Annotated in this window: 51 protein-coding genes and 9 tRNA genes (1 of these 60 running past the window's edge); 26 read left to right on the top strand and 34 right to left on the bottom strand. The window is 62.9% G+C overall.

What is annotated here, in order from left to right; genetic code table 11:
* The 3 genes in view from prmC to hemA are tightly spaced (at most 50 nt apart) and all read right to left on the bottom strand, a layout consistent with a single transcriptional unit that may run on beyond the window.
* Positions 1-832 carry the 5' portion of a peptide chain release factor N(5)-glutamine methyltransferase gene (gene prmC, locus ACWPWQ_RS14135; protein WP_454010100.1) on the bottom strand. It extends 2 nt beyond the left edge of the window, so the window shows 832 of its 834 coding nt (coding positions 1-832); the start codon lies at positions 830-832; only part of the stop codon is in view: it crosses the left edge, with 1 base visible at position 1.
* Between the two features lie 5 nt (positions 833-837).
* Positions 838-1,926, bottom strand: a complete 1,089-nt coding sequence (gene prfA / locus ACWPWQ_RS14130) for a peptide chain release factor 1 (RefSeq protein WP_041205238.1) — start codon at positions 1,924-1,926, stop codon at positions 838-840.
* A gap of 50 nt (positions 1,927-1,976) precedes the next feature.
* Complete coding sequence (hemA, locus tag ACWPWQ_RS14125; RefSeq protein ID WP_139435633.1) at positions 1,977-3,236, bottom strand: glutamyl-tRNA reductase; 1,260 nt, start codon at positions 3,234-3,236, stop codon at positions 1,977-1,979.
* 125 nt (positions 3,237-3,361) lie between these two features.
* Here hemA and lolB point away from each other — a divergent pair, with 125 nt between their 5' ends.
* The 16 genes from lolB to ACWPWQ_RS14045 all read left to right on the top strand — a co-directional run bounded on the left by lolB (position 3,362) and on the right by ACWPWQ_RS14045 (position 11,368).
* On the top strand, positions 3,362-3,940 hold the full coding sequence (gene lolB, locus ACWPWQ_RS14120) for a lipoprotein insertase outer membrane protein LolB (RefSeq protein ID WP_454010074.1): 579 nt from the start codon (positions 3,362-3,364) through the stop codon (positions 3,938-3,940).
* Positions 3,937-4,827, top strand: coding sequence for a 4-(cytidine 5'-diphospho)-2-C-methyl-D-erythritol kinase (ispE, locus tag ACWPWQ_RS14115; protein WP_454010073.1), 891 nt, complete (start codon positions 3,937-3,939; stop codon positions 4,825-4,827). Before lolB ends, ispE begins: the two co-directional genes overlap by 4 nt.
* Positions 4,807-4,881: transfer RNA gene (locus tag ACWPWQ_RS14110), tRNA-Gln, on the top strand. The genes ispE and ACWPWQ_RS14110 overlap by 21 nt, the downstream gene beginning before the upstream one ends.
* Positions 4,882-5,053: 172 nt before the next feature.
* Positions 5,054-6,001: a ribose-phosphate pyrophosphokinase gene (locus tag ACWPWQ_RS14105; protein ID WP_139435637.1), complete on the top strand. Its 948-nt coding sequence runs from the start codon at positions 5,054-5,056 to the stop codon at positions 5,999-6,001.
* A 96-nt stretch (positions 6,002-6,097) separates the two neighbouring features.
* Positions 6,098-8,131, top strand: a complete 2,034-nt coding sequence (locus ACWPWQ_RS14100; RefSeq protein WP_454010072.1) for a bifunctional metallophosphatase/5'-nucleotidase — start codon at positions 6,098-6,100, stop codon at positions 8,129-8,131.
* Positions 8,132-8,312: 181 nt separating this feature from the next.
* Positions 8,313-8,909 (top strand): aminoacyl-tRNA hydrolase, encoded by a 597-nt coding sequence (gene pth / locus ACWPWQ_RS14095; protein ID WP_205642226.1) that lies wholly within the window; start codon positions 8,313-8,315, stop codon positions 8,907-8,909.
* Complete coding sequence (locus tag ACWPWQ_RS14090) at positions 8,906-9,031, top strand: hypothetical protein (RefSeq protein ID WP_409241606.1); 126 nt, start codon at positions 8,906-8,908, stop codon at positions 9,029-9,031. The genes pth and ACWPWQ_RS14090 overlap by 4 nt, the downstream gene beginning before the upstream one ends.
* Before the next feature lie 91 nt (positions 9,032-9,122).
* On the top strand, positions 9,123-10,214 hold the full coding sequence (ychF, locus tag ACWPWQ_RS14085) for a redox-regulated ATPase YchF (RefSeq protein WP_454010071.1): 1,092 nt from the start codon (positions 9,123-9,125) through the stop codon (positions 10,212-10,214).
* Between the two features lie 235 nt (positions 10,215-10,449).
* Positions 10,450-10,526, top strand: a tRNA-Met gene (locus ACWPWQ_RS14080).
* Positions 10,527-10,539: 13 nt separating this feature from the next.
* Positions 10,540-10,614, top strand: a tRNA-Gln gene (locus tag ACWPWQ_RS14075).
* A 47-nt stretch (positions 10,615-10,661) separates the two neighbouring features.
* Positions 10,662-10,736, top strand: a tRNA-Gln gene (locus tag ACWPWQ_RS14070).
* A gap of 36 nt (positions 10,737-10,772) precedes the next feature.
* Positions 10,773-10,849 (top strand) — tRNA-Met (locus ACWPWQ_RS14065).
* A gap of 17 nt (positions 10,850-10,866) precedes the next feature.
* A tRNA-Gln gene (locus tag ACWPWQ_RS14060) sits at positions 10,867-10,941 on the top strand.
* Positions 10,942-11,088: 147 nt separating this feature from the next.
* A tRNA-Gln gene (locus ACWPWQ_RS14055) sits at positions 11,089-11,163 on the top strand.
* Between the two features lie 36 nt (positions 11,164-11,199).
* Positions 11,200-11,276 (top strand) — tRNA-Met (locus ACWPWQ_RS14050).
* Positions 11,277-11,284: 8 nt separating this feature from the next.
* A tRNA-Leu gene (locus ACWPWQ_RS14045) sits at positions 11,285-11,368 on the top strand.
* A gap of 186 nt (positions 11,369-11,554) precedes the next feature.
* Here ACWPWQ_RS14045 and ACWPWQ_RS14040 read toward each other — a convergent pair.
* Complete coding sequence (locus tag ACWPWQ_RS14040; protein ID WP_202046449.1) at positions 11,555-13,387, bottom strand: SLC13 family permease; 1,833 nt, start codon at positions 13,385-13,387, stop codon at positions 11,555-11,557.
* Positions 13,388-13,668: 281 nt separating this feature from the next.
* Here ACWPWQ_RS14040 and yqfB point away from each other — a divergent pair, with 281 nt between their 5' ends.
* The 6 genes from yqfB to ACWPWQ_RS14010 all read left to right on the top strand — a co-directional run bounded on the left by yqfB (position 13,669) and on the right by ACWPWQ_RS14010 (position 20,384).
* Entirely contained in the window at positions 13,669-14,001 is a 333-nt protein-coding gene (gene yqfB, locus ACWPWQ_RS14035) for a N(4)-acetylcytidine aminohydrolase (protein WP_454010070.1), read from the top strand.
* Positions 14,002-14,089: 88 nt separating this feature from the next.
* Positions 14,090-15,010, top strand: a complete 921-nt coding sequence (locus ACWPWQ_RS14030) for an alpha/beta hydrolase (protein ID WP_454010069.1) — start codon at positions 14,090-14,092, stop codon at positions 15,008-15,010.
* A gap of 60 nt (positions 15,011-15,070) precedes the next feature.
* Positions 15,071-15,451, top strand: a complete 381-nt coding sequence (locus ACWPWQ_RS14025; RefSeq protein ID WP_247625780.1) for a DUF1622 domain-containing protein — start codon at positions 15,071-15,073, stop codon at positions 15,449-15,451.
* Between the two features lie 249 nt (positions 15,452-15,700).
* Positions 15,701-17,335 carry an alpha-glucosidase gene (locus ACWPWQ_RS14020; RefSeq protein WP_454010068.1) on the top strand — a complete coding sequence of 545 codons (1,635 nt, stop codon included), beginning with the start codon at positions 15,701-15,703 and terminating at the stop codon, positions 17,333-17,335.
* Between the two features lie 339 nt (positions 17,336-17,674).
* Positions 17,675-19,234: an ABC-F family ATP-binding cassette domain-containing protein gene (locus ACWPWQ_RS14015; RefSeq protein ID WP_454010067.1), complete on the top strand. Its 1,560-nt coding sequence runs from the start codon at positions 17,675-17,677 to the stop codon at positions 19,232-19,234.
* A 10-nt stretch (positions 19,235-19,244) separates the two neighbouring features.
* Positions 19,245-20,384 (top strand): MFS transporter, encoded by a 1,140-nt coding sequence (locus ACWPWQ_RS14010; protein WP_454010066.1) that lies wholly within the window; start codon positions 19,245-19,247, stop codon positions 20,382-20,384.
* A gap of 78 nt (positions 20,385-20,462) precedes the next feature.
* Here the strand turns inward: ACWPWQ_RS14010 and ACWPWQ_RS14005 are convergent, their stop codons facing one another.
* Positions 20,463-21,827 (bottom strand): MDR family MFS transporter, encoded by a 1,365-nt coding sequence (locus ACWPWQ_RS14005; RefSeq protein ID WP_454010065.1) that lies wholly within the window; start codon positions 21,825-21,827, stop codon positions 20,463-20,465.
* 172 nt (positions 21,828-21,999) lie between these two features.
* On the opposite strand from ACWPWQ_RS14005, the gene ACWPWQ_RS14000 reads away from it, so the two are divergent.
* Positions 22,000-22,596: an HAD family hydrolase gene (locus ACWPWQ_RS14000; RefSeq protein WP_454010064.1), complete on the top strand. Its 597-nt coding sequence runs from the start codon at positions 22,000-22,002 to the stop codon at positions 22,594-22,596.
* 7 nt (positions 22,597-22,603) lie between these two features.
* Here ACWPWQ_RS14000 and ACWPWQ_RS13995 read toward each other — a convergent pair whose 3' ends face one another.
* The 20 genes from ACWPWQ_RS13995 to tapM all read right to left on the bottom strand — a co-directional run bounded on the left by ACWPWQ_RS13995 (position 22,604) and on the right by tapM (position 41,670).
* Complete coding sequence (locus ACWPWQ_RS13995; RefSeq protein WP_454010063.1) at positions 22,604-22,819, bottom strand: hypothetical protein; 216 nt, start codon at positions 22,817-22,819, stop codon at positions 22,604-22,606.
* On the bottom strand, positions 22,819-23,070 hold the full coding sequence (locus ACWPWQ_RS13990; RefSeq protein WP_342059684.1) for a hypothetical protein: 252 nt from the start codon (positions 23,068-23,070) through the stop codon (positions 22,819-22,821). Before ACWPWQ_RS13990 ends, ACWPWQ_RS13995 begins: the two co-directional genes overlap by 1 nt.
* 278 nt (positions 23,071-23,348) lie before the next feature.
* Positions 23,349-24,146: a 2-oxoadipate dioxygenase/decarboxylase family protein gene (locus tag ACWPWQ_RS13985; RefSeq protein WP_454010062.1), complete on the bottom strand. Its 798-nt coding sequence runs from the start codon at positions 24,144-24,146 to the stop codon at positions 23,349-23,351.
* 201 nt (positions 24,147-24,347) lie between these two features.
* Positions 24,348-25,817, bottom strand: a complete 1,470-nt coding sequence (astD, locus tag ACWPWQ_RS13980) for a succinylglutamate-semialdehyde dehydrogenase (protein ID WP_454010061.1) — start codon at positions 25,815-25,817, stop codon at positions 24,348-24,350.
* A gap of 65 nt (positions 25,818-25,882) precedes the next feature.
* Positions 25,883-26,902, bottom strand: coding sequence for an arginine N-succinyltransferase (gene astA / locus ACWPWQ_RS13975; RefSeq protein WP_025326162.1), 1,020 nt, complete (start codon positions 26,900-26,902; stop codon positions 25,883-25,885).
* Between the two features lie 75 nt (positions 26,903-26,977).
* Positions 26,978-28,195: an aspartate aminotransferase family protein gene (locus ACWPWQ_RS13970; protein WP_454010060.1), complete on the bottom strand. Its 1,218-nt coding sequence runs from the start codon at positions 28,193-28,195 to the stop codon at positions 26,978-26,980.
* A 278-nt stretch (positions 28,196-28,473) separates the two neighbouring features.
* Entirely contained in the window at positions 28,474-29,055 is a 582-nt protein-coding gene (locus tag ACWPWQ_RS13965) for an aminodeoxychorismate synthase component II (protein WP_429160439.1), read from the bottom strand.
* 351 nt (positions 29,056-29,406) lie between these two features.
* On the bottom strand, positions 29,407-29,622 hold the full coding sequence (locus tag ACWPWQ_RS13960) for a hypothetical protein (protein ID WP_106887541.1): 216 nt from the start codon (positions 29,620-29,622) through the stop codon (positions 29,407-29,409).
* Positions 29,623-29,745: 123 nt separating this feature from the next.
* Positions 29,746-30,750, bottom strand: coding sequence for a tryptophan--tRNA ligase (gene trpS, locus ACWPWQ_RS13955; protein ID WP_025326158.1), 1,005 nt, complete (start codon positions 30,748-30,750; stop codon positions 29,746-29,748).
* Positions 30,751-30,767: 17 nt separating this feature from the next.
* Complete coding sequence (locus ACWPWQ_RS13950; protein WP_290030104.1) at positions 30,768-31,433, bottom strand: phosphoglycolate phosphatase; 666 nt, start codon at positions 31,431-31,433, stop codon at positions 30,768-30,770.
* Complete coding sequence (gene rpe / locus ACWPWQ_RS13945) at positions 31,423-32,094, bottom strand: ribulose-phosphate 3-epimerase (protein WP_041205203.1); 672 nt, start codon at positions 32,092-32,094, stop codon at positions 31,423-31,425. The genes ACWPWQ_RS13950 and rpe overlap by 11 nt, the downstream gene beginning before the upstream one ends.
* A gap of 318 nt (positions 32,095-32,412) precedes the next feature.
* Entirely contained in the window at positions 32,413-33,285 is an 873-nt protein-coding gene (locus tag ACWPWQ_RS13940) for a Dam family site-specific DNA-(adenine-N6)-methyltransferase (protein WP_247625767.1), read from the bottom strand.
* Between the two features lie 70 nt (positions 33,286-33,355).
* Complete coding sequence (locus ACWPWQ_RS13935; protein ID WP_454010059.1) at positions 33,356-34,894, bottom strand: AAA family ATPase; 1,539 nt, start codon at positions 34,892-34,894, stop codon at positions 33,356-33,358.
* Positions 34,884-35,966, bottom strand: a complete 1,083-nt coding sequence (aroB, locus tag ACWPWQ_RS13930) for a 3-dehydroquinate synthase (protein WP_202046466.1) — start codon at positions 35,964-35,966, stop codon at positions 34,884-34,886. The genes ACWPWQ_RS13935 and aroB overlap by 11 nt, the downstream gene beginning before the upstream one ends.
* 16 nt (positions 35,967-35,982) lie before the next feature.
* Complete coding sequence (aroK, locus tag ACWPWQ_RS13925) at positions 35,983-36,501, bottom strand: shikimate kinase AroK (protein WP_005329951.1); 519 nt, start codon at positions 36,499-36,501, stop codon at positions 35,983-35,985.
* Positions 36,502-36,692: 191 nt separating this feature from the next.
* Positions 36,693-38,891 carry a type IV pilus secretin PilQ gene (locus ACWPWQ_RS13920; RefSeq protein ID WP_454010099.1) on the bottom strand — a complete coding sequence of 733 codons (2,199 nt, stop codon included), beginning with the start codon at positions 38,889-38,891 and terminating at the stop codon, positions 36,693-36,695.
* Between the two features lie 34 nt (positions 38,892-38,925).
* A complete protein-coding gene (locus tag ACWPWQ_RS13915; RefSeq protein WP_202046674.1) occupies positions 38,926-39,453 on the bottom strand; it encodes a pilus assembly protein PilP in 528 nt (175 codons plus the stop codon).
* 2 nt (positions 39,454-39,455) lie between these two features.
* Positions 39,456-40,055, bottom strand: coding sequence for a PilO family type IV pilus biogenesis protein TapO (tapO, locus tag ACWPWQ_RS13910; RefSeq protein WP_139435696.1), 600 nt, complete (start codon positions 40,053-40,055; stop codon positions 39,456-39,458).
* Positions 40,052-40,621, bottom strand: coding sequence for a PilN family type IV pilus biogenesis protein TapN (tapN, locus tag ACWPWQ_RS13905; protein ID WP_202046468.1), 570 nt, complete (start codon positions 40,619-40,621; stop codon positions 40,052-40,054). The genes tapO and tapN overlap by 4 nt, the downstream gene beginning before the upstream one ends.
* Positions 40,609-41,670 carry a PilM family type IVa pilus assembly protein TapM gene (gene tapM, locus ACWPWQ_RS13900; protein ID WP_404837972.1) on the bottom strand — a complete coding sequence of 354 codons (1,062 nt, stop codon included), beginning with the start codon at positions 41,668-41,670 and terminating at the stop codon, positions 40,609-40,611. Before tapM ends, tapN begins: the two co-directional genes overlap by 13 nt.
* A gap of 297 nt (positions 41,671-41,967) precedes the next feature.
* On the opposite strand from tapM, the gene ACWPWQ_RS13895 reads away from it, so the two are divergent.
* Positions 41,968-44,457 carry a penicillin-binding protein 1A gene (locus ACWPWQ_RS13895; RefSeq protein WP_454010058.1) on the top strand — a complete coding sequence of 830 codons (2,490 nt, stop codon included), beginning with the start codon at positions 41,968-41,970 and terminating at the stop codon, positions 44,455-44,457.
* Positions 44,458-44,513: 56 nt separating this feature from the next.
* On the opposite strand, the gene oxyR is transcribed toward ACWPWQ_RS13895, so the two are convergent.
* The 3 genes from oxyR to ACWPWQ_RS13880 all read right to left on the bottom strand — a co-directional run bounded on the left by oxyR (position 44,514) and on the right by ACWPWQ_RS13880 (position 47,150).
* On the bottom strand, positions 44,514-45,410 hold the full coding sequence (gene oxyR, locus ACWPWQ_RS13890; RefSeq protein WP_139435706.1) for a DNA-binding transcriptional regulator OxyR: 897 nt from the start codon (positions 45,408-45,410) through the stop codon (positions 44,514-44,516).
* A gap of 164 nt (positions 45,411-45,574) precedes the next feature.
* Positions 45,575-46,210, bottom strand: coding sequence for a DsbA family protein (locus ACWPWQ_RS13885; protein WP_454010057.1), 636 nt, complete (start codon positions 46,208-46,210; stop codon positions 45,575-45,577).
* A 79-nt stretch (positions 46,211-46,289) separates the two neighbouring features.
* On the bottom strand, positions 46,290-47,150 hold the full coding sequence (locus ACWPWQ_RS13880) for a Vmh family MBL fold metallo-hydrolase (RefSeq protein WP_454010098.1): 861 nt from the start codon (positions 47,148-47,150) through the stop codon (positions 46,290-46,292).
* Positions 47,151-47,276: 126 nt separating this feature from the next.
* On the opposite strand from ACWPWQ_RS13880, the gene ACWPWQ_RS13875 reads away from it, so the two are divergent.
* Positions 47,277-48,179 carry a LysR family transcriptional regulator gene (locus tag ACWPWQ_RS13875; protein ID WP_139435713.1) on the top strand — a complete coding sequence of 301 codons (903 nt, stop codon included), beginning with the start codon at positions 47,277-47,279 and terminating at the stop codon, positions 48,177-48,179.
* A gap of 47 nt (positions 48,180-48,226) precedes the next feature.
* Here the strand turns inward: ACWPWQ_RS13875 and ACWPWQ_RS13870 are convergent, their stop codons facing one another.
* The 6 genes from ACWPWQ_RS13870 to ACWPWQ_RS13845 form a co-directional block, all read right to left on the bottom strand.
* Entirely contained in the window at positions 48,227-49,009 is a 783-nt protein-coding gene (locus tag ACWPWQ_RS13870) for a BPSS1780 family membrane protein (RefSeq protein ID WP_454010056.1), read from the bottom strand.
* 39 nt (positions 49,010-49,048) lie between these two features.
* Complete coding sequence (locus ACWPWQ_RS13865) at positions 49,049-50,089, bottom strand: fimbrial protein (RefSeq protein ID WP_454010055.1); 1,041 nt, start codon at positions 50,087-50,089, stop codon at positions 49,049-49,051.
* On the bottom strand, positions 50,082-50,849 hold the full coding sequence (locus ACWPWQ_RS13860; protein WP_454010054.1) for a fimbrial biogenesis chaperone: 768 nt from the start codon (positions 50,847-50,849) through the stop codon (positions 50,082-50,084). The genes ACWPWQ_RS13865 and ACWPWQ_RS13860 overlap by 8 nt, the downstream gene beginning before the upstream one ends.
* The gene (locus ACWPWQ_RS13855; RefSeq protein ID WP_454010053.1) at positions 50,846-53,398 is read right to left on the bottom strand and encodes a fimbria/pilus outer membrane usher protein; all 2,553 of its coding nucleotides are present in this window, start codon (positions 53,396-53,398) and stop codon (positions 50,846-50,848) included. The genes ACWPWQ_RS13860 and ACWPWQ_RS13855 overlap by 4 nt, the downstream gene beginning before the upstream one ends.
* A 76-nt stretch (positions 53,399-53,474) precedes the next feature.
* Positions 53,475-54,194, bottom strand: a complete 720-nt coding sequence (locus ACWPWQ_RS13850; protein ID WP_454010052.1) for a fimbria/pilus periplasmic chaperone — start codon at positions 54,192-54,194, stop codon at positions 53,475-53,477.
* A gap of 52 nt (positions 54,195-54,246) precedes the next feature.
* The gene (locus ACWPWQ_RS13845; protein ID WP_025326137.1) at positions 54,247-54,786 is read right to left on the bottom strand and encodes a fimbrial protein; all 540 of its coding nucleotides are present in this window, start codon (positions 54,784-54,786) and stop codon (positions 54,247-54,249) included.
* A gap of 251 nt (positions 54,787-55,037) precedes the next feature.
* Between ACWPWQ_RS13845 and ACWPWQ_RS13840 the strand changes: the two genes are divergently transcribed.
* Entirely contained in the window at positions 55,038-55,865 is an 828-nt protein-coding gene (locus ACWPWQ_RS13840) for a peptidoglycan DD-metalloendopeptidase family protein (protein WP_454010051.1), read from the top strand.
* Positions 55,866-55,925 lie beyond the last annotated feature (60 nt).

Raw genomic sequence — 55,925 nt, 5'->3', positions numbered from 1 at the left:
ACGGCGCCAGACGACCCAGGGTCACCCGCTCGTTATCCCCATAATCCCGCACGGTTTCCACCTGGCAGTAACCCTGTTGCAGCAGAAGCTGACGCACCGCGGCTCCCTGCTCCCAGCCGTGCTCCAGCAGGAGCCAACCCCCCGGGCACAGATGGGCGGGGGCACCGGCGACTATCTGGCGAATGTCCGCCAGCCCCTGCTCGTCCGCCACCAGGGCGGAGCGCGGCTCGAAACGCACGTCCCCCTCGTCGAGATGGGGATCCGCCCCGTCGATATAGGGCGGATTGGAGACGATCATCGCAAAACGCGGTGCATCCGCCAGGGGCGCGAACCAGCTGCCGTCCCGCACTTCGATGGGCAACCCCAGGGCGGCGCTGTTGGCGCGGGCCAGGTCGGCGGCGTCCGGCATCCGATCCACCGCCCATACATCGGCATCGGGCCGCTCTGACTTGAGCGCCAGCGCGATGGCGCCGGTGCCGGTGCCGAGATCCAGCAGGGCGCAGGGGCCGGCCGGCAAGCGTGCCAGCGCCTGCTCCACCAGCACCTCGGTGTCCGGGCGCGGGATCAGGGTGGCCGGGCTCACCTTCAGCGGCAGGGACCAGAACTCCCGCTCGCCGATGAGGTGGGCTATGGGTTCACCGGCCAGCCGACGGTCAAGCCACCCTTGCAGGGTGACCTGCTGGGCGGCATCGAGCTCGCGCTCCGGCCAGGTCATCAGGTAGCTGCGCCGGCAACCCAGCAGATGGCAGAGCAGCGCATCGGCGTCGGCACGGGGGGATTCCCCAGAGGCCAGGGTCGCCATGATGTGGGCACGAGCCTGCTGGATCTGCATGGGCATTAGTTGCTCTCGGCCAGGGAGGCGAGCTGATCCGCCTGGTATTCCTGCACCAGGGGGGTGATGACGCAATCCAGATCCCCTTCGAGGATCTCCCCCAGCCGATAGAGGGTGAGGTTGATGCGGTGCTCGGAGAGGCGACCCTGGGGGTAGTTGTAGGTGCGGATGCGCTCGGAGCGATCCCCAGAGCCCACCAGGTTGCGGCGGGTGCTCTGCTCGGCGGCACGGTGACGCTCGTCCTCGGCCGCCTGCAGGCGGGCGGAGAGCACCGACATCGCCTTGGCGCGGTTCTTGTGCTGGGAGCGCTCATCCTGGCACTCCACCACCAGCCCGGTGGGCAGGTGGGTGATGCGGATGGCGGAGTCGGTCTTGTTGACGTGCTGACCACCGGCCCCGGAGGCGCGGAAGGTGTCGATCTTCAGCTCGGAGGGGTTGATCTCGATCTGTTCGGCTTCCGGCACTTCCGGCAGCACGGCCACGGTACAGGCGGAGGTGTGCACCCGGCCCTGGGATTCGGTCTCGGGTACCCGCTGCACCCGGTGACCGCCGGACTCGAACTTGAGGCGGCCGTAGACGTGCTCGCCGTCCACCTTGGCGATCACCTCCTTGTAGCCACCGTGCTCGCCGTCGTTGCAGCTGACGATGGAGACGCGCCAGCCCTGGCGTTCGGCGTAACGGGAGTACATGCGGAACAGATCCCCCGCGAAGATGGCCGCCTCGTCACCACCGGCGCCGGCACGGATCTCCAGGTAGCAGTTGTTGTCATCCTTGGGGTCCCGCGGCAGCAGCATCACCTGCAGCGCCTGCTCCTGCTCCTCGAAGGTCGCCTTGGCGAGCGGCAGCTCCTCCTGCGCCATCTCGCGCAGGTCGGCGTCGTCCTCTTCCAGCATCATCTTGGTGGTCTCGAGGTTCTCCTCGGCCTGACGGAAGCGCTGGAAGGCGTGCACTATGTCTTCGAGCTGGGCATATTCCCGGGTCAGGGCACGGTATCTGTCCTGATCCGAGGCGACCCCGGGCTCCCCGAGCAGGGCCTGTACTTCTTCGTGGCGCTCGATGAGGCCTTCCAGCTTTCTGATCAATGACGGGTTCATAAATCTTGTGTTCTCGATGGAGGAGGGGCAGCCGGCTGGCCACCCCCAAACTATGACTCTTGTGACAATCCCAGCACCTGGCGCAGCTGGGACAGCTTGTGGCTGTCCCCCTGGGCGGCGGCCTGGCGCAGGGCCTGGGTCGGTGCGTGGATCAACTTGTTGGTGAGGCGGTGGGCCAGGGCCTTGAGCGCCTGCTCGGCATTCTCGCCCTGTTGCAGGGCCAGCAGGGCACGCTGCAACTCTTCATCCGCCACCTGCTGGGCTTGGTGGCGGTAATCGCGAATGAGATCCACCGAGTGCTGGCTGCGATACCAGCCCATGAAGTCGTCGCGCTCTTCCTGCACGATGAGCTCGGCCTCGGCGGCCGCACGCTTGCGGGTCTCGAGGTTCTGTTCGATGATGCCCTGCAGATCGTCCACCGTGTAGAGATAGGCGTCGGAGAGCTCGTCCACCTCGGCTTCGATGTCGCGGGGCACGGCGATGTCCACCAGGAACATGGGCCTGAAGCGGCGGGCCTTGAGGGCGCGCTCCACCATGCCCTTGCCGATGATGGGCAGGGGGCTGGCGGTGGAGCTGATGACGATGTCCGCCTCGTGCAGGTAGTCCGGGATCTCTTCGAGGGTCATCACCTGGGCGCCGAACTCCTCGGCCAGCAGCTGGGCCCGCTGCAGGGTGCGGTTTGCCACCATCATCTGGGTGACGCTCTGCTCGCGCAGATGCCGAGCGACGAGCTCTATGGTCTCGCCCGCCCCCACCAGCAGCACCTTGGTCTGGGAGAGATCGGAGAAGATGCGGCGGGCCAGGCTCACGGCGGCGAAGGCCACCGAGACCGCACTGGCGCCGATCTCGGTGTCGGTACGCACCCGTTTCGCCACCGAGAAGGATTTCTGGAACAGGCGCTCGAGCGAGCCCTTCACCGCTTCCGCCTGCTGGGCGTGGGCGTAGGACTGCTTGATCTGCCCCAGGATCTGCGGCTCTCCCAGCACCAGGGAGTCCAGCCCGCAGGCCACCCGCATCAGGTGGCGCACCGCCTCCTCGTCCTGATGGCGGTAGATGGCGGAGAGCACCTCGCTCGCCTCCAGCGCGTGGAACCGCTGCAGCCAGCTCAGCACCTGCTCCCCCTGCCCTTGCTCCAGGCTGCAGTACAGCTCGGTGCGGTTGCAGGTGGAGACGATCACCGCCTCGCTGACGCCGGGCTGCTCCACCAGCTCACGCAAGGCGCGATCGATGCAGTCCGGGCCAAATGCGACCCGTTCCCGCAAGGCGACACTGGCGGTGTTGTGGTTGATTCCGAGGGCAAGCAGACTCATGGGTGGGTGATGATCGTTTCGTGCACAGGGTATGAAGGCCGACAATTGTACGAGAAAGGGTAAGTCTTTAAAAGCAATACGGCCGCCCCTTATACTGTGGCAAATCTCTTATCCGGAGCACGACCTTGTTGTTGCGTATCTTCTCCCTCGCCTGCCTGCTGGTACTGGCCGGCTGTACCACCACTCAACCCCAGCGGGATCAGGTCAACTGGCAGCAGGAACGGGCCCGTCTCGAGCAGCTGACCCACTGGGAGCTGTCGGGCAAGATGGCCATCATCACGGCCCGCCAGAAGGGCAGCGCCCGCCTCAACTGGCAGCAGAACGGCGATGACTATCGCCTCAACCTCACCAGCCTCATCGGCACCCATATCCTGGAACTCTCCCGCAGCAAGGGGGAGATCACCCTGACCGACAACGAGGGCAAGGTGCATCAGAGCCAGGATGCCGAGGCCCTCGTCTATCAGCTCACCGGCTGGAATATTCCGGTCGCCGGGTTGCTGGAGTGGATCAAGGGACTGCCGGGTGAGGCCGAATTCGAGCTCAACCCCGACGCCAGCCTGGCCTCGGTGCGCGACGGCCAGTGGCAGATCGTCTATGGGGACTACCGGGATCAGGACAACTACCGGCTGCCCCACCTGCTGACCATGACGGGCCAGGGCAGCCGCCTCAAGTTGCAGATCAACCAATGGACCCTGGCGCCATGATGCAGGACTCCATCCGGCAGGCGCCGATCCGCTGGCCGGCACCGGCCAAGCTCAACCTCTTCCTGCACGTCAACGGCCGCCGTCCCGACGGCTATCACGAGCTGCAGACCCTGTTCATCTTCCTCAATCACGGCGACTGGCTGGAATTCGAGCCGCTCGCCGATACCGACCTGCTCACCCTGAGCCCGGCCATCCCCGGGGTGCCGGATGAACAGAACCTCATCATCCGGGCCGCCCGCCTGTTGCAGGCCAGGCTGCCAAGCCCGATGGGGGCCCATATCCGGCTGGAGAAGGTGTTACCCATGGGAGGCGGCATCGGCGGCGGCTCGTCTGACGCCGCCACCACGCTGGTGGCGCTGAATCATCTCTGGCAGGCGGGGCTCGACGAAGAGGAGCTGGCGCAGCTCGGCGTGCAGCTGGGGGCCGACGTGCCTGTGTTCGTGCGCGGCCGGGCCGCGTTTGCAGAAGGGGTCGGCGAGAAGCTGCAACCGGTGGAGCTGCCGAGCGCCTGGTATCTGGTGCTCAAGCCCGATTGCCATGTGGCAACGGCGGCGGTGTTTCAGGATCCCGAGCTGCCCCGCGACACCCCCAGGATGACATTGCACAACCTGCTGGAAGGGGTGTGGAAAAACGATTGCGAATTGCTGGTGAAAAAGCGCCACCCCGAGGTTGCCAATGCGCTCGGCTGGTTGCTAGAATACGCGCCGTCAAGAATGACGGGCACTGGCGCCTGCGTCTTTGCTCAATTTGAAGACGAAGTGGCTGCTCGGAAGGTGTTGGCAAGGGTGCCGGAAGGCTGGGATGGGTTTGTCGCCAAGGGCGAGAACATATCACCACTCTTCGTCACTTTGCAACAAGTCAGTGATTGGGGTATCGCCAAGCGGTAAGGCAGCGGGTTTTGATCTCGCCATTCCTAGGTTCGAATCCTAGTACCCCAGCCAATCTGACATAATGGCGCCCAAGGTGGTGGCTCTGCCGTCCACCCGGGTAATCCGGCGCCACCATGAACTTCCAGAGACCTTGTCCGTTATCTTGATAAATCGTTTGCCCCCAAACGATACGGGTCTGAATCAGACTCCCCACATACTGGATGCAACCCCGAGGTTTCAAACCGTGCCTGACATGAAGCTGTTTGCTGGTAACGCAACGCCGGAACTAGCCCAGAAGATCGCAGATCGCCTGTTTATCAAACTCGGCAATGCTGCCGTAGGTCGCTTTAGCGACGGCGAGATCAGCGTACAGATCAATGAGAATGTACGCGGTGGCGATATCTTCATCATTCAATCCACCTGTGCCCCGACCAACGACAATTTGATGGAATTGATCGTCATGGTGGATGCACTGCGTCGTGCTTCAGCTGGCCGTATCACTGCCGTTATTCCCTACTTTGGTTATGCCCGTCAGGACCGCCGCGTCCGCTCCGCCCGTGTGCCCATCACCGCCAAGGTCGTCGCCGACTTCCTCTCCAGCGTGGGTGTGGATCGCGTGCTGACCGTTGACCTGCATGCCGAGCAAATCCAGGGCTTCTTCGATGTCCCCGTAGACAACGTGTTCGGCAGCCCTGTGCTGCTGGAAGACATGAAGTCCAAGAACCTCGAATCCCCCGTGGTCGTGTCGCCGGACATCGGCGGCGTGGTCCGTGCCCGTGCCATCGCCAAGCTGCTGGACGACACCGACATCGCCATCATCGACAAGCGTCGTCCCCGTCCGAACGTCTCCCAGGTCATGCACCTGATCGGTGACGTGGCTGGCCGTGACTGCGTCATCGTCGACGACATGATCGACACCGGCGGCACCCTGTGCAAGGCCGCAGAAGCGCTGAAAGAGCGCGGTGCCAAGCGCGTGTTCGCCTATGCGACCCACCCGGTCTTCTCCGGCACCGCAGTGGAGAACATCAAGAACTCGGTCATCGACGAGCTGATCATCACCGACTCCATCCCGCTCACCGCGGAGATGAAAGCCGTCGGCAAGGTCAAGCAGCTGACCCTCTCCTCCGTGCTGGCCGAGGCCATCCGTCGTATCAGCAACGAAGAGTCCATCTCTGCCATGTTTGAGCATTGATAGACCCCGTTGTGACAAAAACCGCCGACTGGCGGTTTTTGTTTTTTCAAGCCTGGTCAACGTAATGCCCTGCCCCCGCAGGTTAAGGATGTCCCCATGAAGTGCTTGCGTCTCCTCACTCTCCTCCCGCTGTGCGCCCTGCTCTCTGCCTGCCTGACCGGCCAGCAGGATCCGCCCTTCACCCTGACCCTGGCACACATGAACGACACCCATTCCCAGTTCGACCCGGTCAATGCCGAGCTGAAGGGGCCCCTCTTCGGCAGGCAGGGGGAAACCGACACCCTCTACACCCGCCTCGGCGGCTATCCCCGCCTGCTCACCATGACGAAAGCCTTCCAGGCCGAGGCGCTCGCCAAGAACCAGCCGATACTGCTGCTGCACGGCGGCGATGCCTGGCAGGGCAGCGGCTACTTCAAGCTCAACGAGGGGATGGCCAATGCCGAGCTGCTGAGCCAGTTCGGCCTGGATGCCATGGCCCTTGGCAACCACGAGTTCGATCTCGACAACCAGAAGCTGGCCCGCTTCATCCAGGGTGTGAACTTCCCGGTGCTGGCCGCCAATCTGGACAGCCGCGACGATCCGGATCTGAGCCAGGCCAGCAACCTCAAGCCCTTCGTGGTCTATGCCTTCGATGGCAACCAGAAGAGCCCGGTCACCGATCTCGACCATCTGCCCGCAGACAAGCAGCTGGTCGCCGTCGTCGGGCTGGTGCTGGAGGACATGGTCAACATCTCCCCCAACGTCGGCAAGCTGCGCTTTGCCAAGGAAGTGACCTCGGCCCAGGCCACGGTCGACCTGCTGCAAGCCAGAGGGATAAACCGAATCGTCGCCCTCACCCACATCGGCAACGCCCGGGATCTGGCGCTGGCGGCCAGGGTGAATGGCATCGATGCCATCGTCGGCGGCCACTCCCACAGCCTGCTCGGTGATTTTCGCAACATCGGCTGGGGCAAGACGGGGGAATACGCGGCGCTGGTCACCAATCCGGACGGCGTCGGCCTGACCTGCGTGGTGCAGGCGGGATCCTACGCCCAGGCCATCGGCCTTGCCCGGGTCAGCTTCGACGCCCAGGGCCGGGTCATCGCCTGCAAGGGTCAGAACCAGCTGCTGGCCAGCCGCGACTTCTTCGCCGATCCGGCCCGTCAGCAGACGCTGGACAAGACCCGCAGCCAGCAGGCCGGCAAGTTCATCGACGCCCAGCCCAACCTGGTGACGGTGGATGAGGATCCGCGCCTGCGCGGCATCATCGACAGCCACTACAAACCGGCGCTGGAGCAGGCCTACGGCCCCGTCATCGGCACCCTTCCCGCGCCGTTGCAAAATGCCCGCCGCCCCGGCGACAACGGCAGCGACCACCACGGCTCCGACGTCGCGCCCCTGGTGGCGGAAGGCCAATATTTTTGGGCCAACACCCCGCAGGTGCAGGCCCTGACCGGCGGCCCGGTCGACTTCGCCCTGCTGGCGGTGGGGGGCGTGCGCGCCGACTTGCCCGCCGGTGAACTGCGTGAAGGGGAGGCGGCCCTCAGCCTGCTGCCGTTCAAGAACCCGCTCACCGTGCTGACCCTCTCCGGCGCCGAGGTGCGGGCCCTGTTGACCGAGACCATCACCGCCACCCTGCCCGCCAGCGCCCATGCGGGCAAGTTCCCCTATGGCGGCCACCTGCGTTACAGCTTCCATGAGACCGACGCAGGCAAGGCGGGCCAGCTGACCCGCCTGCAGTGGAAAACGGCCGGGGGTCAGTGGCAGGATCTAGTGGATACAAAGCGCTACCGGGTGGTGACCAACGCCTACAGCGCCAACGGCAACGACGGCTGGCAGGCCCTGGCACGGGCCCAGCGCCAGAGCCCAGAGAATCAGAGTCCAGAGAGCCAGAGTGCCGAGCGGGTGGATCTCGCCTGGGTCGCGGGCCAGCTGACCGCCTTCCCGGTGCTGGCAGTGGCACAGCGCGGCGAACAGCTCAGCGCCGTCTATGGGCCGGGCAAGGCCCTCGACTGCAAGGCGGCCAAGGTGGATTGCGGCACAGACGCAGCCTCGTTCGTGGACTATGTGCGTCATGCCCGCCCCCTGGTGACCGCCCTGGATGAAGAGACGGTGACCCTGCTGCGTGCTGGTCAAGCCGACGTCCCTTGAGCCGCTGCGTCAGAAACGGGCCTGACCAGGCCCGTTTTGGCGATCGTTGGCACCCGGTTCCCGGGTTATTCCCCCCGCTCGCCGAGCTTTGGTTGAGTGATCGCCACTCGGCGGCTAGAATATTGCGTCCCATTGCCCCGGGCCATCCGCTCATGGCAAGTAGCGAGTGAAGACATCAAGCGTGACCCATCAAATCAAACTGATTGTCGGGCTGGGTAATCCCGGCCCCGAATATGCCAAGACCCGCCACAACGCGGGAGCCTGGTATGTGGAGCAGCTAGCCCGCTGGCACAATGTCAGCCTGCGCGAAGAGCCCAAGTTCTTCGGCCACACCGCCCGCTTCCTGGTGGAGGGGCAGGATGTGCGGCTGCTCATCCCGAACACCTACATGAACCTCTCCGGCAAGGCGGTGGCGGCCCTGGCCCGCTTCTACCAGATAGCCCCGGAGGAGATACTGGTGGCCCACGACGAACTGGACCTGCCCCCCGGCATCGCCAAGTTCAAGCAGGGCGGCGGTCACGGCGGCCACAATGGCCTGAAAGACATCATCGCCAGGATGGGCAACAACAATAACTTCTTCCGGCTGCGCCTCGGGATAGGTCATCCCGGTGCCAAGGAGCTGGTCGCCGGTTTCGTGCTGACCAAGGCGCCCAGCAGTGAACAGAGCCTGATCGAGGCCGCACTGGATGAGTCTTTGCGCGCCACCGACATCCTGTTCAAGCAGGACATGACCAAGGCTATGAATCGTTTACACAGTTTCAAGGCCGAGAAAGTTTGAACCGATTTTGGTCGGTGGTGCACTGGACGAATTCCGATCTACACGCCACCGACATCCTGTTCAAGCAGGACATGACCAAGGCCATGAACCGGCTGCACAGCTTCAAGGCCGAGAAAGTCTGAATACAGATGCCTGACCTGAGTCAGGCTCGCACAATATGACAGGGCTGCCCGCGTGGCCCCTCACAGCATCCATCACGTAAGGTAACAATTCATGGGTTTTAAATGCGGTATCGTGGGCCTGCCCAATGTAGGCAAATCCACCCTGTTCAATGCGCTGACCAAGGCCGGCATCGAAGCCGCCAACTTCCCGTTCTGCACCATTGAGCCGAACACGGGTGTGGTCCCCATGCCGGATCCCCGCCTCGACCAGCTGGCGGCCATCATCAACCCCCAGCGCGTGGTGCCGACCACCATGGAGTTCGTTGACATCGCCGGTCTGGTGGCGGGCGCCTCCAAGGGCGAGGGTCTGGGCAACCAGTTCCTGGCCAACATCCGCGAGACCGAAGCCATAGGTCACGTGGTGCGCTGCTTCGAGGACGAGAACATCATCCACGTGGCGGGCAAGGTCTCCCCGGCCGATGACATCGAGGTGATCAATACCGAATTGGCTCTGTCGGATCTGGACGCCTGCGAGCGCGCCATCCACCGTCAGTCCAAGCGCGCCAAGGGCGGCGACAAGGATGCCAAGCTGGAAGTGGAGACCCTGGAAAAGATTCGGGTTGCCCTGGAAAACGGCCAGATGATCCGCGGCATGAAGCTGGACAAGGAAGAGCTGGCGGCCGTTGCCCACCTCAACTTCCTGACCCTGAAACCCACCATGTACATCGCCAACGTGGCGGAAGATGGCTTCGACAACAATCCCTTCCTCGACAAGGTGCGTGAGATCGCAGCCACCGAGAACGCCGTTGTGGTGGTGGTCTGCTGCGCCATCGAGGCGGACATCGCCGAGCTGGACGACGCCGACCGCGCCGAGTTCATGGCCGATCTGGGGATCGAAGAGCCGGGTCTGAACCGGGTGATCCGCTCAGGTTACGAGCTGCTGAACCTGCAGACCTACTTCACCGCCGGGGTGAAGGAAGTGCGCGCCTGGACCATTCCGGTCGGCGCCACCGCCCCGCAGGCGGCGGGCAAGATCCACACCGACTTTGAAAAAGGCTTTATTCGCGCCCAGACCATCGCCTTCGACGACTTTATCACCTACAAGGGTGAGCAAGGCGCCAAGGAAGCGGGCAAGATGCGCGCCGAAGGGAAAGACTACATCGTCAAGGATGGCGATATCATGAACTTCCTGTTCAACGTCTAACCCCATGAGAGGCCAGCATTTGCTGGCCTCTTTGTTATGGGCGCAGGTTGCGGATCTGCTCCCAAATGTCGCAAAAAAAACCAGATTGTTGGGCTTTTGCGCGACAGCGTCCAATAACTCGCCAAACGCACCCAAATTCGGTTTTTCTGGCAAAAAAAGGGTTGACGCCCCAGAGCCAGATACGCATAATTCCGGCCGCACAGTGACGAGGCAACGACTCACTGGAAGCACGGTTGGCTATGTAGCTCAGTTGGTTAGAGCATCGCACTCATAATGCGAGGGTCACAGGTTCGAATCCCGTCATAGCCACCATTAATCATTCAGTTGGGGTATCGCCAAGCGGTAAGGCAGCGGGTTTTGATCTCGCCATCCCTAGGTTCGAATCCTAGTACCCCAGCCATTTTTAAAAGTTCTTTGGCCAGTCTCATGACTGTCGAGGAGCACTGTTGGGGTATCGCCAAGCGGTAAGGCAGCGGGTTTTGATCTCGCCATCCCTAGGTTCGAATCCTAGTACCCCAGCCATTTTTATTTGTTTTCGACGAGAGTCGGTCACAAGACGGCTATGTAGCTCAGTTGGTTAGAGCATCGCACTCATAATGCGAGGGTCACAGGTTCGAATCCCGTCATAGCCACCATTTACAAGTTGTTCAGTTGGGGTATCGCCAAGCGGTAAGGCAGCGGGTTTTGATCTCGCCATCCCTAGGTTCGAATCCTAGTACCCCAGCCATTATTGCCGTTCATCGAACTTGTCGGTGAACACTGTGGTAAACGTAAGAGGTTTTTAATCTCGTCAACGTTCCTAGGTTCGTATCCTAGTGCCACAGCCATTTTTAAAAGTTCTTTGGCCAGTCTCATGACTGCCGAGGAGCACAGTTGGGGTATCGCCAAGCGGTAAGGCAGCGGGTTTTGATCTCGCCATCCCTAGGTTCGAATCCTAGTACCCCAGCCATTTTTACTTGTTTTCGACGAGAGTCGGTCACAAGACGGCTATGTAGCTCAGTTGGTTAGAGCATCGCACTCATAATGCGGGGGTCACAGGTTCGAATCCCGTCATAGCCACCATTAATATTGCGGAAGTGGCGAAATTGGTAGACGCACCAGATTTAGGTTCTGGCGCCCTAGGCGTGAGAGTTCGAGTCTCTCCTTCCGCACCATCAAGGCAGTACCAAACAGACCAGCTCATGCTGGTTTTTTTGTGCCCGGATTTCAGCCCTTGTCTCCTCTCCTTCCCTGCCGTTCTCCCTGCTCACTGGCTTGTCAGCCCAGGACCTCCCCCGCAGCGGCGGGATTGATGGCCACTAAAAAGCGGCCCGCAGGCCGCTTGTCTCTGTTTCCCCTTGTCAGAACGGGAAGAACCAGGGAATGGCGATGACGCTCACCACCATCACCAGCAGGGTGAAGGGCACGCCCACGCGGATGAAGTCCATGAACTTATAGTTGCCGGGCCCGAGCACCAGGGTATTGACCGGTGAGGAGACCGGCGTCATGAAGGCCGCCGAGGCGGCAATGGCGATGGTCATGGCGAAGGGATAGGGAGAGACCCCCATCTGCTGGGCCGTGCCGAGCGCAATGGGCGCCATCAGCACAGCGGTGGCCGTGTTGGAGATGAAGAGCCCGATGGCCGCGCAGAGCACGAACAGGCTGGCCAGCATGACACGGGGCCCCATCTCCCCCACCGCCGAGATCAGCCCGCCGACGATGAGATCCACCCCGCCGGTCTTCTGCAACGCCAGGGCGAAGGGCAACATGCCGACGATCAGGATCAGGGTCGGCCAGTGGATGGACTTGTAGGCGCTCTCCATGTCGATGCAGCGGAACTTGCCCATCAGCAGGCAGGCGATGATCGCCGCTATGACGTTGGGCACGGGATCCGTCACCATCAGCACTATCATGACCGCGAGGGCGATCAGAGCGTGGATGGCCTGGCTGCGGGCCGGCGCCATCTCGTCCACCTCGGCGGGCAGGCCGAGCAGCAGGAAATCCCTGTGGTGGGTCTGCAACTGGCGAATGAGGCTCCAGTTGCCCACCACCAGCAGGCTGTCCCCCATCAGCAGCGGCTCATCCACCAGCTTGCCGGTGAGCGCCTCGCCGTTGCGGCGGATCCCCACCACGCTCAGGCCGTAGCGGGAGCGGAAGGTCACCTCGCGGATGCTCTTGCCGAGCAGCCGGGATCCCGGAATGAGGGAGACCTCGGCCATGCCCACCTCCCGCGCCTGATCCGAGAAGTACTCCCCGCGCAATATCATGGGTTCGAGCCGCGCCTCGCTGCAAAACTCCCGCACATCCACCTCGGGGTCGGACATGTCGATGAGCAGCACGTCCTTGGCCTGGAACTCGGTGACGCCGGAGACGGTCACCATCACCCGCCGAAACTTGCGCCAGCGCTCCAGCCCGATGACGTTGGCCCCGAAGCGGGCACGCAGTTGCAGCTCGTCCAGGGTCTGGCCTATCAGGGGAGAATCGGGGCGGATCGCCAGGCGGCGCGCCCGGCCGGCCAGGCGATAGTCGCGGATGAGGTCGCGCATTGTGCTGCGCCCCGCCTGCTTGCCCTTGCCCTCTTCCCCCTCGTGTACTAGACGGTGACGCATCAGCAGCATGTAGATCACCCCAAGCCCGAGGATCAGCACCCCCATGGGGGTGAAACCGAAGAAGCCGAAGCCCTGGATGCCATGGCGCATCAGCTCGCTGTTCACCACCATGTTGGGCGGCGTGGCCACCAGCGTCATCATGCCGCTGATGAGACCGGCAAAGCCGAGGGGCATCATCAGCCGTCCCGCCGGGATCCCCATCCGGTTCGCCACGCTCAGCACCACGGGGATGAAGATGGCCACCACCCCTGTGCTGCTCATCACGGCCCCCAGGGTCGCCACCGCCACCATCAGCAGCACCAGCAGCCGGGTCTCGCTGCTGCCCGCCACCTTCACCAGGGCATCCCCCACCTGGTAGGCGATGCCGGTGCGCACCAGCCCCTCCCCCACCACGAACAGGGCGGCGATCAGGATGACGTTGGGATCGCTGAACCCCGCCAGCGCCTGTGGCAGCGTCAGGGTGCCGCTCAACACGAACAGGATGATGATCAACAAGGCCACCACATCCATGCGCACCCTGTTGGTAATAAACAGGAAGATGGCGCCCACCAGCATACTGAGCACCCAGATCAACTCGGAATTCACACTCGCTCCTTTCGTTCATGTCCGCCGGGCGGAGAACCGCGCCAGACGCCATCAGACCACAGCCAGTCCCCCTCCATTTTGTTACATATCAAGAAAGAGGAGCCCACATCATCGCACATTCGGGTTCAGTTGCGGCCACTTTGCACGGCAGAGCAAGGGCACCGGCGCCCGCCCCTCGCGCGCCCGGGCAAAAAGTGCTGCGCGCCCTCAATGGTGCACCTAGAATGGGCCAGCCGCTGGCTGATCCGGCCCCTGCCCACCCCTTGTCCTTCGGAGAGAAGATGTCTGTTCACACCCCAACCTACCCGGAATTCACCTTCTTCGGCCGCTTCGTCGCCGATATCCAGTCCGGCCGCAAGACCATCACCATCCGCGACGAGAGCGAGGCCAACTGGCAGCCCGGCCAGCGGCTCGCACTCTTCACCAATCCGGAGCACCAGCCCTTTGGTGTCATAGAGGTGCTCTCGGTCACCCCCGTGGCCTTCGATGAGCTGACCGACGAGCACGCTCGCCAGGAGAACATGACCCTCGCCGAGCTCAAAACCGTCATCCGGGACATCTACCCCGCACTGCCGCCGCTCTATGTAATTGAATTCACACTGATTGAAGCCTGATTTTGTGAGCTGCCTCAGCTAACGCCGGTTGCGCTCCCGGGCCAAAAGCGCACAATACCTGTTTTTATATACAGTTAATGGGTGCGTTATGAATACACAACTTGAACCGGCCATTGCGGCCATGATGGCGGACTTCATCGCCGCGGGTCGCCCCAAGGCGAGCGGCCTGAGCTGGCAAGAGCGGCGTGAGGGCTATCTTGCCTCTGCCGTCTTGGGGGGCGAGCGGGCAGAGGTGGGCGCCATCGAAGAGTGGCAGGCCGATCACTACGCCATCCGGCTCTACCGGCCCAAGTGCCCCCCTTGCCCCGCCTATCCGGTGCTGATCTATTTCCACGGCGGCTGTTTCGTCAGCGGGGATTTCGAGACCCACGATCGCCAGATGCGGATGCTGTGCAACAGCGCCCATGCCCTGGTGTTTGCCGTGCACACCCGCCTCGCCCCCGAGCATACCTATCCTGCCGCCCATGACGACGCGCTGGCAGCGACCCTCGCCATCCTGGCCGCGCTGCCGCAGTGGCACGGCGATCCCGGGCGGGTCGCACTCGCAGGCGACAGTGCCGGTGGCCACCTCGCCCTGGTCACCACCTTGCGGCTCAAAGCGGCGGGAGCGCCACTGCCCGCCGCCCAGATCCTCATCTATCCCATGCTCGATGCTGCGGGCGACAGTGACAGCTATCAGCAGCTCGGTGAGGACTACCTCATCACTCGCGACATGCTGCTCAGCGGGTTTCAGGCCTATCTGGGCGAGCTGCCCGCCAGCCATCCCGAGGCGAGCCCGCTGCACCATCCTGATCTTGCGGGGCTGCCGCCCACCCATATCCTCACGGCCGAGTACGATCCCCTGCGTGACGAGGGGGAAGCCCTCTATGGCAAACTGCTGCAAGCCGGTGTTACGGCTACCTGTCAGCGGCAGCTCGGGGTGATCCACGGTTTCTTCCAGCTGGCGGGCATCAGCCCTGCGGCCCGTCATGCCATCGCGCAGGTCGCCATGCTGCTCAAGGGGCTCTGAGTTGGATCCGGCCCCATGCCGTGCTAAAAGTGTCTCTTTTGAATCAGCGAGGTAATCCCAGTGTTTGAGATAGCGAGCCTGAAAGAGGGCATGATGCACGGGGTCGAGCTGTTCCAGCTGCTGCTGGAGATCATCTCCATCGCCTGCGTGGTGATTGGGCTTGGCAAGACCCTCTGGCTGGCAGCCCGGGTGCGGGATCACGAGCCCGGTTTTCCGCGCATTCGCCTCTGCTTCGGCAGCTGGCTCATCCTGGCCCTGGAGTTCCAGCTCGCCGCCGACATCCTGGCCACCACGGTCGCGCCGAGCAAGGAGGAGCTCGTCCGCCTCGCCATCATCGCGGTGATCCGCACCTTCCTGAACTACTTCCTCGGCAAGGAGCTGGACGCCCAGGCCGAGCGTCAGCGGGCACCCGGCGCCGGACAGACCGAAGCGACCCGATAAGGGCCCATGCCGGCAACCATATGAGTTCGCCGCCATCCCGACCACGCCCTGGTCGGGATGGCGCTGTTGTGACCCTGCCCGCAGTTTTGGCAATCAGCCAATAATGGAACCCTTTTCAGGACCCTCCCCACCCTGTCGTCCCCGGCGCCCTCTGCGTAACATGGCAGGACCACTTCGCCACCGGCCGCGCTGATGCATCCTCACCCCGTTCTCGCTCTCGAGCAGTGCGTTATCTACCAGATCTACCCCATGAGTTTTCAGGACAGCGACGGCGATGGCATGGGGGACATCAACGGCATCCGCCAGCGCCTGGACTACCTGGCGACGCTCGGAGTGGACCTGCTCTGGCTCACCCCCGTTTATCGCTCCCCCAGGCGGGACAACGGCTACGACGTGGCGGATTACCGCGCCATCGACCCCGCCTTCGGCACCCTGGCGGAGATGGACTCGCTCATTGCCGAGGCGGCCGCCCGCGGCATGGGCATCATGATGGACATAGTCGCCAACCACACCTCCACCGAACATCAGTGGTTCAGGCAGGCGCTGGCGGGGGATCCCCGCTATCAGGCCTACTACGTCTTTCGGGACCAGGCCTTCGTCGATGCCCACCCGGTGGACTCCATCTTCGGCGGCAGCGCCTGGGAATTCGTGCCGGCGCTCGGCAGCTACTACCTGCACAACTTCGATGCGAGCCAGGCCGATCTGGACTGGGACAACCCGGCGGTGCGGGCCGAGATGGCGGAGGTGATCAACTTCTGGCTGGCCAGGGGCATCATGGGGTTTCGCTTCGATGTGATCGACATGGTGAGCAAGGCGTGGTCGCCCCTTGCCATGAGCAACGGCCCCCGCCTGCACGACTATATCCGCGAGCTGAGCGACGCCAGCTTCGGCGGCAAGGGGATCATCACGGTCGGTGAGACCTGGGGGGCAGATCTGGCCCAGATGCGGCGCTATTCGAACCCGGATGACAGCGAGTTCAGCATGGTGTTCAACTTCGAGCACCTGGGGCTGGGGCAGGGCAAATGGACCTCCCGCTTTGACCCCCTCACCTTCAAAGGAGCCATGGCCCGCCACCAGAGCGGGCTGCACGGCCAGGGCTGGAACAGCCTGTTTCTGGGTAACCACGACCTGCCCCGCGCCGTCTCCCGCTTCGGCAACGACAGCACCGAATGGCGCGAGCTGAGTGCCAAGCAGTGGGCCCTGGTGCTGCACATGATGCAGGGCACCCCCTTCATCTATCAGGGGGAGGAGCTTGGCATGACCAACCGCCGCTGGCAGCCAGAGGAGCTGCGCGATGTGGAGGCCATCAACTACAGCGCCAGCCAGCCGGATCTGGCGCCCGCCGAGCTCGCCCGCCGCCTCGATACCATCGGCCGCGACAACGCCCGCACCCCGATGCAGTGGGACTCGAGCCCCCGGGCCGGTTTCAGCACGGCAGAGCCCTGGATCGCGCTCAACGCCAACCACGTTGAAATCAACGCCGCCGAGCAGCTGGCCCGCCCCGACTCCCTGTTTCACTGCTATCGCCGGCTGATTGCATTGCGCAAGGCCCACCCCGTCATTCGCCATGGCGACTTCGAGCTGCTGGATGGGGACGATCCCCTGCGCATCGGCTACCGCCGCCGCTGGCGGGATCCCGCCACCGGCCAGACGCAAGTGCTGCTGTTGCTCGCCAATCTCACCGCAGACCCCTTGCCCATGCCCCATTTTGACAAGCTAGACAGCGGCGCCAGCTTGCTGATGGGCAACTACCCCGGCCAGCCAGAGTGCTGCTTTGCGCCCTACCAGACGGCGGTCTGGCTTCTCGTGGAGCCCGCCATGGCGCTCGCGCCAGACACCCATAGAACCGAGCTGAGCAGGCCAGGTCAGGGGCGTTCGGGTTGACTCTCCCCAGGGATCTGCGTATTTTGCGTCCAGATTTCATGTTGGACTGCTCTGCAATGTTGTACATCCTGTTCAAATGCTCTGTCAGGAGGCTGTGCTCCGTGCACTAACACGATGAAGTGTTGCCCGGAGCCCATCTCTTCTGAATCTTCATCAGATAGCGCTTGCGCCCTCCAGAGAGGGAGGCGACCCCGCATCTGATGAGAACAGGAAAAAGGCCGGCGAGATGCTTCATCGCCGGCCTTTTTGTTTCTGATCTTCAGGACAAAGTTTCAACATTGCTTGGAACGGGGGCCGGTACGCCAAGTACCGCCCCCGTTTTTTTATGGATATAGCACCATGAGTCTGCTCAGCATTCACCATCTGACCTGTCACCTCGGTGACAAGACACTGTACCAGGACGCCAGCTTCACCCTGCTTCCCCGCGAACATATCTGCATCACCGGCAGGAACGGCGTCGGCAAAAGCACCCTGCTCAAGCTGCTCCAGGGGGAGCGCCAACCTGACGCCGGGGATATTCTCTGGCAGCCCGGTCTTGACCGGGGCTATCTCGACCAGCATGCGGAGCTGGACGGGCAACTGACGATACGGGCATATCTGCAAACGGCCTTTGCCCCCCTCTATCGGGCCGAGGCGGAGATGATGGCCATCTATGCCAGCCCGGCGCGCTGTGCCCAGCCCCATCAGCTGGCCCTGGCCGCCAGCCTCCAGACCACCCTGGAGAGCCAGTCGTTTTACCAGATAGAGAGCCGGATCGACGAGGTGGCCGCCGGCCTTGGCCTCACCCAGCTCGGCATGCAGACCCGCCTGGCCTGTCTGAGCGGCGGCCAGCGCCACAAGGTGATGCTGGCCGGCTTGCTGCTGCGCTCGCCGGATCTGCTGCTGCTCGATGAGCCGACCAACTACCTGGACAGCGCCCACGTCGCCTGGCTGGCAAGCTACCTGGAAGGCTTCACGGGCGCCTTCCTGGTGGTCTCCCACGACAGGGATTTCGTGAACCGCATCGCCACCGGCATCTGCGATATCGATCGCCTGCAGCTTCGCAAATACCAGGGCAACCTCGACAAGGCCATGGCCCAGAAGGGGGCGGATGATGTCGCTCACACCCGGCAATACCAGGCGCAGCAGAGGCAGATCGACAAGTTGGAGCGGTTCATCGCCAAGAACGGCGCCGGGGTCAACGCCAGCATCGCCAACGGCCGCAAGAAGCAGCTGGCGCGCATCGAGCGCCTGACCAGCCCGGAGCGGGACAAGGGGGTCTCCCTCGCGTTTCGCAGCGCCGGGGGCGGCGGCCAACAGGTGCTCGCCGCCTCTGAACTGGTCATCGGCCATGATCGCGCGCTGCTGGCGCCCCTGACTCTGACCCTCAGCCGGGGGGAGAAGGTGGTGATCGCCGGGTTCAACGGCGTCGGCAAGTCCACCCTGCTCAAGACGCTGGCGGGAGAACTGGCCCCCCTGGGCGGTGGGCTCAGTCTCGCCCCCGGGGTCAAGGCGGGCTACTTCGAACAGGCGCTGCACTGGCCGCATCCGGATGCCAGCCCGCTCGCCCTGGTGAAGGCCGCCTGCCCCGCCCTCGATGACAAGTGCGCCAGGCTGCATCTGGCCCGGGTCGGCATCACGGGCAAGCTGGCACTGCAACCGATCGCCGCCCTGAGTGGCGGGGAGCAGACCAGGGTGAAACTGTGCCGACTGGCCCTGCAACCCAGCAACCTGCTGCTCCTGGACGAACCGACCACCCATTTGGATGCCACCCTCAAGGCGGCCCTGCAACAGGCGTTGCAGGACTATGCCGGGACTGTGGTGGTGGTCTGCCACGAGCAGGCCTTCGTGGCCGGCTGGCCGGACCGGGTGCTGGACATTCACGCCCTCGCGGCCCGCAACTCGGTATCACATGCGTAAGGTGAAGATCATGTTATTGAAAGTATTGCTCTTTTTTATTGCGTTCCTGGTGGGTGCCGATGAGCTGATGCTGGGCCCCCTGCTGACCCCCATAGGCCGGGAGCTGGGGGTCCAGCCCGAGCGGGTCACGCTGTTCATCACCGCCTACAGCCTGGCGCTGGCGCTGATCGCCCCCCTGCTCGGCAGCCTCTCGGATCGCCTCGGCAGGGTGAGCATCATGCTGCCCGCCGCCCTGCTGTTCGGGGCCGCCTCCATCGCCACCGGTCTGGTCGATAGCTTCGAGTGGGGGCTGGCAAGCCGGGTGCTCACCGGCCTCGCCAGTGCCGGCATGCTGCCCATCGCCTTTGCCCTGGCGGCAGACGGCACTGGGAGGGATGCCATGAAGCGCATTGCCTGGGTGCAGTCCGGCCTGACGCTGGGCATGATAGCGAGCCCGGCACTGGGGGCGCTGCTCGCGCAGTGGCACTCCTGGCGCGCCGCCTTTATCCTGCTCGGCCTCTGTGCCTGGGGAGTGGCGGCGGCCCTGGCCCTGCTGCCCGCCGGCAGGTCTTTGGCAGACACATCGGCGACGCAGCAGGAGGATAAGGGCGTCCGCCTGCTGGCCATCCCGGGTGCGGCCGGCGCCCTGCTGGCCATGTGCCTGGGCCTGGGCGGCGGCATTGGCCTGTTCAATCTGGTCGGCCAGCACCTGCGCGACACCCTGGGCCTGTCGATGGGGTCTGTGGGGCTCCTCTATGGGGCCCTCGGCATCATCAGCGTCATCGGCAACCTGCTGATGCCCCGCTTGTCTGGCCGGGTCGAGAGCGGGCGCGTCCTGATGCGCCTGGCCCTGGTGGTCTGCGTGCCGGTCAGCGTCGGCTTCTATCTCTCTCCCGCCTCACTGCCTGCCCTGCTGCTGCCGCTCGGACTCTGGGCGCTGGCGGGCGGCATAGGATCCCCCGCCCTGCAAGGCCACATTGCCGGGCTCTCGTCGGCCCACAGGGGCATGCTGATGTCGCTGGCGATGACCATGATGCACCTTGGAGTGGCGCTCTGGTCTGCCGTCGCCGGGTTTGCCTACAGTGCGGGGCCTGTGGCCCTGGCACTGCTGGCCATGGCGCTCTTTGGCGGGGCCATCGTCGCCCTGCGCCCCGTCCGACCCGGGGTCTGATGGGCAGACCCGCAGACTCGCAGACTCGCACGCAACAAGGGCTCCCTCGGGAGCCCTTTTTTGTGTCAAGGGAGCGCATCAGGCCGGGATGCTGGCCAGCTCGTGGCGCTTCAACGCCAGCAGCGTGACGAGGAAGGCGGCGCTGGCGATCAGCGCCATGCCCACATAGGTGGCGCTGAACCCCGGGGCCAGCTCGGCCGGGCTCAGGCTCGCCAGGTTGTGGCTGGTCCCGGCTGGCAGGGCCCTGTGGAACAGCACGGCGCAGATGGCCACCCCGACCGCGCCCCCCAGCTCGCGGCCGAAGTTGAACAGCGACATGCCGATGCCGCGATCTTCCCGCGGCAGGGCGTTTTGCACCACCACAGAGAGGGCCGGCAGCACCAGTCCCAGCCCCAGACCGGCGAAGCCCAGCCCCAGATTGGCAAGGAGATCGAAGTGGATCTGCCACAGGGCCAGCGCCGCCAGGGCGAAGCCCGCCACCACGAAGCGCTTGTAATGACCGGAGTGGCCGATCAGCTTGCCGCCGACGAAGGCCCCCGCCGTGATGCAGACCATGAAGATAACCATGTAGAGGCCGCTCTCGCTGGCCCCCATCCCCTTCTGCCACTGCATCTGCAGCGGCAGGTAGACCAGCACGGCGAACATCAGCAGTTGCGAGGCCAGCGCCAGCAGCACGCTCACCAGATAACCGGGCAAGCGGGCCAGATGGGCGGGTAGTATGGGATCCTGGGCCCGTCGCTCCACCAGGATGAGCAGCAGCAGGGCCAGGGCCAGCCCCGCCGCCAGCCAGATGGCGGACAGCGCCGTCTCCGGCGAGAGCAGCAGCAGGGAGAGGGTGGTGACCGTGATGAGCAGCCCCGCCCCCTTCCAGTCGAAGCGGCTGTGCCGGCGCACGTTGAGGTGGCCCAGATTGCGGTTCACCAGCCAGAGCGCCAGGGCCCCGAGGGGCAGGTTGATCCAGAAGATCCAGCGCCAGCTCAGCTGCTCGGTGAAATAGCCCCCGAGCAGGGGGCCGGCGATGCTGGAGACCGCATAGACCGCCGAGATGTAGCCCTGATACTTGCCCACCTCCCGCGGGGGAATGCAGTCGGCGATGACGGTGAAGGCGAGCGCGATCAGGCCACCGCCCCCCAATCCTTGCAGCACACGGGCCGCCAGCAGGGTCGGCAGATCCTGGGCCAGGGCGCAGGCCACGGACCCTGCCAGAAACAGGCCGATGCCGATGTTGAGCATCCGCACCCGACCGAACAGATCGCTCAGCTTGCCGTAGATGGGCAGGGCGGCGGTGGCCGCCAGCAGGTAGGCGGTCACCACCCAGGTGAGGGCGGCGCCGGCGTTCAGCTCGGCTCCTATGATGGGCAAGGGGGTGGTGACTATGCTCTTTTCCAGTGAGCCCAGGGCGATCACCAGGGCCACGCTTGAGAAGACGGTTTTTGGGGACATAAAAGAGGCTCGCTACTGTGAGTTGCCGGCACCCGAGGCGCAGAGCGCATTATTGTCTCATAAATCAGCAGCCCATGGTCAAACCCGCCACCTGCCCCGACCATGACGACGGTCGCGGCATCCGGGGAGCGGATCTGGTACTGTGCTCTTTTGGCCGAGGAGGAAGTACCCCATGTCCGAGCAGTTCCAGTTTGAACAATACGACGCCCTGATCTTCGATATGGACGGCACCCTGGTGGACTCCATGCCCCTGCACCTGGATGCCTGGGAAACCACCAGCGCCGAGTTCGGCTTGCCGTTCGATCGGGCACAGCTCAACGAGTACGGTGGCATTCCCACCCGCAAGATAGTGGCCATGCTAGCCGAGCAGCACGGACTGGCCATCGACGTGGAGGCCTTCGCCCGCCGCAAGATAGCCCTCTACCTGGAGCGGATCGACAAGGTCCGCGTCTTCCCCGCCATGTGGGAGCTGGTCAAGCGCTGCCACGGCAAGGTACCCATGGGCATAGGCACAGGCTCAACCCGGGATCATGCGACGCACATACTGAGAAATACCGGCCTCGATGCCTTCATCCCCGTGCTGGTGAGTGCCGACGACGTGACCAACCACAAGCCCCACCCCGACACCTTCCTGAAAGTAGCCGAGCTGCTCGGCGCCAACCCCGCCAACTGCCTGGTGTTTGAAGACACCCCCATCGGCATTCAGGCGGGCAAGGCCGGCGGCATGACCACATTGCTGGCCACCGAAGGGGCGCTGCAGCGGGTGTGAGACCAGGTTAGCGAAGCGCCCGCCACTGCTGCCAGAGTCCGCCAAGGAAGGCGAGCAGGAAGAGGCCCAGGGCCACCTCCCAATGGAAAGTGAAATAGAGATCCGCCGGCAGGGACACCAGATAGATAAACAGGACGCTGAACAGGCCGCGACAGAGCGGCCCTTTCAAGACAGACCAGCGCAGCAGCGTGGCAACGCCGGCCCCCTTGCCAGACAGGGCCATCAGCTCATCCCCAGCAGGCCGAGAATGCCGGCGACTGTGTACCACGGATTGTGCACCCTGCGCTCCTCTTCCAGCGCCTCATGATTCTGCAACAGCGTCAGCACCTCGGCCGGGGTATCGGCAAAAGAGGGGGCAACGACAGTCACAAACCCCTGCTCGACCAGTTGGCGACGCTCATCGTCATAACCGACCGCCCAGGGTTCGAGATAGGTAAATGACTGGCCTTGTTTGAAGAAGTGATAGCGAGACATGGTGGGCTCCGAAGCATTGGACCCCCACTCTACACCGGCGGTTGCAAACTGGCTCACCCCGAATGGGTAGCCAACGCAGTCTCAAACAGGCCGAACGCTCTTCATGACATGACTCCGCACAAGGCGTGATACCCACCGCCAGAGGGCCGATGGTCCGCTCAAGCGGGCAGTTTCATGCCAGCGAAAAACCCGGGAGCACAGGGCCAAGGGGGCGTAGGCCAGGCGCAAAGTGCCATAAAAAAACGCCCCGTCCGGGGCGTTTCTACCAACAACCGCCGTTACATGGCGTTGGTGGATTCGAAGATCTTGTCGGCGGACGCCTCGACGAAGCCCGGGTAGAGCACACCGTCCGGCTGGGGGTAGCGCAGGGCGAACTCGTAGAAGCAGCTCGGTATGGTGCGCACGCCGTCGCTGAAGGGCACCTCGGCCTTGTCCGCCATGGTGGAGGATTGCTCCAGCATCACCTCGGGATCCCCCTTCACCTCGCCGCCGACGGTATTGAGCACGAAGCCCGCCGCCTTGAGCGCCTCGTTGACCTGCTGGATGGTGTCGAAGTCCTTCAGGCGGTTGATGTTGACGGTGAAGTGGTTGGCACGATAACCCCAGGCGGCCATCCAGGCGGCATACTCGCTCTCTGCCAGCAGGGTCTGGTAGTCGGCGTGGGAGACCTGCCAGGGGGCGCCGGCGTAGAGGAAGGCCGGGGTGTCGGTGAGGTGATCGGGCACCTGATCCACCAGCTTGTGGATGATGGCCTGGGCGCCTTCCGAGAGCTCTTCCACCTTCAGCTCGCTGATGAACACCTTGGGCGCATCGGGATCGGCATGTTCGAAGTGCTTGGCATAGAGCTTCTTGGCCTTGAACACATACTCGCCCTTCTCCTCGTACCCCAGGGCGCGGAAGTGGGCCGCCAGTTTCTCGAGACCGAGCTTGGGCAGGTTGTAGGTCCGAAACGCCACGTGATCGTTGATGATGGGGGCACCGCCCCCCAGCAGTTGGTGAACCTTGTGGGCACTGGGGGTGACTTGAATGTAGTTGTCCCACAGATGGCCAAACAGGGTCTCGATATCCTTTTGCATCTCTCTTTCCTTTGATTGCGGGTACAGACAAGGGCACCTGTTCAGTGCCCCTCTTTTATTTTCTTGTTATCAGAAGGTCAGACCGGGAGACAGCTGATCCGGCATGGCGGCCTTGCTGTCTTCGACGGAGGAGACCGGAGATATGACACAGTAGTCATCGGCATTGAGCCATCTCGTCTGCATCGCTATCTCCATGAACGATTAAAACGTCAAACCCGGGGACAGCTGATCCGGCATGCTCGCCTTGCTGTCTTCGACGGAGGCAACCGGATAGGCACAGTAGTCGGCGGCGTAGTAGGCGCTCGCCCTGTGGTTGCCGGAGGCACCTATGCCGCCGAAGGGCGCGGCGCTGGAGGCGCCCGTGATGGGCTTGTTCCAGTTGACTATGCCGGCGCGGATCCGCTTGAAGAAGTGATTCCAGTCCGCCTCGTTGTCGCCGAGCAGGCCGGCGGAGAGGCCGAAGCTGGTGGCGTTGCCCTGGTCGATGGCGGCATCGAAATCATCGTAACGAATGAGCTGCAGCAGCGGGCCGAAGTACTCTTCGTCCGGCAGCGCGCTGACCGCGGTCACGTCTATGATGCCCGGGGAGACAAAGCCGGTGCCCGCCTCCAGGTGCTTGAGGGTGAGCAGGCTCTCGCCGCCGAGCACTTGCAGGTTGGCCTGGGCCTCGACCATGCCGAGCGCCGCGCGCTCGCTGATCATGGCGCCCATAAAGGGCTGTTCGGCGGCGTCATAGAGACCGACCCTGATCTGGCCGACCACCTCCACCAGCCGTTTGACCAGCGCATCGCCACGCTCGCCGCGCTCCACGAACAGACGGCGGGAGCAGGTGCAGCGCTGGCCGGAAGTGATGAAGGCGGACTGGACTATGGCATGGACGGCACCGTCGATGTCGCTCACATCCTTGACGATGAGAGGGTTGTTGCCCCCCATCTCGAGGGCCAGGATCTTGCCCGGCTGGCCGGCAAACTGCTGGTGCAGGAAGTGGCCGGTGCGGGACGAGCCGGTGAAGAAGAGGCCGTCGATGTCCGGATTGCCGGCCAGCGCCTTACCGGTCTCCACCTCGCCCTGCACCAGGTTGAGCACCCCCTTGGGCAGCCCCGCCTCCTGCCAGATCTTCAGCATGGCCTCGGCCACCATGGGGGTCAGCTCGGAGGGCTTGAACACCACGGCGTTGCCGGCGATAAGCGCAGGCACTATGTGACCGTTGGGCAGATGGCCCGGGAAGTTGTAGGGGCCGAACACGGCGACCACGCCGTGGGGCTTGTGGCGCACGAACGCCTTGGCACCGGGCATGGGGTTCTCGACCGTGCCGGTGCGCTCGTCATGGGCGCGGATGGAGATGGCGATCTTGCCCTGCATGGCCGCCACTTCGGTGCGGGTCTCCCACAGCGGCTTGCCGGTTTCCCGGGCTATGGTCAGGGCCAGCGCCTCCTTGTGCTCGCCGAGCAGATCGGCATAGCGGCGCACTATGGCCAGACGATCCTCGAGGGCCAGATCGGACCAATGGTAGAAGGCCGCGCGGGCCGCCTTGACGGCGGCATCCACCTGGGCTGCGCTGGCCGCCCCCCCCTGCCAGATCACTTCGTTCCTGGCCGGATCTTTTGATTCGAACGGCTTGCCTTCACCGGCCAGCCACTGGCCATCGATAAACTGGACTAAAGACATCATCAATTCACTCCCTGTGGTGCACAGGCCGCCTCGGCAGCCTGCTTCAATGCGGTGATATGGACCCGTTATTCCAGATCGACGACCCGAACCATGTCGCCACTCTCCACCTTGAGGGCGGCCGCCATCTTGGGCGGAATGATGGCTTCGTGCTTGTCCAGATCGACCCGGATGTTGCCGTAGCAGGCGCGGTATTGCTCGAACCTGGCGTTGCAGACGAGGTAGGTGTGACCGCCGATGGGCTCACCCACCAGCACCGCCAGCTTCTGGCTGCGGCGCACGCTGCGGATGTGCTTCACGTCGCACTCGACGGTAGGGCCGGCATCGAAGATGTCGACATAGCCGCGGTTCACGAAGCCCTCGTCCTGCAGCATCTTGATGGCCGGGCGGGTCTTCTCGTGGGTCTGGCCTATGACGGCGCGCGCCTCGTTGCTCAGCAGGTTCACGTAGATGGGGTACTTGGGCATCAGCTCGGCGATAAAGCGCTTCTTGCCGATGCCGGTGAGGTAATCGACGGTGGGAAAGTCCATCGAGAAGAAATGCTTTTGCAGCCACTCGTAGAAGGGGCTGTGACCGTTCTCATCGGAGACGCCGCGCATCTCGGCGAAGACGGTCTTGTCAAACAGCTCGGGGTGCTCGGCCATGAACAGGAAGCGGTGCTTGGAGAGCAGACGGCCATTGAGCCCCTCGCGGGCACATTCGCGCAGAAACAGGGTGCACAGCTCGGAGTTGCCGGTGTAGTCGTTGGAGAGGGTGAGCGTCTCCACCACGTTGTAGATGCCGAGCTTGGGGGAAGAGTGCACCACCTTGCCGATGTGGTAGTTGTAAAACGGCTGGGACAGGCCGACCGCCGCGTCTATGGCGCAGGTACCGACCATCTCGCCGGTCTCCAGGTCTTCGGCCACGAAGAAGTAGAGGCAATCGCCCTTGCCGGCGGGCTTGTCCAGGAAGGTCTGGGTCGAGGCATCGATCTTGCGTTGCAGCAGTTCATCGTTGACCGGCAACGAGGTCATGCCGGTGCCGGATTCGATGGCACAGGTCTTGAGGCCGGCGAAGTCGCGCTGCTCGATAGGACGGATAACCAACATAAATGACAACTCCCTTTCATTGACGACAGGTGGGGTCCCGGCTCCTGCCGGGAGGGCTCCCCACCTCAACTTGGATCAGGCGTTGACCACCTGAGCTACCGCTTTTTCGAACCGTGCCAGCCCTTCCTTGATGTCCGCTTCCGGGATCACCAAGGAGGGGGCGAAACGCACCACGTTGGTGCCCGCCACCAGCGCCATCAACCCCTGGTCGATGGAGGCCAGCAGGAAGTCACGGGAGCGTCCCTTGTAGTCATCGTTCAGCACGGCGCCCAGCAGCAGGCCCTGGCCACGCACTTCGCTGAAGCAGTGGTACTTGGCGTTGATGGCGGCGAGACCATCGCGGAACAGTTGCTCGCGCTGCTTGATGCCGCTCAGCACTTGCGGGGTGTTGACCACGTCCAGCACGGCTTCGGCCACGGCGCAGGCCAGCGGGTTGCCGCCGTAGGTGGAGCCGTGAGTACCCACTTTCAGGTGAGACGCGATCTCGGTGGTGGTCAGCATGGCGCCGATGGGGAAGCCGCCGCCGAGCGCCTTGGCGCTGGTGAGGATGTCCGGCGTGACGCCAAGGCCCATGTAGGCAAACAGCTCGCCGGTACGACCGACCCCGGATTGCACCTCGTCATAGATCAGCAGGGCATTGTGCTTGGTACAGAGTTCGCGCACTCCTTTGGCAAACTCGTCGGTGGGGCTGATGATGCCACCCTCACCTTGCAGCGGCTCCATCACCACGGCGCAGGTATTGTCGGAGATGACGGAGGCCAGCTCGGCCAGATCGTTGTAGGTCACGTGGGTGATGTCGGCGGGCTTCGGACCGAAGCCATCGGAGTAGGCCGCCTGGCCGCCGACGCTCACGGTGAAGAAGGTACGACCGTGGAAGCCCTGGTGGAAGGCGATGATCTGGGTCTTGTGGGCACCGAACTTGTCGATGGCGTAACGACGGGCCAGCTTGAGGGCGGCTTCGTTCGCTTCGGCGCCGGAGTTGCAGAAATAGACCTTCTCGGCAAAGGTGGCGGCGACCAGCTTCTTGGCCAGGCGCAGGGCCGGCTCGTTGGTCATCACGTTGGAGAGGTGCCACAGCTTCTCGCCCTGGGTTTTCAGAGCCTCGACCAGCTTGGGATGGCAATGGCCCAGACCATTGACCGCGATCCCGCCCGCAAAGTCGACATACTCGCGGCCTTCCTGATCCCAGACACGTGATCCCTCACCGCGCACCGGAATGATCTTGGCCGGCGCATAGTTGGGAACCATCACTTCATCAAACACTTCACGTGTCACTGCCAACAACTCTGACATATTGCTCTCCTGCTAGCTCGCGGCAGAATAATCCACCGCCCAAAAGTTAAATCCGTGTAAACGTGGCGGAATTATCACAGAAAAAAAGTAAAAAGTCTGTAACTTAACCGCCAATGAGGAACAATGTTCGATTGCCCGTGAGATTTTAGGCAACCGCATTGCATAACGGCTCAGGGGGTGTTGGCAAGAGATAATTTGGGCAGGAAGCAGGGTGAATAAAGTGTCAGGGAAAATTTTTTTGGCCTCATTTCGATTATGAGACGAGGATCACAATTTTTTCAGGAAACGGCTAAAAAATTGGCCAGCAACTGGTGCCCCTGCTCGCTCAAAATACTCTCCGGATGGAACTGAACCCCTTCCAGCGCCAGTGTTTTATGCCGCAGCCCCATGATCTCGTCCATGGAGCCATCGGCGTGTTCGCTCCAGGCGGTCACCTCGAAACAGTCGGGCAGGGTTTCGCGCTCCACGATGAGGGAATGGTAGCGGGTGACCCGCAGCGGATCCTTGAGCCCCTTGAACACCCCCTCCCCCGTATGGCGGATGAGGGAGGTCTTGCCGTGCATCACCTGACGGGCACGGACCACATGGGCGCCGAACGCCTGCGCCAGGGACTGGTGGCCGAGGCAGACGCCGAGAATGGGGATCTCACCGGCAAAACGGGAGATAGCCGCCAGCGAGATGCCCGCCTCGTTCGGCGTGCAGGGACCTGGAGAGATCACCAGATGGCTTGGGGCAAATCGGGCTATCTCTTCCAGGCTGAGCTCGTCGTTGCGCCTGACCACCACCTCCTGCCCCAGGGCGCCGAAATACTGCACCAGGTTCCAGGTAAAGGAGTCGTAGTTGTCGATGAGTAACAGCATGCAAAAGCCCTGAGAATGAGGTCGAGGCGGTGATCGGACAGCCCATTGTGGCTATCTACGGACAAACGCCGCGCATTCTGGCATGTCTGCCCGGGTTAATAAACCGCTGAGGGGCTGTCGCACGGGTATGGAGACGGCCTCTTTTCTACAAGATTAACTGTCTGCCATCTCGAGGAGATAGCCCCATGGCGCTGGTCAACCTATACCTTCAGCGGGAAAGCAGGTGAGAGCAGGCAGAAGACACCGGATAGCCCATGACTGGACAGGGGGAAAGGCGAAGCAAGGCGCAAGGGCCGAAAGCGGGGTGTGAAATGGCGGCCCATCGGCAGATGGGCAGAGCCCGGGAGCGCCTCAGCGATCCAGATAACGCCCCTGCTCCAGCTCGCGCTCGCGCTGGCATTCAGCCAGATAGATGGCGGCGGCGATGGCCGGGGTCTTGTGGTGCTTGTCGATGGCATTGGAGACCATCAGCTGCAGGGTGTTGAGGTTCTTGGCCTTGCGGAACTTGCGCAGCCAGTGGCCCTTGTCACTCAGTTCTTCAATCACTGTATTTGATTCGACAGACATGCTTTCTCTTGGGGCAAGCGCCCGCGTTTGACATTGGAAGAGGAGATGACGAACCAGGGGTCGGGTAAAACAAAGAAAGCCAGGCAAATACCCAGCTCTCTACAACTACACCTTCCCAGTATGTCAGGCTCGAGGAACGAAGCCGACAACATCATATACGCTGATCAGGGTTTTTTCAGCCCTTTCCCGCGCCTTTTGTGCGCCAGCCGCCAAAATTGCCTGCAGATGAGTCTCATCCTGACGCAGCTCGCGGAAGCGGGCCTGGATGGGCTCCAGCAGGGCGACCACGGCATCGGCCGTCTCGCTCTTGAGGTGGCCGTACATCTTGCCCTCGAAGTGCTGCTCGAGCTCGGGGATGGAGCGACCAGTCACCCCGGACATCAGGGTCAGCAGGTTGGAGACTCCTGGCTTGTTCTCGGGATCGAAGCGCACCACGGCCGGCTCGTCCGAGTCGGTCATCGCCCGCTTGATCTTCTTGACGATCTGCTTGGGATCTTCCAGCAGGCCGATGAAGTTCGCCTCGTTGTCGTCGGACTTGGACATCTTCTTGGTGGGATCCTGCAGGCTCATCACCCGGGCACCGTCGGTCGGGATGAAGGGCTCAGGCAGGGTGAACACCTCGCCGTAGAGGTTGTTGAACCGGGTGCAGATGTCGCGGGTCAGCTCCAGATGCTGCTTCTGGTCGTTGCCGACCGGCACCTGGTTGGCCTGATAGAGCAGGATGTCCGCCGCCATCAGCACCGGATAGCCGAACAGGCCGACGTTGACGTTGTTCTCGAAACGGGCGGACTTGTCCTTGAACTGGGTCATGCGCGACAGCTCGCCCATCTGGGTGTAGCAGTTCAGGATCCAGCCGAGCTCGGCGTGCTGGGGCACGTGGGACTGGATGAAGACGGTGCTCTTGGCCGGATCGATGCCGACCGCCAGATAGAGGGCGGCGGCATCCAGGCACGCCTTGCGCAGGGCGGCAGGCTCCTGGCGGGTGGTGATGGCGTGCAGATCGACGATGCAGTAGAGGCAGTCGAAGTCATCCTGCATGTTGACCCACTGACGCAAGGCTCCCATGTAGTTGCCTATGGTCAGCTGGCCCGAGGGTTGGGCCCCGCTCAATACGATTGGTTTAGCCATGAATGTGTTGATCCTTGTTATTCTGCCAAGAGGGCATCGAGCTCTGCAAACTGCTCGCATACCCAGTCAGGGCGGGAATCTGCGATGGGACGGCCATAGTTGTAGCCGTAGGTGAGCCCCACCACCTTCATGCCGGCAGCCTGGGCGGCCAGCACATCATTTTCGGAGTCCCCCACCATCAGGGTGCGGGACGGGCTGACCCCAAGCTCGTGGCAGGCGTGCAGCAGCGGATCCGGGCTCGGCTTCTTGACGGGCACACAGTTGCCCCCCAGCCAGAGAGCGAAACAGTCGCCGATGCCGAGGGCATCCAGAATAGGCTGCACGAAGTGACTCGGCTTGTTGGTCACCACGGCCTGGCGGTAACCGAGCGCCTGCAGGCGGCGCAGGCTCTGCTCCACCCCGTCATACATGGCCAGCCCTTGCAGCAGGCAGGCCTGATAGTGCTGGTCGAACAGGGGGCGGGCCTTGGCAAACAGCTCGGGCGCCTCGCGATAGTCCAGCGCACGCTGGATCAGCTTGTCGGCGCCGTTGCCGACCCAGGTGCGCACCACGGCCTCGTCGGCCTCGGGCAGCCCCAGATCGGTCAGGGTGCGGTTGACCGCCAGCGCCAGTTGGGAGGCGCTGTCAATCAGGGTGCCATCCAGATCGAACAGTACCAGATCGAAGGGACGTTCAACGGACATGAGCCAGCTCCGCCCGCATCTGGTCGATCACCGCCTTGTAATCCGGCTTGCCGAAGATGGCGGAGCCCGCCACGAACATGTCAGCCCCGGCGGCGGCGATCTCGCGGATGTTCTCCACCTTGACGCCACCGTCGATCTCGAGGCGAATGTCACGGCCGCTCTCGTCGATCAGGCGACGCACCTGACGCAGCTTGTCGAGGGTACCGGGAATGAAGCTCTGACCACCAAAGCCCGGGTTCACCGACATCAGCAGGATCACGTCCAGCTTGTCCATCACGTACTCCAGGCAGGTGAGCGGCGTGGCCGGGTTCAGCACCAGACCGGCCTGGCAACCCTGCTCCTTGATGAGACCCAGGGTACGGTCCACGTGATCGGAGGCTTCCGGGTGGAAGGTGATCAGGTTGGCACCCGCCTTGGCAAAATCGGGCACGATGCGATCCACCGGCTTGACCATCAGGTGCACATCGATGGGGGCCTCGATGCCGTAGTCACGCAGGGCCTGACAGACCATGGGGCCTATGGTCAGGTTGGGGACATAGTGGTTGTCCATCACGTCGAAGTGCACCACGTCGGCTCCGGCGGCCAGCACCTTGGCCACATCCTCGCCCAGACGGGCAAAGTCGGCGGAGAGGATAGAGGGGGCAATCAGAAAGTCTTTCATCAGCGTCATCCATTGGCAGCGTGGCAGAAAAAGCGGCGCAATTTTACCGCAAACGTGGAATGAAAACGACCCGCAAGTGCAGAAGACGCAAGCCGCGAGTCTCACCGCAAAGGTGGGATGAACACAACCCGCACCTGCAGAAGACCCGGACCGCGAGTCTCACCACAAACACGCAATGAAAACGACCCGCACCTGCAGAAGACGCGGACCGCGAGTCTCACCGCAAACACGGAATGAAAACGACCCGCGCTTGCCCGACCAGACAGGCGCAATGCCTGGGCAGAAACGACAACGGTCCCCGCAGGAACCGTTCATGACTCAACCGACAGAGACCAGCTCGGCCTCACCGGGGTAATGGCCCTGCTCGGGGGCTATGCCGGGCGGATAGAGCGCCAGCAGCTCGGCCACCTTGTTGCGGCTGCCACCGTTGCGGCTGATGGTGCGCTTGACCAGGATCTCGTCCAGCCGGGCCCCGCGGTAGAGTTCCCGGGTCAGCTCGATGTCGTGGTTGCTGATGAGCACGGGCACCCCCTTGTGGGCGGCGGTATGACGGGCCAGCCTGGCCAGCAGGGCCTGATCGTCCAGGGTGAAACCGCCGGCCGAGTAGGTGGTGAAACTCGCCGTGGTGGAGAGCGGCGCATAGGGGGGATCGCAGTAGATCACCCAGTCCTCCTCCGCCCTGGCCATGGCATCGGCATAACTCTCGCAGATGAAGGTGGCCTTCTGGGCCTTCTCGGCGAAGGCCCACAGCTCTTTCTCCGGGAAATAGGGCTTCTTGTACGAGCCGAACGGCACGTTGAAGCCGCCCTTCTTGTTGTAGCGGCACAGGCCGTTGAACCCGTGGCGATTCAGAAACAGGAACAGCTGAGCCCGTTCGAACCCGGCTTCGGTCTGGTTGAACTGGGTGCGCAGCCGATAATAGGCGGTCTTGTGGTTGTGCTCGGCCACAAACAGCTTGCGCGCCTCGCGGATAAAGTTGTCCGGCTGCCGCTTGAGGTGATTGTAGAGACCGATCAGATCCGGATTGATGTCGTTGAGCACATAGGCATCGTAATCCGTGTTGAGAAACACCGAGCCCGCTCCGACGAAGGGCTCCAGCAACACACGCCCGGCCGGCAAGCGCTCGGCAATCTCTTCGACCAGGGAGTATTTTCCCCCGGCCCATTTTAAAAACGCGCGTGTTTTTTTCATGGAAGTCCGGTGTTAAGAAGGCAATGCCCAAAAAAGGGGGACGATTCTACCCCCTTCCCCGGGCGACTGGCTATTGCTTCAATTCTTTTTGTATCTGGGCAAACGACTTGGGCCAGGGTTGTCCCTTGAGCAAGGCGGGAGAGAGCTTGCGGATCGCCGCCTTGGCCTGGGTGCTGTTGGCATGGTCGCCCTGCACCACCACGTACCAGGGGCTGCCACGGAAGCGGGTCTTGTAGACCCAGACCTTGCCCGCCAGCCCATGCTCGGCCACGAAGCTGTCGACCGCTTGGGTGTTGCTCGCCCCCATCAGCTGGACGCTGTAGTGGTTCCTCGCCTTCTTGTTGAGGGTCGCCACCGGCGTCAGGGCCACCTTGGGTGCCAGCGCCGCGGCGGGCGCAGTCGCGGCAGGAGTGGGCGTCGCCTTGGCAACGGGCGCCGTGCTCTGTGCCTGTGCCGCCGCCCCGGTCGGAGCAGCACGGGAACTACCTCCGACCAGCTCGTCCACCACCGCCGTCGGCAGGGCACCGCTGACGTTGGGCTGTGTCATCAGTTTCTCAACCACTTCGTCGGAGATGACGACTCGGCGCCCCTCGTAATTGCTCGACTCCGTGGTGACCGTCTCGCTCTCGACCTTCTTGGGCAAGGTCTTGGCATCGGGTTGCCAATCCCGGGCGACCTGGTTGCCTGAGACGCTGGCATCGGCGCCACTGTTCGCCTGGCTCCCCTGGGCCCCGCTCGCCGCGCCGACGCTCAGCGGATCGGTCGCGACGGGGTCGGGCAACGCCATCCCCTGGGTCGAGGTCTGGGGTTGCTCCTTGCCCGCCTCCTCGAACAGGGGGAGATAGCTCAGGGCCAGCAAACCGGCGGCCGCCAGGGCCAGCACGGTCGCAATCTTCTTGACGGGCAACTCGGCCTGACGTTTCTTGGGCCTTCTGTCGGTCATGACATCCTCCAATGACTGCATGATGGCGGACGGGTGTCCCCCCGCCCCCTTCAGGATCTCTTCCACTTTCGGCTTGGGCAAGAGGGCCGCTGGGATCTTCAGCTCCTTGGCCTTCTCATACAGGAAGATCCGTTGCTCAGGCGCGCTCAGTGGCGCGACTTCCAGCTCGAGCGCGGGCATGGCACGCCCCTTGAGGGCACTCTTCTGATCGCGACACCAGACGTCACTGCCCGAGAGCAGGATGGCCAGTTTATGGGGAGAGGCCAGGGTATCGTTGTGGCGACAGAGCGCCCACAGCTCCCCCACCAGTTCGGCGGGCAGGGTGTCGGCGCGCTCGATCATGAGCAGCAGGGTGGAAGGTTTGCCCTCCAGCATGCGGAAGAAGCTGTCGGCCAGCGCATCCTGTGCATTGAACAGGGGGCGCGCCACCACCTGCTGAAGCAACAACTGGCGCACGTCCGCCATCTTCATGGCCGGGCTGCCGATGAGGCTCACCACCCGAACCGAGTCAGGCAGTTGGGCAAGCAGGGATTCACACAGGGTGCCACGGCCGCTGCCGGGCTTGCCTGAGAGAAAAATAAAGGGGTGATTGAACTCAATCAGATGCAGCAGCCGGTCAACCAGCTGCCGCTGGGAAGGCAATTTCAGCAATTTGTTATTGGTCACGACCAGACTCGATCACCGCCATCAACTGCGCATCCGTCACATCGGCCACTACCTGGGCCTGTCCGATCCCGATCGGCAACACCAGCCGCAGCTTGCCTTCCAACACCTTCTTGTCACGGCGCATATGGCGAATGAAGGCGGCAAAATCCATCTCGGGCGGCGCCAGCACCGGCAGGTCCGCCGCCAGCAGCAGATCGCGGACTCGTGCAACCTCTTGCGCCGTCATGTCGCCACGGGCCAGGGCTGTCTCGGCCGCCAGCATCATGCCCGCCGCCACCGCCTCCCCATGGAGCCAGTTGCCATAGCCCTTCTCGGCCTCGATGGCATGGCCGAAGGTGTGACCCAGGTTCAGCAGGGCGCGCACACCATGCTCGGTCTCGTCCTGACCGACCACGTCGGCCTTGATTTCGCAGCAACGGCGAATGGCATAAGAAAGGGCATCGGCGTCAAGGCGTTGCAGCCGCGCCATGTTGACTTCGAGCCAGGAGAAGAAGGCCGCATCCCAGATGATGCCGTACTTGATCACCTCGGCCATGCCAGCGGCAAATTCCCGCGCAGGCAGGGTCTTGAGGCAATCGGTGTCGATGATCACATGCTTGGGCTGATAGAAGGCGCCCACCATGTTTTTGCCAAGAGGGTGGTTGACGGCGGTCTTGCCGCCGACGGAGGAGTCAACCTGGGAGAGCAGTGTGGTAGGCACCTGAATGAACGGAATGCCTCGTTGATAGCTTGCCGCAGCAAAGCCGACAACGTCGCCTATCACGCCGCCCCCCAGGGCGATGAGGGTGGTGTCACGACCATGACTGGTTTCCAGCAGAGCAGACATGATCCGCTCGAAGGTAGCCAGGGTCTTGTAGGCCTCGCCATCCGGCAGGATCAGGTGTTCAACCTGAAAACCGGGCAGCAACTGAATGATCTGCTCAAGATACAAGGGGGCGACGACGGTGTTGGTCACTATCATGACCCGCTTGCCCTTGATCGTCTGTGCCAGCACCTCGGGGCGTTGCAACAGACCAGCAGCTATCTCAATCGGGTAGCTGCGCTCACCCAGTTCGACCTTCAACCTTTCCATGGACGTCCTCTATTGATTACATGCCAATCAACTTAACGATTTGATTAGCTACAACTTTTGCACTTTGATCATCCGTCTGGATGACAAAGTCAGCGACTTCTTCATACAGGGCGTTGCGCTCGAGGGCCAGACGCTCCAGCACTTCGCGGGGCGGCTCTTCGGTTTGCAACAAGGGGCGACGCTTGTCTCTCTGGGTACGCGCCAGTTGCTTTTCAATGGTGGTTTCGAGGTAGACCACGATGCCGCGCGCAGAGAGTTTGTTGCGGGTTTCACGGCTCTTGATGGCGCCGCCGCCCGTTGCCAGCACGATACCCTGCTGCTCGGCGAGTTCACCGATCACCTTCTCTTCGCGGATCCGGAAACCCTCTTCGCCTTCAACATCGAACACCCAGCCGATATCGGCACCACTGCGGCGCTCAATCTCATGATCTGAGTCGAAAAACTCCATGTGCAGTTGTTCTGCCAGATGTCTACCTATGGTGCTCTTGCCCGCACCCATGGGACCTATCAGGAAAATATTGCGTTTCTCAGCCATGTCTTTTCGTTAGTAATTACAAACTGTATGGCCCCGGTAACTACTCGACCGGGGTACCTATGAACCTTATCTTGCGATGGATCAGGAGGGGGATTATCTCAATAGAAACCAGGACTGGCAACCGCAGCCCTTACGCCCCAGCCTCATCGGGGCGTAAGGTTATATGTGTTTTACCCTCACATGTAAAGTTTTCAGAGGGCGTCGGTGACTATCCTCGGGGTCACGAAGATCAGCAGTTCACGCTTCTTGTTCTCGCTGGTGGTTTTCTTGAACAGGTAACCGAGACCGGGAATGTCCCCCAGCAGCGGCACCTTGCTGACGTCGCTCTTGATGGTCTGCTGATAGATGCCGCCCAGCACCAGGGTCTCGCCGTTGTTGACCAGCACCTGGGTGGTGATGGACTGGGCGTTGATGGAGACCGCATCCCCGGTACCGGTCGGGACGGTTTCCCCCTTGGTATCCTGGGTCACGGTCAAATCCAGGATGACCCTGTTGTCCGGGGTGATCTGTGGCGTGACCTTGAGACTCAGCACCGCCTTCTTGAAGGTGACCGAGGTCGCCCCGCTGGACGAGGACTCCACATAGGGGATCTCTGTCCCCTGCTCGATCAGGGCCGGCTTCTGGTTCGCCGTGGTGACGCGAGGACTCGCGATGATCTCGGCCTTGCTCTCCTTCTCCAGCGCCGACAGTTCAAGGTCGAGCAGAGTGCCATTGGCCAGACGGGCAACCTGGAAGGCCAGGGTGCCAGCGGCGTTGGTCACCGGCAGGTTGACGTTCAGCCTGTCTTCTATGCCGGGGCGCGTGATGGTGGAGCTGCCGTCATTATTACCGGCGCCATCATTGCCCTCTATGGTGCCCGAGGTGCCGTTGCCATGACCATCCGTCTTGGTCACCCCCCAACGCACCCCCAGAGCCTCGTCGAAGCCGTCGTCTATGGTCACCATGCGTGCCTCGATCACCACCTGCTTGACCGGGATATCGAGGATATCCAGCATCCGCTTGACGTTGCCGATGACATCCGCCGTATCCTTGACCACCAGCACGTTGGTGCGCTCATCCACGCTCACCGCCCCTCTGGGAGAGAGCAGCTTGGTACTCTCGGAGGAGAGCAGGGCCGCCACTTCGGATGCCTTGGCATAGTTGATCTGCAGATACTCAGTATAGAGCGGCGCGAGATCGGCCACCTGGTTGCGGCTCTCCAACTGCTGTTTCTCTCGTGCGGCAATCTCGTCCGCCGGAGCCACCAGCAGGATATTGTTGTCCAGTCGCTTGTCGAGCCCTCTGACCTTGAGGATGATGTCGAGCGCCTGCTCCCAGGGCACGCCATCGAGGCGCAGGGTAATGTTGCCGGAGACGGAATCCGTGGTCACCAGGTTGAGGTTATTGAAGTCGGCGATGATCTGCAGCACGGTTCGAACAGGAATATCCTGGAAGTTCAGCGAGATTGGCTTGCCCTGATATTGTTTCGCTGTCGTGGTGGCGACCCGCTTTTTCACCTCTATGATGAACATCTTGTCGGCCTGGTCGTAGCGATAATCAAACTGGCCGTTGACCGAGAGCTCAAACAGGGTGTCATTGCCCTGGCGGAACACCTCCACCTGGGAGACCGGGGTCGCAAAATCCTGCACATTGATAAGATTTAGCTGATCATCCGGGATCCGGGTACCGTGGAACTTGGCAAGCACCTTCTGGCCACGACTGCTCACATCCACCGCCGCCGAGCTGTTGTCCAGAGTCACGAGAAACTCCCCCTGCCCCTCCTTGCCACGGCGAAAATCCACCCCCTTGACCGAGTTGAAATAAGCACCGCCTGCATTCGCCTGCGAGACGGACAGCACGGGCTTGCTGGCCGCAGCGGGGGTGGGAGCCGCCACGGGAGAGGAGACAGCCGCGGGCTGGTACTGAGACTGGTTCTGGGCAACCCGCTGGGTATCAATCAGTGCAGACTGGGTCACAGGCTGACTCCTGACAAGGGCCGACGGACTGGCAGCAGGAGAGCTCGTCGTCGCAGCCACCGGCTGGCCGGCCTTCTCTCCCAATGACACCAGCAATTTGTTGCCCTGTTGATGGACCAGATAGGGGGTCAGTTGATCGAGCGCTATCTTGATATCCAGCCCCTCTCCCTTGCCCTCCACCTTGAGGTTGTCCACCCCCTGCTGCTTGATGGGCAGCGGATTGACCGTCAGCGCCCCTATGGCGCCTGGCACGTGCAGCAGGAGCTGATTGGGCTCATACGACAGTCTGTCGGTAAATCCGCTCACTGGCTCGCTGAAGCTCAGCTCCAGCAGGAGTTGATCGGCCAGCAGCGGATTCACCTTGACCTCCTGCAACGCCGGCACCGCCCACACCTGAGTGCATACGCCCAGCCACAGCAGCGCCACACCCCTCATCCTTCTTATTGTTCTCATCTCTGCTCATCCCTGATCATAGTTTTGCGTCGAGATTGGCCATGGCCAGCTGAGTTTCTCGGGTGACCCAGCATCCTTTGCCATCCGGTACCGTTTCCATCAAGTCAACATGAGTATTCGTTATCTTGATGACTCTCCCCTGATCCAGTCCCATGTACTGATTGAGCCCCACACGCACGGCTTGCCCGTCCGGGGTCCTGATCAGTGCCCACAACTGTCCCTGCTTGCCGATGGACCCCTTCATGCTCAGACTGGCCAGCGAGTAACGCTCCAGCACCTCCTTCTCCCGACTGGCCACTATCTGGGCGCAGTCCGGCTTGGTCTTGGCATCCACCCTGGAGCTGGTCTCCGGTTGTGGTTCAATGAAGGGACTGCGCTGATCGCTGTGCTGATAGGCCATGGGGGAGAATGGTTTTATCTCCGGCAAGGGCTCGATCGGGGTGGGTTTCCTCGCCTTGGTTTGTTGTACGTACTCGTCCATGTCCTCCTGCCCGCCACAGGCCGTCAACAACAGCACCGGCAAGAGGAGTCCGATCACTCTCATGCTCATGGCTTCTGCTCCAGGGTTTTACCGTTGTACTTGTAGGTCTTGGCCTGCATGGACATGCCTATCAACTCGTCCTGACCCGGTCCTTGATTGAGCTGAAACGACTCCAGGATCACGATCCGCGGCAACGCGGCCATGTCTGCCGTGAACTTGCCGAGCTCGTGATAGGTGCCCACCACCTCGATGCGCATGGGCAGCTCGGTCGAGAACTCGTGTTTGACCTCTGCCTCCCAGTTGATCCTGTTCAATTTGAGCCCGTTATCGGTGGCAATGAAGCTGATGTCATCCAGCAGCCCCGCCACTTCATGGGTGTTGGGCAACTGCTTGAGCTGGGTATCCACCAGATGCTCCAGTTGTACCATCTGCTTCCTGTACGCCTCCAGGTTGGCGGCCAGCATGGCCTTGCTCTCGAATTGGGCCTTCAGCTCCTGCTCTTTAGCGGCTTCCTGACGCAAGGCCGTCAGGGAGTTGGCAATCACATAGTAGTAAATGGCGCCGCCCAGCAGGGCGCAGCAAAACAGGATGAAGATCCCCTTGGCGACTTTCGGCCAGCGCGCGATGTCATTGAGATCCAGGTCATTGAGCTGTTGCAGGTTCATTTTTGCCCCTTAGTCGCGACCGGAGCGACGCCAGCAATCTGGAACATCATGGAGAACTGGCTGAGGGCCACGGGCGCCACGTCTGCCGAGAAGATGGTGCTGAGCTGAGACTGCCCCAACCAGCCAGACCCATCGATGCGCCTCATCATGCTGGCAACCCGGCCATAGGCTTCTGCCTTGCCGTTGACATCGATTCTGTTGGCCTGCAAGGCCAGGGTATTGAGATAGACCCCATTGGGCACCAGCACGGGTAGCTGGTTGAACAGGCGTACCGGTATGTTGCGCCTTGTCTGCAACTGCTCGATAAGCTGCATCCGATCGATCAGCTCCTTGCGGCGCTCCTTGAGCAGCCGGATCTCGCCGAGCTGGGTATCGAGCGTGGCCATCTCCTGCTGCAGACGCTGGTTGCGCTGCTGCTGAGACCCGATCTGCTGCTGCACCAACCAGTCGACGGCAAAGGCAAGAGAGGCGGTGGCCGCCAGAAAAAGGCCGATCATGATGCCAAACTGCTTCTTCTGGCGCTGGGCCCTGGCCAGCCGCCAGGGCAGGAGGTTTATATTTGACATGGTGTGAAGCTCCGCAGTGCCAGACCGAATGCCGCCATGTATTTGGCTCCATGGATGAGGCCGCCTTCCCCCTTCGGCTTGCCAAACAAGGCGAAGGGGTCGGGATGCAGCACTTCACAGTTGAGCTCGCTGCCTATCTGCCCGACTAGACCAGGCAGCAGGCTGCCCCCTCCCGTCAGCACCAGTTTTGACAGCTCCTTGTTGCCAGACGAGCTGCAAAATAGCTGCACATTGCGCTTTACCTGCAACACCAGGGTGCTGAGATGAGGCAACAACACATCCACCTCATGGTCGGCAGGCAAGCGACCCTGTACCTTGGCAAGCTCCGCCTCGTCCAGGCTCATGCTGTAAAAAGAGGCCAGGGCCTGGCTGTATTGATCGCCACCGAAATTCTGCAGGCGGGAGTAGACGACCTCCCCCCTGAGCAGGGCGGCAAAGGTCATGGCACTGGCGCCTATGTCGACGATACCGACCGGCTTGTCCCAGGTCTTCAGCTCGGGAAGACAGGCCAGCACGGCACGCCCCAGCGCATGGGCCCCCACGTCCACCACCATGGTCTTCATGCCGGCTTCCATCAGCGCACTGACCCGGCCGTTGACGCTCTCGGTACGCGCCGCGCTCAGCAGCACCTCCTGGCGGCTCTCGTCGGCCGTCAGACCGAGGATCTCGAAATCCAGGCTGACCTCATCGAGGGGGAAGGGAATGAGCTGTTCTGCCTCCAGGTGAACCTGGTTCTCCAGCTCGTTCTCGTTGATGTTGGCATCAACCTGAATGACCTTGGTGATGACATTGGAGCCCGTCACGGCCGTGGCCACGAGCTGACAGTCCCCTTGAATGAGCCGCTTGAGCGACTTGAGGGACTGGCTGACCCGTTCAATGTCCTGCAGTTGATAATCGACCAGGGTGCCCTTGGGCATGGTTATCTCGGCAACCGATTCGAGATGCACCTTGCCAGGACGTCCGCTGAGGGTGACGGCCTTGATGGTTTGACTGCCAAAATCAATGCCCGCCAAGGAGAGGAGGGATCCCTTACTTAGTAGCCCAAACATATACACATCCATGCGTTATTGGGTTTTAGGACTTATTGTAGGACAGCGCATCACGACGTGATGACTTAACTCAATATAATGCTCTATCTATCAATGTCATAAAGTTTATGTCAAAAGTTGACGCTCCTCTCCTTTCGGCCTTGAATGCGGCCCCCTTGGTAATTGCGTCCTGGAATGCTACCCTCCCGCCTCTTCTCGAGGTCGATGTCCCCGGACAGGAAAACCTCGAATCCGCGAGGGTAAAAAGGCTATACTCTGCGCCCGTTGGCTAATTTTAAGACGATTGGTAGTTCTTCCATGCTGAAATGGCTCGTTCGCCTGTTTATTGTCATGATGCTGGGTGCAGTGCTGGGTGTTGCCAGCCTCATCGGCATCTACTTCTACATCAAGCCCCAGTTGCCGGATGTGAGCGCCCTGCGCGATGTCAAACTGGCCACCCCGATGAAGGTGTACAGCCGGGATGGGGAGTTGATCTCCCAATTTGGCGAAATTCGTCGTATCCCGTTGCGGCTGGATGAAATTCCCCAGTCCATGATAGATGCCGTGCTTGCCACCGAAGATGCTCGCTTCTATGAGCACCCGGGCATAGATCCCATCGGCATCATCCGGGCCGCCACCGTCTGGGCCGTCTCCGGCCAGGCCCGCCAGGGCGCCAGTACCATCACCCAGCAGGTTGCGCGCAACTTCTTCCTGAGCAACGAGAAGACCCTGGTGCGCAAGATAAAGGAAGTCTTCCTGGCCTGGCGCATCGAGCAGAATCTCTCCAAGGATGAGATCCTCACCCTTTATCTCAACAAGATCCCCCTGGGTTACCGGGCATTCGGGGTCGGCGCCGCCGCCCAGGTCTACTTTGGCAAAGACGTCAAGGATCTGACCCTGGACGAGATCGCCATCATCGCCGGGTTGCCGAAAGCTCCCTCCATGCTGAACCCCATACGCTCGCCTGAGCGTGCCTTTGCGCGCCGCAACGTGGTGCTGGGTCGCATGCTGGAGACCGGCAAGATCACCCAGGCCCAGTTTGACGAGGCCTCCAAGATGCCGGTCAAGGCCCGTTACCACGGTGCCGAAACGACTCTCAACGCCCCTTACCTCAGCGAGATGGTGCGCCAGAAGATGGTGGAGCAGTTTGGCGAAGATGCCTACACCATGGGGCTGCACGTCTACACCACTGTCACCGCCAAGCGCCAGCGTGCCGCCCACCAGGCGCTGCTGGACGGCGTCTTCGACTATGACACCCGCCACGGCTATCGCGGCCCGACCGCCCTGCTGTGGAAGGCCGGGGAAACGGCCTGGGACTACGACCAGATCATGGCCCACCTGGCCAAGCAACCGACCTACCAGCCGCTGATGGCCGCCGTGGTCACCAAGATCGGTGACAAGAGCGCCACTCTGGTGCTGAAGAATGGCAAGCAGGCCGAACTCGGCTGGAACGGCATCAAGTGGGCCCGAACCTTCATCACCGACGATCGCCAGACCTATCCACCTAAATCGGCACGGGACGTGCTGAAGGTCGGCGCCCAGATCTGGGTGCGGGAGAAAGGGGAAGAGCTGCTGCTCTCCCAGATCCCTGACGTCAACGCCGCCCTGGTCGCCATGAACCCGCAGGACGGTGCCATCGAGGCCCTGGTCGGCGGCTTCAGCTTCGAGATCTCCAAGTTCAACCGGGTCGATCAGGCTCGCCGCCAGGTCGGCTCCAACATCAAGCCCTTCCTCTATGCCACCGCGCTGGAGCAGGGCTATACCCTGGCGTCCCTCATCAACGATGCCCCGATCAACCAGTGGGATCCCGCCAAGGGCCCCATGTGGCAGCCCAAGAACTCGCCGGCCATCTATGAGGGCCCGACCACCTTGCGCCTTGGCCTCGCCAAGTCCAAGAACGTGATGTCGGTCCGGCTGATGCGCGCCATCGGGCTGGATACCTATATCGATGGCCTGACCCGCTTCGGCTTCGCCCGCGAGCACATCTCGGCCAACGAATCCCTGGCCCTGGGGGCCGCCGAGTTCACCCCGCTGGAAGTGGTGCGCGGTTACTCGGTGCTGGCCAATGGCGGCTTCCAGGTGACGCCTTACTTCATCACCGAAGTGACCGACAGCTTTGGCACCCCCCTGTATCAGGCCAATCCGGCCGCCGCCTGCCGCGACTGCGGTGTGCTGGCCGCCGCCGGGCTCGACAGCGCCGATGCCTACACCAATACCGTCCCTGACTGGAAGGCCCAGTGTCCGATTGACCCTGTCGTGCCCAACAACATGGCGCCCCAGACCATCAGTGCCCAGAGCGCCTTCCTGATCACCGATACCCTGACCACCGCCATCTGGGGTGGCAATGGCTGGCGTGGTACCGGCTGGCGCGCGGCCCGTGACCTCAAGCGTCACGACATCTCGGGCAAGACGGGGACCACCAACGAATCGAGGGATGCCTGGTTCTCCGGTTACACCCCGAATCTGGTGGCCACCTCCTGGATAGGTTTTGACAACCACCAGCGCGGTCTCGGCCGAGCCGAATTCGGGGGCGGCGCCGCCCAGCCCATCTGGATCGACTTCATGAAGACGGCTCTGCAGCAAGTGCCCGAGCGCAAGATGCCGGTTCCCGAAGGGATCATGCAGGTACGCATCGATCGGGAGACGGGTCTGCTGACCAACCGCACCGATGGCGCCAGCATGGAGGAGTTCTTCAAGGAAGGGACTGAACCGACCCGCTATGCGAGCCAGCTCTCCGATGGCAATCAGGTCTACGGCGGCGATGGCTCCAGCAGCGATGGCCCCGTCTCCACCGACGACATCTTCTAAGCTGCCCGTTGAGGCAAAAAAAACCGGCGCCCTGGCGCCGGTTTTTTTATCTGCCCTCAGCCGAGCAGCCCCTTCATCAGGGCCGAGATGCGGGAGGCCAGTTCATTGAAACAGGGGCGACGCACCGAGTAGTGGCGATAGAGCAGGGAGATGGTGCGCCCCGGCACCGGGTCTATCACCGGACGATAGCTGACGCCTCCCTCCTCGGCGTTGGCGGGCACCGCCAGCCTGGGCACCAGCGTCATGCCGCTGCCGGCCGCCACCATGTTGCGCAGGGTCTCGAGACTGGTGCCCTTGAAGCGCTGATCCTCGCCGATGCCGGCGGCAAAACAGAAGCCCATCGCCTGATCCCGCAGGCAGTGACCGTCGGCCAGCATCAGCAACTTCTTGCCCTTGAGATTGCCAAGCGGCACCGCCCTGGCACTGGCTTCAGGATGATGCTGGGGCACCGCCAGCCACATGGGCTCCTGATAGAGAGGGATGGAACCAAAACCGTCCATGCCCTCCAGCTCGGCGAGCACCAGGCAATCCAGCTCCCCCTCCTCCAGCCGCTTGAGCAGCACCTGGGTCTGCTCTTCGTAGAGATAGAACTCCAGCTTGGGGAAGTGTTCCCGCAGATCCTGAATGATGTGGGGCAAGAGATAGGGACCCACGGTGGGAATGAAGCCGATGTGGATCTCGCCGGACATGGGCTCGGCGAAGTGCTGGCCTATGCTCTTGAGCTCGCGCACCTCTTTGAGCACCTTGCGGGCCTGCCGGGCCATGGCATCGCCGGCCGGGGTAAACAACACCTTGCGGGAGGTGCGCTCGATCAGGATCACCCCCAGCTCATCTTCCAGCTTGCGCAGCTGGCCGCTCAGGGTCGGCTGGCTGACGAAGCAGCGCTCCGCCGCCTTGCGAAAATGTTTCTCCTCTTCCAGCGCTACCAGGTACTCGAGATCGCGAAGGTTCATAGGTACTGCATCCTGCCAATCAAAGAGGCCGTTAGCATGCCCAAGAACGGGGCGGGGGACAAGGGAAGCCCGAAACGGGGAGCGCTCTCCCCTGCCCCGCTCACCCGACATGCCCATTGCCGTGACCCTGAGGGCCGGTGCGGCAAACCCGGGCATGGCCCGGATCAGGCCGCCATCAGGGCGGCGAGATGGCTCGCGAAGGCTTGCGGCTCCCCCAAGAACGAGGAGACGGGCAGCGGGATGAGGCTTCCCCCCCGCATCAGCCCGAGGGTCGGGAACCCCTGCCCGCCGAGCCGACGCAGCCAGCCCTGGCTTTGGGCCAGATGCCCGGCGAGATCCACCTGACCAAAGGCCAGGGCGAACGCCTCCGGCGCGATCCCCTGCTCCTGCGCCAGCCGCGCAAGATGGGCCTGGTCGCCGACCCACTGACCGTCAAGGTAATGGGACTGCTGAATACGATGCAGCAGGCTCAAACCATCACCACCCAGCTCGGTGACCGCCAGTATGGCCCGGATGGGGGGCTCTGAGTCGAGCAAGAGGCCGTCCCTGAGCAGGAGCTCGTTGAAGTAGCGCTCACCGAAAGGCTGGCCGGTCAGGGCCTGGATCCGCTCGTCATGGGGGCGGACATGGTCCCGCAGGGCCTGGCCCATGGGCTGGCGGCGCGGGCCCAGCCAGAGGCCGCCCGCATGCAGCGCGATCTGCAAATCCGGGATCCCAGCTGCGGCCTCGAGCAGGGGGGCGGCACCATAGCACCAGCCACAGAGGGGGTCATAGACATAGTGCAGTGTGATGTCGTTCATCTGAGTGATCCTCGGCAGTTGATCAAAAAACCGGGCAATCAATGCCCGGCAAAAAACACAGGGAAAGGGACTCAGGCCATTACCACTTCATCTCGCCCATGTTGACCTTGGCACCTATGGCCAGGCCATCGTCCACCGGCAGGGACGGGAACGCCTTCTTCAGGCCGTCGATCAGCTGATCGCTGTTCTTGGCGGAGGCCAACGCCTGCTCGAAGCGCTGGACGTAGTCACGGGTAAAGGTAACGGCGGCAGTGCCTTTGGGCGCGGTGCCCAGGAAGTGGCCCGGTACCACGCGCTCGGGTTTCAAGGCCAGCAGGTTGTCCAGCGCCTTGACCCAGTTGCTGCGGGCCGCCTTGGTCTGGCTGTCCGCCATCCAGACATGCACCCCGCTGTATACCGGCACGCCGCCAAACGCCGTCTTGATGGAGGGAGCCCAGAGGTAGGCATTCGGGGTGTTCATCTCCTTGATTTCAATCTTCTCGCCATCCAGGGTCAGGTGGGAGGCCGTCATCACCTGCGGCACGGTCAGACTCTTCGGTGCGCCCTCGCCCAGGATCGGGCTCCAGTAGCTCAGCTTGGCATCCTTGGTCTGGTTGATATGGTCAACCACATGCTGGTCGGCCAGCACTTTGACATCCGGGAACGCCGCCATGACGGGCTCCAGACCGAAGTAGAAGTCGGGGTCACCGGCACTGATATAAACAGTGGTCAGCTTCTTGCCGCTCTGCTTGATCATATCGACCAGCGCCTGGCCATTTTGCACGTCGAACTGGGCATCGATCAGGATCGCCTCCTTGTCACCGGTCACCAGTGAGGAAGAGACCGGGAAGATCGCCTTCTCGCCAGGGTTGTAGACGGTCACATTCAGGGGAGCGGCCAGCGCGGCGCCACTCAACAGGGTGGTAGCCAGAGTCAGGTTGCGGACCAGGGTGTTGTTCATCATCTATTCCTCATTAAGTATTCGGGGTTCATGTGATGGACACAGTGTATTGGATCGCCTAAGGTGCAAATACAGCATAAAAAGCGCATCACTGTTGCGCATATCGATCATATAGAGGCACTGAGCATGGACCGACTGACCGCATTGCGGGTCTTCGTCTGCGTGGTCGAACAGGGCAGCCTGAGCGGCGCCGGAGAGAAACTGGAGATGTCCCGCGCCATGGTCTCGCGCTATCTGGCCGAGCTGGAGCGCTGGATGGGGGCCAGACTGCTGCACCGCACCACCCGTCGGCTGAGCCTGACCGGGCCGGGGGAGGAGGCACTGAACCGGGCCAGGGCCATGCTGGCGCTGGGGGAAGAGATGGAGCATCTGGCCATCCGAAGTGACGAGGCCCCCAAGGGGCAACTGCGCATCACCAGCAGCTACTCTCTCTCGGAAGCCCTGCTGGTCAAGGCGGCGGACGACTACCTGGCTCGCTACCCCGGTACGGCCATCGACATCCTGCTGCTGGACAGAACCGTCAACCTGGTGGAGGAGCGGATCGATCTCGCGGTGCGCATCACCAACGATCTGGATCCCAACCTGGTGGCGCGCCGCCTCGGCACCTGCCACTCCGTCGTCTGCGCCAGCCCCGCCTATCTGGCCCGCCATGCACCTTTGCAGCAGGTGCAGGATCTGGCCCTGCACAACTGCCTCACCTACACCTATTTCGGCAAGAGCCTGTGGGAATTTCAGGGACCCGGGGGCCCGGAGTCCGTGCCGGTGAGCGGCAACCTCAGCGCCAACATCTCCAACCTGCTGCTGGCGGCGACCCTGGATGGAGCGGGGATCAGCCTGCAGCCACGCTACTCGGTGCAGGCCCACCTGGAGAGCGGCGCCCTGGTGCCTCTGCTGACCCAGTGGCAGCCCAAGCAGCTGGGCGTCTATGCCGTCTATGGCACCCGCAAGCAGATGTCCCCCCTGCTGCGCAGCTTCCTCGACTTCCTGATCGCGCACATGGCGGACGATCCCCTGTGGCAGGCCAGCTGAGGGCCCATGAAAAAGGGGCCTTTCGGCCCCTGTCATCCTGTGTCGGCTTATGCCTCGAAGCCAAACGCCTTGACCGGCGACTCGCCGTCGTCGGCAGCCTCCTCGTCCACATAGATGTCGCGATAGGCGGCGTAGATGGAGTAGTTGATGGCCGGCAACACCACCAGCAGACCCACCAGCATCAAAAGCGCGCCAAAGAAAATCAGCACTGCTCCCAGCAGCCCCCACCAGAGGAAGGGCCACATGTTGCACAGACAGCCCTTGAAGCTGAGCCTGGCCGCCTGCCAGGCCCCCACGCCGTGGAAGAAGATGAGGGCGGGAGCGAAGGTGATGGCCATCAGCACGGGCACCAGCAAGGCCAGCCCCAGCAACAGGCAGAGCAGGAACCCCTGCGCCTGTTCGGGCGTCAGGGTCAGGGTCTCCGGATCCTGGGAGAGCAGGCCGGTCAGGCCCCACTGATGCAGCATGAAGGCACAGATGAGCAGTATCCCCATGAACAGGGCGAGCACCATCAGTCCCCCCAGCATCAGCGGGGTCAGCCGGTGACGAAAACCGGCGAAGACGTCGGCGAACTGCAGGGGGTGGCCCTCATGACCCCGGCGGGCCACCGCCACCCAGCCGGCGCCCCACACCATGTAGAGCAGCTGGGAGATGAAGCCCCCTGCCGGCAGCTGTTCCAGCAACATGCCCACCAGGAACCAGATCACTATCATGGCCACGCTGGCGCCCATGCCCCTGTTGAAGATGTCGAACCCGGTGCGGATCCAGATCCAGCCCTGCCCTATGGTGTGGCGTCTGGGTTCGCGGCGCAGGGCGCTGTCACTGTTCATCATTGACCTCGTCGAAAATAGGGGCAGATAACCCTGTCATCAGGGCACGCTCACCGTGACCATGATGGTGCCCGTGTAAGCACCGGTGCGCACCACCTGACCCGGCAACCGGGTCGGATACAGCCTCACCTGATATTGGGTGTTGTGGCTGGCCGCCGAGTAGGGTACCGCGATGGCAGTATCAAATGGAATAGGGGTCAGCGTATCCTGCTCGACCATGCCCACCCCGACCCCGGCCAGGCTGGTGGTGATGAAGCGATTCTGGCTGCTGAGCGCCCCCCCGAAGCTGTACTGCAGCGGCACCAGATAGTCACTCGGGATCTGGCTGCAGGTCACGCTCACATTGACGCTGCGCGGGGCATAGCCCCTGGGGATCTCCCCTTCGACGAAGGCACTCTGCGCCACTGCGCCGAGATCGATGGGAATGCTGGTGCCGGCGGGGAACTGGCAGGTCGGCGTCGAGGTGACGCTGATGTTCATCGCCAGGGTGCTGAAGGCATTGGCCGGGCTGGTGTCCGGTGCACTGGCGCGGCGTGCGAAGAGGTGGGCGACGGTGCCGCTGAAGGTCTGGGTACCCGTGACCCCCTTGAGCAGCTTCAGGGTATAGCGGCCGCCGTTCACGTTGATCCCCCCCAGCAGGGAGACATTCAGCAACCCGCCGACACAGGCACTGAGCAGCCCAGTGCTGGTGGTAGTGAAGGGAACTGCCTGGTATCCCCCTGCCGCATTGAACTCGACCTTGAGGCCGAAATAGGGGTTGAGCTTGATGAGAGTCCCCAGAGGATCGGAGACGGTGGGCAGGCTGGTGGTGCCCTGGTAATAGACGGTCACAAACAGCCCCACCGAGATGCCGGTGCAATCACAGGTGGCCGTGCCCGTGGTCGAGAAGGAGGTAGGAGCGTTGGTCCCCCCGGGCTGATAGAGACCGCTATCGGCGGTGATGGCGCCGGTCGCCACGAAGGGACTGGTGCACTGACCATTGACGGCCCGAGCTTCGCCCGCCCACAAGCTCCCCAGCAACAGCAGCGCCGCCACCAGCAGCAAGGAAGGCAGGCCCAGGTTTCCGACGCCGTCACTCATCCCGCTCTCCTCCATGCCTGCCCAGGACAAATTCCTGCTCATGATAATTGCCATCGTCATCGATCCAGCGCAGCCGCCCGCGGGCCCCCGCCGGCACGGCACCCGCCATGGGAAGCGACAGGGAACCATAAGGCAGCAGCACCCCGCCCTCGCGCCAGGCGAGGTGCGGTGTGCGCAGCAGCACCTCGCTCAGGCTGATGTGAAAGGGGCCAGGATTGCTGACCCTAAGTCCGCCCTCCGCCAGCCCCTGCCAGCCAAGCCGGCTCACCGCCTCGGCCGGGGAGCCCACCAGGCCGGACGGCCGGTAGAACAGCTTGATGCGGGTGCGATACGCCAGCTGCACGCTCCCCTGCGAGGCCTGCGCCTTGGGGGGCAGTCCGAGGACATTGAGCCAGAACAGAGACTCCCTGTCCCGGGGAAGCCCGCTCAGATCCGCCCCCAGGATGCGCAGCACCTGCCCCTTCTGCGACCCCAGCCGCATCATGGGCGGCACCACCAGAAAGGGGGTCGAGACATCGGCCGGTCCCTGCTGCTCATTGCCACCATCGACCCAGGCCTGCAGCAGGCTGGGCTCGCTGCCGTCGTTGCGCACCATCAGGCTGGCCTCAGAGCCCCCCTCATAGATCACCCGGGTACGCATCAGGTTCAGGGCGGCCTCGCTGCTTGAGCACCACAGCAGGGAGCCCAACGCCAGCCATGACAGCATGGCGTATCCTTCCAGGGCCCGGCGCCAGCCATGGCAATCAAGGGGGTATCTCATGAACTTGCTCCCGAAGCGAGGCAGCGGGCGGCGACCTGCTGATAGGGCACGGCAGGATCCGGCCGAGGGACCCGATAATCGAGCCGGCACCGTTCATCCCCCTCCTTGCCCCACTGGACATGGAGGGTCCCCTGCTCGCCACGCACGAAGATGAGCCCCCCCTGACCGACCACGGCCACGGCATCGCCGCGGCCATCGACCACCTCGGCCCCAAAGGGCGGCGCACTGCCATCCTGACGCACGGCCTTGAGCAGCAAGGGCTGGCCGACATGGGTCTCGTATGCCAGCTTGACGATGGCCCCCCGGCGCGGGGCGACCATCTGGGCGCTGCCATCTATCTCCACATCCAGCGGCAAGGCGCTGGGATCCAGGCCTATGATGTTGGTACGATAGGGGTTGAGCCCGGCCAGCACGGCATAGCCATCCCCGTCCACCTCGCTGCCGATCCCGTGGCTGACCCTGGCACCCTGGGCGCCCTTGGCTTCCACCAGCGCCATCGTCTCTCCTTGCGTCTGTCCCAACACCCAACCCTCCTCATGGACCAGCAGGGTTCCCTTGGCCGAGGCCACGTACTGGGCGTAACCCTCCCCCTGGCTGGTACTCAACCCCAGCTGGGTGGCCGCCGTCTGATACTGCAGGTTGGCGCCATAGCTCAGGGCCGAGCTGCCACTCACCCGACTCTGATTGCCATAGACACCGTAATAGAAGCGCCCGTCCCGGGTCCCTCCGTTGAGATCCAGTCTGGCGCTGGCGCCCTGTCCCTCCTGATAGGAGAGGGTGCTGCCAAGACGCGGCGATCCCAGCTTGTCCCCGATGGGGATGCTGAGGCTCAGCACGTATTGATCCCCCACCCCCTCCTCCAGGGAGTGGCTGGCCGACAGGGTCAGGCTGCCCCAGTCAAACCCCCGGTTGTAGCCGAGCTGGAAGCTGCTGCTCTCCCCCTGGCCCCCCCAGTAGTCGCGGCGAATGCCGTTGAAGTAGAGATCCCCCCACTCCCCCACCGGCTGGTTGATGTTGAGCTGGAAGCGATTGCGCTCCCGCTGCAACCGGTCCAGCGCCTGGACCTGTATCGCCGCCACGTCGTTGAGGTCGAGATAACCTTCGCTGGAGAAACGATAGGCGGCCAGGGTGAAGTAGGTCTGGGTCCTCTCCATCTGCTTGCTGTAGGTGAGGCGATAGCTCTGACCGGCGAGGGAATCGGGCACGTTCGCGCTGGCGGGCAACGCCCGCGCCCAGGAGCCGGTCACATCCAGGGCCAGGGCGCCGTAGTCCGAGCCCATGGCCGCGCCCCCCAGCAGGGCACCGTAATCCTCGGCGGCTATGGTTCCGCCATACAGGGTCAGGGCATCCGAGAAGCCGCGCCTGTAGGTGCCTTGCAGAAAATCCGGACCATCGGGGCCCGCATCATTGCGATAGCGTCCCAGGGTCAGGCTGAAGCGGGAGGTGTCGTCTCGCAACATCTGCACCACGGAGGAGAACGGCAGGGTGAAGCTGCGCTCGCTGCCATCCGCCTCCGTGATGGTCACGTCCAGATCACCGGCAAAGCTGGTGGCGTAGAGATCGTCGATGGCAAAGGCGCCGGGGGTGACCTGGGCCTCATAGATGAGGGCGCTGCCCTGCCGTATGGTGACCCTGGCATTGCTCTGGGCCACCCCGCGCACCACGGGGGCAAAACCCCGCTCGAAATCCGGCAGCATGGCGTCGTCGCTGGCGAGCTGCACGCCGGTGAAGGGCACGCTGTCGAAGCTGTCGCCCGGGGTGAAGTACTCCCCCAGGGTCAGCTGGGCTTTGCGGGAGGTGACATCCCGCTGCGCATAGCTGTTGAGGGGCTGATAGCCGCCCCCCTGATTGCCCTGCCAGGAGCCGTTGTGGCGCAGGCGCCAGGCGCCGAGGTTGATGCCGGTGTTGAGGTTGACGCTGCTGCTCAATGGCTCCCCTGTGTTCCCCTGCTCGCTGTAATAGAGGTTGGCGTTATAGCCGACGAAGGCCGCATTGATCCCCTGCACCCACTGCTCAGGCCCCACATAGTCCCGCCTGACCTGACCGAGATAAGCCTGGGGCAAGCTGAGTGCCCCGCTCAGACTGGCCAGATCGAAGGTGAAGCTGGCGCCGGGCACCAGGGCCCCCACCTCGATGCAGTCGCTCCGAAGTTGCTGCTGCACCGCCCCCTGGTCGGGCAGCTTGTCGACCAAGAGCCCCCACTGGGTCAGCTGATCCGGATGAAAGCAGAACAGGGGCGTCCCGGGATCCTCTCCCGCTCTCACCTCCACCTGCTGGCTTATCCTCTCCTTGCCATTGATGGTGATGTCGAGCTGGTAGCGCCCAGGGGGGATGAAGTCGGCACGGGAGAAGCGGGCCAGGTCGATGTTGACCCCCAGGCTGTCGAGCAGGCGGCTGTCAAACTCGATGTCAGCGGGTGGGCTGACCGCTTGTCCGGCCAGCTCGTCCCCCATGGCAAGGGCGCCCCAGAGCAACAGGGAGAGACCGCAGGCGGCGTGCCAGAGGACGGTGGCATGAAGGCAGCAAGAGAGGGGCATTCTGGCTGTCACGGCAAACCTCCCCCTCAGCGCCGGCCTGTGCACCGGGAGCGCCGACCCCAGGGTCCCGCTCCGGCATTTTCCAGGGTCAATTGAAGACGAATTGGCCCACCTCGCGGGCACCATAGTCGTTGAGCCAATAGAAGGTCACGGCCTTGGCATGGACGACCCCGGACAGCGGCTCAAGGGGGAAATCGAAGCTGCCCCCCGGCGCCACCATGCCGCCACTCAAATTGCTGTAGCGCTGCGACGACGCCGTCGCCTGCAGCTCCAGATTGCTGATGCTGACGTGATAGAGGCTGGGGTTGCTGGCACGCAGTGCGTAACCGTCCCCCTGCCGGATCAGGCGCCAGCTCAACTGCTTGGCGGAGCGCTCGACATTGCCAGGCAGCCCGGAAGGCCGGTAGAACATCTTGATCCGTGAGCGGAAGGCGAGCTGCACCAGATTCTGACCCGCCTGGGTCGACTTCACGCTCGGCGGCACCTCCAGCACGTTCAGCCAGAACACCGACTCCCGATCCTGGGGCAGCCCCTGCCCCACGTAGGCCAGGCGCAGGGACTGGCCACGCTGGGCCTCGATGCGGGTGATGGGAGGGGTTACCAGGAAGGGGAGTGCCTCGGCGCCGGGCCGGATGCGGCGATCGCCTGCATCTATCCACACCTGTACCAGCGAGGGGGTGCTCCCCTTGTTGGTCAGCTCCAGGGTGACTTCACGGGCATTGGCCGGGTAGATGACCCGGGTGCCCGAGATCTGGACATGGCCCCAGGCCAGCCAGGGCAGGAGCAGCACGCACCAGAGCATGAGCATCAGCCCCGCCCTGCGGGGCCGATGGATGAGAAGCGCTTTCATGGCAGAGCGCTCAGTGGTAGTCCAGGGAGTAGATGAGATCCGCCGAGACCAGGCCGGCACCGACGGCACCTGTGGCTATGTACTGGGCGCTGTAGTAGAGGGTTGCCCCCCCGGTGGCACTGAAGTTGACCAGCACGTTGTTGCCTGTGTTGGTCCTCAGATCGATGGGGGTGCTGTTGGCCGAGAGGATCTGCACCTCGACATTCTGGGCCGGGTTCTTGCCGCCCGAGGCGACGGCCTTGTTGCTGAGGTTGCCCGTGGTCTGCTCCACCCCGATGTTTTCGAAGTAGGCCCGCACCGACCCCGTGGTCGGGCAGCTGGTGAGGGCGAGGTTAAAGCCTGTCGCCCCCGCGGTCTGGCCTATGCTGCCGAGCGCATTGGTGCTGACGGTCGGCAGGGTCACGGTCGCCGACGCCGTACCGCCATTGACCGCGATGGCACAGGTCCCGGCGGTCACCTCGCCATTGATGGTAATGACCCCGTTGAAGGCGGCAACGGGTGCCGACATCCCCATGGTGAGTCCGAGTATCAAGAGAGCCTTCGTCTTCATCACAACCTCCACCTGTCCCTGGATGTCGCTGGCGACTGCTTTTCTCCTGCCAGTGCCTTGCTGCCTGCCGCCATAGGTGCCATTCAAAGACACCTTTAGTGACACATTAGTAAATAGCACAGAGTTCTCACTCCTGCCCTATTCCAGGCAAACCCTGACGCACCCCATGGCCCGAGGTGACGGACAGCCGGGCAAGAATGTGGCATCATTTTCCCCCTTTTTATCTCACCGCCTTGTTCGATGGAGCCACCATGCGCCGCCTGTTTTTCCTCGTTCTGCTGCTCGGCAGCGCCTCCCTTCATGCCGAACCCGGCTTCATCAGCCGATTGCTCAACCACCCGGTGCCGGGGGGCGTGGCCGTGGTGCCGCTGGGGGATGGGCCCAAGGCGCCTGCCGCGCGCTATCAGGACAAACCGGTCCTGGTGGTGCGAGAAGAGGGGCGGCACTGGATTGCCATCGTCGGCATTCCGCTCAAGAGTCAGGCGGGCCCCCATCAGCTGCAGGTGAGCGATGGCCGCACCCTGGGCTTCACGGTCGGCAACAAGCACTATCGGGAGCAGCACATCAAGCTGAAGAACACCCGCCAGGTCAATCCGCTGGCCGAGGACATGGCCCGCATCAACCGTGAGCTGGCCGAGCAGAACAAGGCTTACCAGACCTTCAGCCCGGCCCAGCCGAGCAACCTGCTGTTCGACAAACCGGTCAACGGCCCCCTCTCCAGCCCGTTCGGGCTGCGCCGTTTCTTCAACGGCGAGGAGCGCAACCCCCACTCCGGCCTCGACTTCGCGGTCGGCGCCGGTACCCCCATCAAGGCACCGGCCGCCGGCAAGGTGATCCTCATCGGCAACTACTTCTTCAATGGCAATACGGTGTTCGTCGATCACGGCCAGGGGCTCATCAGCATGTTCTGCCACATGTCCAAGGTGGACGTGAAGCTGGGCCAGAGCCTGCCCCGCGGCGGCATCGTCGGCCGGGTCGGTGCCACCGGTCGCGCCACGGGTCCCCACATGCACTGGAACGTCAGCCTCAACGATGCCCGCGTCGACCCCGCCATCTTCATCGGCGCCTTCAAGCCCTGATCCGGGCAGCACGAAACGACAAAGGCAGCCCGGGCTGCCTTTGTCGTTCATGGATAGGGG

It is taken from the genome of Aeromonas sp. Marseille-Q7275 (assembly GCF_965119515.1).
The sequence above is the reverse complement of the archived record's forward strand: the minus strand, read 5'-3'. Positions and strand labels throughout refer to the sequence as shown.

Excerpts from the sequence above, each read along its gene's own strand:
- prfA (WP_041205238.1), bottom strand. The coding sequence starts at position 1,926 with ATGAACCCGTCATTGATCAGAAAGCTGGAAGGCCTCATCGAGCGCCAC.
- hemA (WP_139435633.1), bottom strand. The coding sequence starts at position 3,236 with ATGAGTCTGCTTGCCCTCGGAATCAACCACAACACCGCCAGTGTCGCC.
- ispE (WP_454010073.1), top strand. The coding sequence starts at position 3,937 with ATGATGCAGGACTCCATCCGGCAGGCGCCGATCCGCTGGCCGGCACCG.
- ACWPWQ_RS14100 (WP_454010072.1), top strand. The coding sequence starts at position 6,098 with ATGAAGTGCTTGCGTCTCCTCACTCTCCTCCCGCTGTGCGCCCTGCTC.
- ychF (WP_454010071.1), top strand. The coding sequence starts at position 9,123 with ATGGGTTTTAAATGCGGTATCGTGGGCCTGCCCAATGTAGGCAAATCC.
- yqfB (WP_454010070.1), top strand. The coding sequence starts at position 13,669 with ATGTCTGTTCACACCCCAACCTACCCGGAATTCACCTTCTTCGGCCGC.
- ACWPWQ_RS14030 (WP_454010069.1), top strand. The coding sequence starts at position 14,090 with ATGAATACACAACTTGAACCGGCCATTGCGGCCATGATGGCGGACTTC.
- ACWPWQ_RS14020 (WP_454010068.1), top strand. The coding sequence starts at position 15,701 with ATGAGTTTTCAGGACAGCGACGGCGATGGCATGGGGGACATCAACGGC.
- ACWPWQ_RS14015 (WP_454010067.1), top strand. The coding sequence starts at position 17,675 with ATGAGTCTGCTCAGCATTCACCATCTGACCTGTCACCTCGGTGACAAG.
- ACWPWQ_RS14010 (WP_454010066.1), top strand. The coding sequence starts at position 19,245 with ATGTTATTGAAAGTATTGCTCTTTTTTATTGCGTTCCTGGTGGGTGCC.
- ACWPWQ_RS14005 (WP_454010065.1), bottom strand. The coding sequence starts at position 21,827 with ATGTCCCCAAAAACCGTCTTCTCAAGCGTGGCCCTGGTGATCGCCCTG.
- ACWPWQ_RS14000 (WP_454010064.1), top strand. The coding sequence starts at position 22,000 with ATGTCCGAGCAGTTCCAGTTTGAACAATACGACGCCCTGATCTTCGAT.
- ACWPWQ_RS13995 (WP_454010063.1), bottom strand. The coding sequence starts at position 22,819 with ATGGCCCTGTCTGGCAAGGGGGCCGGCGTTGCCACGCTGCTGCGCTGG.
- ACWPWQ_RS13990 (WP_342059684.1), bottom strand. The coding sequence starts at position 23,070 with ATGTCTCGCTATCACTTCTTCAAACAAGGCCAGTCATTTACCTATCTC.
- ACWPWQ_RS13985 (WP_454010062.1), bottom strand. The coding sequence starts at position 24,146 with ATGCAAAAGGATATCGAGACCCTGTTTGGCCATCTGTGGGACAACTAC.
- astD (WP_454010061.1), bottom strand. The coding sequence starts at position 25,817 with ATGATGTCTTTAGTCCAGTTTATCGATGGCCAGTGGCTGGCCGGTGAA.
- astA (WP_025326162.1), bottom strand. The coding sequence starts at position 26,902 with ATGTTGGTTATCCGTCCTATCGAGCAGCGCGACTTCGCCGGCCTCAAG.
- ACWPWQ_RS13970 (WP_454010060.1), bottom strand. The coding sequence starts at position 28,195 with ATGTCAGAGTTGTTGGCAGTGACACGTGAAGTGTTTGATGAAGTGATG.
- ACWPWQ_RS13965 (WP_429160439.1), bottom strand. The coding sequence starts at position 29,055 with ATGCTGTTACTCATCGACAACTACGACTCCTTTACCTGGAACCTGGTG.
- ACWPWQ_RS13960 (WP_106887541.1), bottom strand. The coding sequence starts at position 29,622 with ATGTCTGTCGAATCAAATACAGTGATTGAAGAACTGAGTGACAAGGGC.
- trpS (WP_025326158.1), bottom strand. The coding sequence starts at position 30,750 with ATGGCTAAACCAATCGTATTGAGCGGGGCCCAACCCTCGGGCCAGCTG.
- ACWPWQ_RS13950 (WP_290030104.1), bottom strand. The coding sequence starts at position 31,433 with ATGTCCGTTGAACGTCCCTTCGATCTGGTACTGTTCGATCTGGATGGC.
- rpe (WP_041205203.1), bottom strand. The coding sequence starts at position 32,094 with ATGAAAGACTTTCTGATTGCCCCCTCTATCCTCTCCGCCGACTTTGCC.
- ACWPWQ_RS13940 (WP_247625767.1), bottom strand. The coding sequence starts at position 33,285 with ATGAAAAAAACACGCGCGTTTTTAAAATGGGCCGGGGGAAAATACTCC.
- aroB (WP_202046466.1), bottom strand. The coding sequence starts at position 35,966 with ATGGAAAGGTTGAAGGTCGAACTGGGTGAGCGCAGCTACCCGATTGAG.
- aroK (WP_005329951.1), bottom strand. The coding sequence starts at position 36,501 with ATGGCTGAGAAACGCAATATTTTCCTGATAGGTCCCATGGGTGCGGGC.
- ACWPWQ_RS13920 (WP_454010099.1), bottom strand. The coding sequence starts at position 38,891 with ATGAGGGGTGTGGCGCTGCTGTGGCTGGGCGTATGCACTCAGGTGTGG.
- ACWPWQ_RS13915 (WP_202046674.1), bottom strand. The coding sequence starts at position 39,453 with ATGAGAGTGATCGGACTCCTCTTGCCGGTGCTGTTGTTGACGGCCTGT.
- tapO (WP_139435696.1), bottom strand. The coding sequence starts at position 40,055 with ATGAACCTGCAACAGCTCAATGACCTGGATCTCAATGACATCGCGCGC.
- tapN (WP_202046468.1), bottom strand. The coding sequence starts at position 40,621 with ATGTCAAATATAAACCTCCTGCCCTGGCGGCTGGCCAGGGCCCAGCGC.
- tapM (WP_404837972.1), bottom strand. The coding sequence starts at position 41,670 with ATGTTTGGGCTACTAAGTAAGGGATCCCTCCTCTCCTTGGCGGGCATT.
- ACWPWQ_RS13895 (WP_454010058.1), top strand. The coding sequence starts at position 41,968 with ATGCTGAAATGGCTCGTTCGCCTGTTTATTGTCATGATGCTGGGTGCA.
- oxyR (WP_139435706.1), bottom strand. The coding sequence starts at position 45,410 with ATGAACCTTCGCGATCTCGAGTACCTGGTAGCGCTGGAAGAGGAGAAA.
- ACWPWQ_RS13885 (WP_454010057.1), bottom strand. The coding sequence starts at position 46,210 with ATGAACGACATCACACTGCACTATGTCTATGACCCCCTCTGTGGCTGG.
- ACWPWQ_RS13880 (WP_454010098.1), bottom strand. The coding sequence starts at position 47,150 with ATGAACAACACCCTGGTCCGCAACCTGACTCTGGCTACCACCCTGTTG.
- ACWPWQ_RS13875 (WP_139435713.1), top strand. The coding sequence starts at position 47,277 with ATGGACCGACTGACCGCATTGCGGGTCTTCGTCTGCGTGGTCGAACAG.
- ACWPWQ_RS13870 (WP_454010056.1), bottom strand. The coding sequence starts at position 49,009 with ATGAACAGTGACAGCGCCCTGCGCCGCGAACCCAGACGCCACACCATA.
- ACWPWQ_RS13865 (WP_454010055.1), bottom strand. The coding sequence starts at position 50,089 with ATGAGTGACGGCGTCGGAAACCTGGGCCTGCCTTCCTTGCTGCTGGTG.
- ACWPWQ_RS13860 (WP_454010054.1), bottom strand. The coding sequence starts at position 50,849 with ATGAGATACCCCCTTGATTGCCATGGCTGGCGCCGGGCCCTGGAAGGA.
- ACWPWQ_RS13850 (WP_454010052.1), bottom strand. The coding sequence starts at position 54,194 with ATGCTCATGCTCTGGTGCGTGCTGCTCCTGCCCTGGCTGGCCTGGGGC.
- ACWPWQ_RS13845 (WP_025326137.1), bottom strand. The coding sequence starts at position 54,786 with ATGAAGACGAAGGCTCTCTTGATACTCGGACTCACCATGGGGATGTCG.
- ACWPWQ_RS13840 (WP_454010051.1), top strand. The coding sequence starts at position 55,038 with ATGCGCCGCCTGTTTTTCCTCGTTCTGCTGCTCGGCAGCGCCTCCCTT.